Origin of the sequence: Microbacterium sp. CGR1, assembly GCF_001266755.1 — a bacterium.
Classification (GTDB): Bacteria; Actinomycetota; Actinomycetes; order Actinomycetales; family Microbacteriaceae; genus Microbacterium.
The window spans coordinates 905,257-961,996 of the sequence record NZ_CP012299.1 but is presented as its reverse complement, the minus strand read 5'-3'; the positions used below and the strand labels follow the sequence as shown (position 1 = coordinate 961,996).

General features: G+C 67.8%; 50 protein-coding genes (2 of these 50 running past the window's edge). 28 read left to right on the top strand and 22 right to left on the bottom strand.

Annotated features, from left to right (window positions below; translation table 11 throughout):
• Both AKG07_RS04510 and AKG07_RS04505 read left to right on the top strand, forming a co-directional pair.
• Nucleotides 1–2,955, top strand: the 3' portion of a protein-coding gene (locus tag AKG07_RS04510) for a bifunctional [glutamine synthetase] adenylyltransferase/[glutamine synthetase]-adenylyl-L-tyrosine phosphorylase (protein ID WP_053096288.1). Its footprint begins 21 nt before the window's first position; the window shows 2,955 of its 2,976 coding nt (coding positions 22–2,976); the start codon falls outside the window, past its left edge; its stop codon occupies nt 2,953–2,955.
• Between the two features lie 9 nt (nt 2,956–2,964).
• Nucleotides 2,965–3,894 carry a diacylglycerol/lipid kinase family protein gene (locus AKG07_RS04505; RefSeq protein WP_053096286.1) on the top strand — a complete coding sequence of 310 codons (930 nt, stop codon included), beginning with the start codon at nt 2,965–2,967 and terminating at the stop codon, nt 3,892–3,894.
• Here AKG07_RS04505 and AKG07_RS04500 read toward each other — a convergent pair.
• On the bottom strand, nt 3,881–5,035 hold the full coding sequence (locus AKG07_RS04500) for an AI-2E family transporter (RefSeq protein ID WP_082297821.1): 1,155 nt from the start codon (nt 5,033–5,035) through the stop codon (nt 3,881–3,883). The genes AKG07_RS04505 and AKG07_RS04500 overlap by 14 nt on opposite strands.
• 141 nt (nt 5,036–5,176) lie before the next feature.
• On the opposite strand from AKG07_RS04500, the gene AKG07_RS04495 reads away from it, so the two are divergent.
• The gene (locus tag AKG07_RS04495) at nt 5,177–5,365 is read left to right on the top strand and encodes a hypothetical protein (RefSeq protein ID WP_053096284.1); all 189 of its coding nucleotides are present in this window, start codon (nt 5,177–5,179) and stop codon (nt 5,363–5,365) included.
• A gap of 49 nt (nt 5,366–5,414) precedes the next feature.
• Entirely contained in the window at nt 5,415–5,654 is a 240-nt protein-coding gene (locus AKG07_RS04490) for a hypothetical protein (RefSeq protein ID WP_053096281.1), read from the top strand.
• A 243-nt stretch (nt 5,655–5,897) separates the two neighbouring features.
• Here AKG07_RS04490 and glnA read toward each other — a convergent pair whose 3' ends face one another.
• On the bottom strand, nt 5,898–7,322 hold the full coding sequence (glnA, locus tag AKG07_RS04485; RefSeq protein WP_053096279.1) for a type I glutamate--ammonia ligase: 1,425 nt from the start codon (nt 7,320–7,322) through the stop codon (nt 5,898–5,900).
• Nucleotides 7,323–7,482: 160 nt separating this feature from the next.
• Here glnA and AKG07_RS04480 point away from each other — a divergent pair, with 160 nt between their 5' ends.
• On the top strand, nt 7,483–7,869 hold the full coding sequence (locus AKG07_RS04480) for an RDD family protein (RefSeq protein WP_150115179.1): 387 nt from the start codon (nt 7,483–7,485) through the stop codon (nt 7,867–7,869).
• 6 nt (nt 7,870–7,875) lie between these two features.
• Here AKG07_RS04480 and AKG07_RS04475 read toward each other — a convergent pair whose 3' ends face one another.
• Nucleotides 7,876–8,355: an ATP-dependent zinc protease family protein gene (locus tag AKG07_RS04475; protein WP_053096276.1), complete on the bottom strand. Its 480-nt coding sequence runs from the start codon at nt 8,353–8,355 to the stop codon at nt 7,876–7,878.
• Nucleotides 8,356–8,381: 26 nt separating this feature from the next.
• Between AKG07_RS04475 and AKG07_RS04470 the strand changes: the two genes are divergently transcribed.
• Nucleotides 8,382–9,569: a RimK family alpha-L-glutamate ligase gene (locus tag AKG07_RS04470; RefSeq protein ID WP_053096274.1), complete on the top strand. Its 1,188-nt coding sequence runs from the start codon at nt 8,382–8,384 to the stop codon at nt 9,567–9,569.
• Nucleotides 9,570–9,633: 64 nt separating this feature from the next.
• On the opposite strand, the gene AKG07_RS04465 is transcribed toward AKG07_RS04470, so the two are convergent.
• A complete protein-coding gene (locus AKG07_RS04465) occupies nt 9,634–10,344 on the bottom strand; it encodes a DUF4191 family protein (RefSeq protein ID WP_053099128.1) in 711 nt (236 codons plus the stop codon).
• A gap of 161 nt (nt 10,345–10,505) precedes the next feature.
• Between AKG07_RS04465 and AKG07_RS18015 the strand changes: the two genes are divergently transcribed.
• Complete coding sequence (locus tag AKG07_RS18015) at nt 10,506–12,008, top strand: hypothetical protein (RefSeq protein WP_053096272.1); 1,503 nt, start codon at nt 10,506–10,508, stop codon at nt 12,006–12,008.
• 8 nt (nt 12,009–12,016) lie between these two features.
• Here AKG07_RS18015 and sucB read toward each other — a convergent pair whose 3' ends face one another.
• The 3 genes from sucB to AKG07_RS04445 form a co-directional block, all read right to left on the bottom strand.
• Nucleotides 12,017–13,825, bottom strand: a complete 1,809-nt coding sequence (gene sucB / locus AKG07_RS04455) for a 2-oxoglutarate dehydrogenase, E2 component, dihydrolipoamide succinyltransferase (RefSeq protein WP_053096270.1) — start codon at nt 13,823–13,825, stop codon at nt 12,017–12,019.
• A gap of 67 nt (nt 13,826–13,892) precedes the next feature.
• A complete protein-coding gene (gene lpdA, locus AKG07_RS04450; RefSeq protein WP_053096268.1) occupies nt 13,893–15,266 on the bottom strand; it encodes a dihydrolipoyl dehydrogenase in 1,374 nt (457 codons plus the stop codon).
• Nucleotides 15,267–15,268: 2 nt separating this feature from the next.
• Nucleotides 15,269–16,744 (bottom strand): leucyl aminopeptidase, encoded by a 1,476-nt coding sequence (locus tag AKG07_RS04445; RefSeq protein WP_053096266.1) that lies wholly within the window; start codon nt 16,742–16,744, stop codon nt 15,269–15,271.
• A 103-nt stretch (nt 16,745–16,847) separates the two neighbouring features.
• Between AKG07_RS04445 and AKG07_RS04440 the strand changes: the two genes are divergently transcribed.
• From AKG07_RS04440 to AKG07_RS04430, 3 genes are all read left to right on the top strand, one after another.
• Entirely contained in the window at nt 16,848–17,789 is a 942-nt protein-coding gene (locus AKG07_RS04440; RefSeq protein WP_053096264.1) for a proteasome assembly chaperone family protein, read from the top strand.
• Nucleotides 17,790–17,956: 167 nt separating this feature from the next.
• Nucleotides 17,957–19,189 (top strand): RNA polymerase sigma factor, encoded by a 1,233-nt coding sequence (locus AKG07_RS04435; RefSeq protein ID WP_053096261.1) that lies wholly within the window; start codon nt 17,957–17,959, stop codon nt 19,187–19,189.
• Entirely contained in the window at nt 19,189–19,881 is a 693-nt protein-coding gene (locus AKG07_RS04430) for a coenzyme F420-0:L-glutamate ligase (protein ID WP_053096259.1), read from the top strand. Before AKG07_RS04435 ends, AKG07_RS04430 begins: the two co-directional genes overlap by 1 nt.
• 75 nt (nt 19,882–19,956) lie before the next feature.
• Here the strand turns inward: AKG07_RS04430 and AKG07_RS04425 are convergent, their stop codons facing one another.
• A complete protein-coding gene (locus AKG07_RS04425) occupies nt 19,957–20,973 on the bottom strand; it encodes a sugar-transfer associated ATP-grasp domain-containing protein (RefSeq protein ID WP_053096256.1) in 1,017 nt (338 codons plus the stop codon).
• 79 nt (nt 20,974–21,052) lie between these two features.
• On the opposite strand from AKG07_RS04425, the gene AKG07_RS04420 reads away from it, so the two are divergent.
• Nucleotides 21,053–21,760, top strand: coding sequence for an alanine racemase C-terminal domain-containing protein (locus AKG07_RS04420; protein ID WP_233277323.1), 708 nt, complete (start codon nt 21,053–21,055; stop codon nt 21,758–21,760).
• Nucleotides 21,757–22,797, top strand: coding sequence for an alanine racemase (locus AKG07_RS04415; protein ID WP_053099127.1), 1,041 nt, complete (start codon nt 21,757–21,759; stop codon nt 22,795–22,797). The genes AKG07_RS04420 and AKG07_RS04415 overlap by 4 nt, the downstream gene beginning before the upstream one ends.
• Before the next feature lie 54 nt (nt 22,798–22,851).
• Here the strand turns inward: AKG07_RS04415 and AKG07_RS04410 are convergent, their stop codons facing one another.
• Entirely contained in the window at nt 22,852–23,064 is a 213-nt protein-coding gene (locus AKG07_RS04410) for a DUF7455 domain-containing protein (protein ID WP_042540282.1), read from the bottom strand.
• 182 nt (nt 23,065–23,246) lie between these two features.
• Here AKG07_RS04410 and AKG07_RS04405 point away from each other — a divergent pair, with 182 nt between their 5' ends.
• On the top strand, nt 23,247–25,349 hold the full coding sequence (locus AKG07_RS04405) for a DNA gyrase/topoisomerase IV subunit B (RefSeq protein WP_082297819.1): 2,103 nt from the start codon (nt 23,247–23,249) through the stop codon (nt 25,347–25,349).
• Between the two features lie 87 nt (nt 25,350–25,436).
• On the opposite strand, the gene AKG07_RS04400 is transcribed toward AKG07_RS04405, so the two are convergent.
• The gene (locus AKG07_RS04400) at nt 25,437–27,878 is read right to left on the bottom strand and encodes a DNA gyrase/topoisomerase IV subunit A (RefSeq protein WP_082297818.1); all 2,442 of its coding nucleotides are present in this window, start codon (nt 27,876–27,878) and stop codon (nt 25,437–25,439) included.
• Nucleotides 27,879–27,937: 59 nt separating this feature from the next.
• Here AKG07_RS04400 and AKG07_RS04395 point away from each other — a divergent pair, with 59 nt between their 5' ends.
• The gene (locus AKG07_RS04395; protein ID WP_053096251.1) at nt 27,938–29,059 is read left to right on the top strand and encodes an alkaline phosphatase family protein; all 1,122 of its coding nucleotides are present in this window, start codon (nt 27,938–27,940) and stop codon (nt 29,057–29,059) included.
• 27 nt (nt 29,060–29,086) lie between these two features.
• Here AKG07_RS04395 and sepH read toward each other — a convergent pair whose 3' ends face one another.
• Complete coding sequence (sepH, locus tag AKG07_RS04390) at nt 29,087–30,121, bottom strand: septation protein SepH (RefSeq protein ID WP_053096248.1); 1,035 nt, start codon at nt 30,119–30,121, stop codon at nt 29,087–29,089.
• A gap of 196 nt (nt 30,122–30,317) precedes the next feature.
• On the opposite strand from sepH, the gene AKG07_RS04385 reads away from it, so the two are divergent.
• The gene (locus tag AKG07_RS04385) at nt 30,318–30,611 is read left to right on the top strand and encodes a DUF4193 domain-containing protein (RefSeq protein ID WP_042540214.1); all 294 of its coding nucleotides are present in this window, start codon (nt 30,318–30,320) and stop codon (nt 30,609–30,611) included.
• Nucleotides 30,612–30,726: 115 nt separating this feature from the next.
• Here the strand turns inward: AKG07_RS04385 and AKG07_RS04380 are convergent, their stop codons facing one another.
• Nucleotides 30,727–31,191 carry a DUF3093 domain-containing protein gene (locus AKG07_RS04380; protein ID WP_053096246.1) on the bottom strand — a complete coding sequence of 155 codons (465 nt, stop codon included), beginning with the start codon at nt 31,189–31,191 and terminating at the stop codon, nt 30,727–30,729.
• 12 nt (nt 31,192–31,203) lie between these two features.
• Between AKG07_RS04380 and dut the strand changes: the two genes are divergently transcribed.
• The 5 genes from dut to dxs all read left to right on the top strand — a co-directional run bounded on the left by dut (nt 31,204) and on the right by dxs (nt 38,088).
• Nucleotides 31,204–31,677, top strand: coding sequence for a dUTP diphosphatase (dut, locus tag AKG07_RS04375; protein ID WP_053096244.1), 474 nt, complete (start codon nt 31,204–31,206; stop codon nt 31,675–31,677).
• On the top strand, nt 31,670–32,257 hold the full coding sequence (locus AKG07_RS04370) for a DUF3710 domain-containing protein (protein WP_053096242.1): 588 nt from the start codon (nt 31,670–31,672) through the stop codon (nt 32,255–32,257). The genes dut and AKG07_RS04370 overlap by 8 nt, the downstream gene beginning before the upstream one ends.
• Nucleotides 32,254–32,988 carry a DUF3159 domain-containing protein gene (locus AKG07_RS04365; RefSeq protein WP_053096240.1) on the top strand — a complete coding sequence of 245 codons (735 nt, stop codon included), beginning with the start codon at nt 32,254–32,256 and terminating at the stop codon, nt 32,986–32,988. Before AKG07_RS04370 ends, AKG07_RS04365 begins: the two co-directional genes overlap by 4 nt.
• Before the next feature lie 108 nt (nt 32,989–33,096).
• Nucleotides 33,097–35,979 carry an aconitate hydratase gene (locus AKG07_RS04360; protein ID WP_171821918.1) on the top strand — a complete coding sequence of 961 codons (2,883 nt, stop codon included), beginning with the start codon at nt 33,097–33,099 and terminating at the stop codon, nt 35,977–35,979.
• Nucleotides 35,980–36,147: 168 nt separating this feature from the next.
• Nucleotides 36,148–38,088 carry a 1-deoxy-D-xylulose-5-phosphate synthase gene (gene dxs, locus AKG07_RS04355; RefSeq protein ID WP_053096237.1) on the top strand — a complete coding sequence of 647 codons (1,941 nt, stop codon included), beginning with the start codon at nt 36,148–36,150 and terminating at the stop codon, nt 38,086–38,088.
• 57 nt (nt 38,089–38,145) lie between these two features.
• On the opposite strand, the gene AKG07_RS04350 is transcribed toward dxs, so the two are convergent.
• The 3 genes from AKG07_RS04350 to AKG07_RS04340 form a co-directional block, all read right to left on the bottom strand.
• Nucleotides 38,146–38,841 carry an SPFH domain-containing protein gene (locus tag AKG07_RS04350; RefSeq protein ID WP_053096235.1) on the bottom strand — a complete coding sequence of 232 codons (696 nt, stop codon included), beginning with the start codon at nt 38,839–38,841 and terminating at the stop codon, nt 38,146–38,148.
• 141 nt (nt 38,842–38,982) lie between these two features.
• On the bottom strand, nt 38,983–40,428 hold the full coding sequence (locus tag AKG07_RS04345) for a glycerol-3-phosphate dehydrogenase/oxidase (RefSeq protein ID WP_053096233.1): 1,446 nt from the start codon (nt 40,426–40,428) through the stop codon (nt 38,983–38,985).
• Entirely contained in the window at nt 40,425–41,033 is a 609-nt protein-coding gene (locus AKG07_RS04340) for a TetR/AcrR family transcriptional regulator (RefSeq protein ID WP_230101212.1), read from the bottom strand. The genes AKG07_RS04345 and AKG07_RS04340 overlap by 4 nt, the downstream gene beginning before the upstream one ends.
• A gap of 20 nt (nt 41,034–41,053) precedes the next feature.
• Here AKG07_RS04340 and AKG07_RS04335 point away from each other — a divergent pair, with 20 nt between their 5' ends.
• The 3 genes from AKG07_RS04335 to AKG07_RS04325 are packed head-to-tail and all read left to right on the top strand — an operon-like array spanning nt 41,054 to nt 45,238.
• Nucleotides 41,054–42,685, top strand: coding sequence for an FAD-binding oxidoreductase (locus AKG07_RS04335; protein WP_233277322.1), 1,632 nt, complete (start codon nt 41,054–41,056; stop codon nt 42,683–42,685).
• A complete protein-coding gene (locus AKG07_RS04330) occupies nt 42,678–43,589 on the top strand; it encodes a YegS/Rv2252/BmrU family lipid kinase (RefSeq protein ID WP_053096231.1) in 912 nt (303 codons plus the stop codon). Before AKG07_RS04335 ends, AKG07_RS04330 begins: the two co-directional genes overlap by 8 nt.
• Nucleotides 43,586–45,238 (top strand): GMC oxidoreductase, encoded by a 1,653-nt coding sequence (locus tag AKG07_RS04325; RefSeq protein WP_053096229.1) that lies wholly within the window; start codon nt 43,586–43,588, stop codon nt 45,236–45,238. Before AKG07_RS04330 ends, AKG07_RS04325 begins: the two co-directional genes overlap by 4 nt.
• 46 nt (nt 45,239–45,284) lie before the next feature.
• On the opposite strand, the gene AKG07_RS04320 is transcribed toward AKG07_RS04325, so the two are convergent.
• The 4 genes from AKG07_RS04320 to AKG07_RS04305 form a co-directional block, all read right to left on the bottom strand.
• Nucleotides 45,285–47,444 carry a 3-hydroxyacyl-CoA dehydrogenase NAD-binding domain-containing protein gene (locus tag AKG07_RS04320; protein ID WP_053096227.1) on the bottom strand — a complete coding sequence of 720 codons (2,160 nt, stop codon included), beginning with the start codon at nt 47,442–47,444 and terminating at the stop codon, nt 45,285–45,287.
• A 5-nt stretch (nt 47,445–47,449) separates the two neighbouring features.
• A complete protein-coding gene (locus tag AKG07_RS04315) occupies nt 47,450–48,655 on the bottom strand; it encodes a thiolase family protein (RefSeq protein ID WP_053096225.1) in 1,206 nt (401 codons plus the stop codon).
• Between the two features lie 73 nt (nt 48,656–48,728).
• On the bottom strand, nt 48,729–49,922 hold the full coding sequence (locus AKG07_RS04310; RefSeq protein ID WP_053096223.1) for a ribonuclease D: 1,194 nt from the start codon (nt 49,920–49,922) through the stop codon (nt 48,729–48,731).
• A complete protein-coding gene (locus AKG07_RS04305) occupies nt 49,915–50,496 on the bottom strand; it encodes a DUF3000 domain-containing protein (RefSeq protein WP_053096221.1) in 582 nt (193 codons plus the stop codon). Before AKG07_RS04305 ends, AKG07_RS04310 begins: the two co-directional genes overlap by 8 nt.
• Nucleotides 50,497–50,521: 25 nt before the next feature.
• Between AKG07_RS04305 and AKG07_RS04300 the strand changes: the two genes are divergently transcribed.
• On the top strand, nt 50,522–51,676 hold the full coding sequence (locus tag AKG07_RS04300) for an alpha/beta hydrolase family protein (protein WP_053096219.1): 1,155 nt from the start codon (nt 50,522–50,524) through the stop codon (nt 51,674–51,676).
• Here AKG07_RS04300 and AKG07_RS04295 read toward each other — a convergent pair.
• Together AKG07_RS04295 and AKG07_RS04290 are read right to left on the bottom strand one after the other, a co-directional pair.
• The gene (locus tag AKG07_RS04295; RefSeq protein ID WP_053096218.1) at nt 51,660–52,091 is read right to left on the bottom strand and encodes a SufE family protein; all 432 of its coding nucleotides are present in this window, start codon (nt 52,089–52,091) and stop codon (nt 51,660–51,662) included. The two genes, AKG07_RS04300 and AKG07_RS04295, sit on opposite strands and share 17 nt — an antisense overlap.
• A 19-nt stretch (nt 52,092–52,110) precedes the next feature.
• Nucleotides 52,111–53,004 carry a sulfurtransferase gene (locus tag AKG07_RS04290; protein ID WP_053096216.1) on the bottom strand — a complete coding sequence of 298 codons (894 nt, stop codon included), beginning with the start codon at nt 53,002–53,004 and terminating at the stop codon, nt 52,111–52,113.
• 146 nt (nt 53,005–53,150) lie between these two features.
• Here AKG07_RS04290 and zapE point away from each other — a divergent pair, with 146 nt between their 5' ends.
• The 4 genes from zapE to AKG07_RS04270 all read left to right on the top strand — a co-directional run bounded on the left by zapE (nt 53,151) and on the right by AKG07_RS04270 (nt 56,631).
• A complete protein-coding gene (zapE, locus tag AKG07_RS04285; protein WP_053096214.1) occupies nt 53,151–54,200 on the top strand; it encodes a cell division protein ZapE in 1,050 nt (349 codons plus the stop codon).
• Nucleotides 54,201–54,315: 115 nt separating this feature from the next.
• The gene (locus tag AKG07_RS04280; RefSeq protein ID WP_053096211.1) at nt 54,316–55,554 is read left to right on the top strand and encodes an ammonium transporter; all 1,239 of its coding nucleotides are present in this window, start codon (nt 54,316–54,318) and stop codon (nt 55,552–55,554) included.
• Nucleotides 55,555–55,574: 20 nt separating this feature from the next.
• Nucleotides 55,575–56,153, top strand: coding sequence for a type II toxin-antitoxin system PemK/MazF family toxin (locus AKG07_RS04275; protein ID WP_082297816.1), 579 nt, complete (start codon nt 55,575–55,577; stop codon nt 56,151–56,153).
• 94 nt (nt 56,154–56,247) lie between these two features.
• Nucleotides 56,248–56,631: an SPW repeat domain-containing protein gene (locus AKG07_RS04270; RefSeq protein WP_053096209.1), complete on the top strand. Its 384-nt coding sequence runs from the start codon at nt 56,248–56,250 to the stop codon at nt 56,629–56,631.
• Nucleotides 56,632–56,682: 51 nt separating this feature from the next.
• On the opposite strand, the gene AKG07_RS04265 is transcribed toward AKG07_RS04270, so the two are convergent.
• Nucleotides 56,683–56,740, bottom strand: the end of a protein-coding gene (locus AKG07_RS04265) for a GIY-YIG nuclease family protein (protein WP_230101217.1). The gene runs 305 nt beyond the window's last position; 58 of the gene's 363 nt are visible here — the last part of the coding sequence; the start codon falls outside the window, past its right edge; its stop codon occupies nt 56,683–56,685.

Below are 56,740 nucleotides of genomic sequence, written 5' to 3'. Positions count from 1 at the left end.
GTCTCTCTCTCCGCGCTGGCCAGGCTGGGGTTCGCCGAGCTCAGTGAGGCGGCGGCGAACCTCACCGAGCTCGCGGCCCTGAGCGGAGTCGAGCGCTCACTTCTGCTCAGCGAGGCGGACGCGGCCGACCCCGATGCGGCGGTCGAGGGGATGCTGCGCGTGGCACGGCGCGATGCGGCACCCATCGCCGCCCTGTTCACCGACCACCGGGCGCGCCGACGTGCGTGGCGGGTGTTCGGGGCGTCGCAGGGCTTCGCCGACTTCTTCCTGCGGCATCCGACCGAGATCTCGGTGCTCGGCGACACGTCCACCGAACTGCCGTCTGCGCACGAGCTGCGCGATCGGATGCTCGAGGCCGTCGGAGCGCGCGACGGATTCGCCGAGTCGGGCGATGACAGCGCGGTGGTCACGCTGCGTGTGGCGTATCGCCGCAACCTCGCTCTGATCGCCGCGATCGACCTGACGGCGCACAATCCTGTGCGCATCGTCGCGGATGTCGCCGCCGCTCTGGCCGATATCGCGGGCGCGGCGCTGGAGGCGTCTCTGGCGATCGCGCGCCGGCGGCTGGTCGACACGATGAGTCGCGAGCAGGTCGCGGCCACGCAGCTGGCGATCATCGGCATGGGCAAGGCGGGTGCACGCGAGCTGAACTACGTCAGCGATGTCGATGTGATCTTTGTCGGCGGAACCGCAGACGAGGACGCCGTCCCGGAGTCGCGCGCGATCGACATCGCGACCCGTCTCGCGAGGGAGACGATGCGAGGACTGAGCGGCATCGAGGTCGAGCCCCCGCTGTGGGAGGTCGACGCCGCGCTCCGTCCCGAAGGCAAGCAGGGCGCGCTCGTCCGGTCGCTCGGCTCGCACCTGGCCTACTACGACCGCTGGGCGAAGAGCTGGGAGTTCCAGGCGCTACTGAAGGCGCGACCCCTCGCGGGCGATGCGGAGCTCGGCGCCGAGTACATCGCCGCCGTGCAGCCGAAGGTCTTCTCCAGTGCCGCGCGTGAGAACTTCGTCGACAGCGTGCAGCGCATGCGCGAGCGGGTCATGGAGCACATCGACCCCGAGGATGCCCCGTACCAGCTCAAACTCGGCTCGGGCGGCCTGCGGGACATCGAGTTCACCGTGCAGCTGCTGCAGCTCGTGCACGGCCTCACAGACCCCCGTCTGCGCACGCGGGGCACACTCGAGAGCCTCGACGCCCTGGTGGAGGGCGGCTACATCGGCCGGGCCGAGGCTGCGTCTTTCGCCGATGACTACTGCGTGCTGCGGTTGATGGAGCACAGGTTGCAGCTCCGCGAGCTCAGCCGCACCCACCTGATGCCCCGCACACCGGCGGGCCTCCGGGTGCTCGCGCGCAGCACCGGCCTGGGCGAGTCCGGTGAAGCGATCTGGGCGCGCTGGGAGAGCGTGCGGCGGGAGGTGCGCGACATCCACACCCGCCTGTTCTACCGGCCTCTCCTGAGCGCTGTGGCGGCGCTGCCGGAAGAGGAGCGCACGCTCTCCACGGCACAGGCGCACGACCGGCTCATGGCGATCGGCTTCCGCGATCCGGCCGGCGCCCTGCGCCACATCGGTGCACTCACCACCGGATTGAGCCGCAAGGCGACCATCCAGCGGCACCTCATGCCCGTGATGGTGCGCTGGTTCGCCGACGGCAGCGACCCCGACTATGCGTTGATCGCGTTCCGTCGCATCAGCGAACGCCTCGGCGACACTCCCTGGTTCCTCAGGATGCTGCGTGATTCCTCGGGCGCTGCCGAGAGCCTGACGCGCCTCCTCTCGTCGTCGCGCTACGTCGGCGAGCTCATGGAGTGGATACCCGAGTCCGTCGCCTGGCTCGACAGCAGCGAGCTGCTGCGGCCCCGCAGCGGGGCCGCTCTCGACGAGGAGGCCAGGGCCATCCAGACCCGGCACAGGAACGTCGGCGACGCGCTGCAGGCGGTGCGAGCGCTGCGGCGGCGCGAGCTGCTGCGAACGGCGATGGGCGGCGTCCTCGACGTGCTCTCGATCGAGCAGATCGCGACGTCCCTGACCGAGATCACCGACGCGACGATCCAGGCGGCGCTGCGCGCGGTCCGCCGCGAGATTGTCCCGCTCGACGATGAGGCGCTCGACTTCGCGGTGATCGGCATGGGGCGGTTCGGGGGAGCGGAGCTGGGCTTCGGCTCCGATGCCGACATCCTCTACGTGTACGACGCGAACGGCGTCGATCCGCAACGCGCGCAGACGCTCGCCACGCGCATCGTCGCCGGCCTCCGAGAGCACCTCACTGACCACCGTGTGCCGTTGGACCTCGATGCCGATCTCCGTCCGGAGGGACGCAACGGACCCGTCGTCCGATCGATCGACGCGTATGCGGAGTACTACCGGCGCTGGTCGCTCTCCTGGGAGGCTCAGGCACTCCTGCGGGCGAGAGGCGTGGCGGGCAGCGCGACTCTCATCGAGAAGTTCACCGCCCTCGCCGACAGCATCCGCTACCCCGCCGAGATCGACCTGCAGGGAACCCGCGAGATCAAGCGCATCAAGGCTCGAGTCGAGGGGGAGCGGCTGCCTCAGGGAGTCGATCCTCGTCGACACCTGAAGCTCGGTCCGGGCACGCTGAGCGACGTCGAGTGGCTGGTGCAGCTGCTCCAGCTGCAGCACGCCCATGACGTACCGGCCCTGCGCACCACGTCGACGCTCACGGCGCTCCAGGCGGCCGTCGACGCAGGCTACGTTCCCGCCGAATCCGCCGATCTCCTCCGGGCCGCGTGGCTGCTGTCGAGCCGTCTGCGATCTGCGATCACCCTCTACACGGGCAAGACGAGCGACGTGCTCCCGACGGATCCGCGCGACCTCGACGCCATCGGTCGGCTGCTCGGGTACCCCGACCGTTCGGCGAGCATTCTCGACGACGACTACCTCGGCGTGACCCGGCGTGCGCGCCGGGCATTCGAGCAGCTCTTCTACGGCTAGCCTGGCTCCATGACGATCTCCAAGCTCGGTGTGATCTGGAACCCCTCGAAGGTCGATGGGGACTCGCTGCGCGCAGCCGTCGCCGAGACCTTCGTCTCCGACGGTGTCGGCACTCCTGTCGAGTGGTGGGAGACCAGCATCGAGGACCCGGGGCGGGGAATGGCCGCCGAGGCTGTGGCCGCAGGCTGCGACGTGGTGATCGCCGTCGGCGGCGACGGCACCGTCCGGGCGGTCGCTGAATCGTTGGCGGGCACGGACGCCGCGCTGGGCATCGTGCCGCAGGGCACGGGCAACCTGCTCGCGCGGAACCTCGAGATCCCCCTGAACGACATCCCCGCCGCGTTGGTTCGGGTGCGCGACGGCGAGCCGCAGCGGATCGACATGGGCTGGGTCGACCACGACGGCACCGAGCACGCGTTCGTGGTGATGGTCGGTTTCGGCATCGACGCGCAGATGCTGGTCGAGACCGACGAGGACCTGAAGAACCGAGCCGGATGGATCGCCTACGTCGAGGCGATGGGACGTGCTCTCGCCGGCACCGAGATGACCGACATCACCCTGACGCTCGACGATCAGGAGCCGCAGGGGCTTCGCGGTCACACCATGCTGATCGGCAACTGCGGCATGCTGCAGGGCGGCATCCGTCTCCTGCCGGATGCAGTGCTCGACGACGGGTTGCTCGACATGCTGCTCGTGAGCGCCGAAGGGCCCCTCCAGTGGCTCGACACCGTCCGTGCCTTCGTGTGGGAGAACGGCATCCGTCGCATGATGGGCAATGTCGACACCGCTGTGAGCACCGACTCGACGACGCACATCTCCGCGGAGCGGGTGCGCGTGCAGCTCGCGTCACCGCAGATGTTCGAGATCGATGGCGAAGAGGTCGGACACATCTCCGACTTCACCGTGCGGGTCCAGCCCGCCGCCCTCACCGTTCGCTGAGGGTTCCCGGTGGGACGACCTTGCTGTCCTGCGTCGGGAAGACGACCTTCTGCACGATGATGATGATGCTCGCGGCGACGGGGATGGCGACGAGTGCGCCGAGGATCCCGCCGAGTGCGCCACCGGCGACGGCCGCGATCACCACGAGCGCTCCGGGAACGGCGACCGCCTTGTTCATGATTCGCGGTGACAGGACGTATGCCTCGATCTGCATGTAGACGAGGTAGTAGCCGAACGCGATGAGAGCGGTCACCGGGCTCACGATGAGGCAGATCAGCGCATTGATGATCGAGGCGCTCAGCGTTCCGACGAGCGGGATCATCGAGCCGATGAAGGCGATCAGCGCGAGAAGCGCCGGCACGGGGGCTCCGATGATGCTCAGCACGATCAGGCTCAGGATGCCGTTGATGAGCGCCAGGCTGGCCTGCCCCATCACGTAACGCCCGACGGCGCCGGAGACGTCTTCAAGGAGCCCTCCGAAGGTGTCGCGGTGGTAGGACGGGACGAAGCGCACCGCGACGCGCTTCATGCTTCGAAGCGAGGCCATGAAGTACAGGGTCAGGATGAGCACGATGGTGACGCCGGTGAAGCCGCCGGCGATGCCGGCGCCGACCGCGAAGACTCCGCCGCTGATGTTGAGTATGTTGCCCGGATCCTGGACGAAGCTCAGCACGCCCTGCGCCGCGTCGTCGAAGGAGGAGCCGAACTGCTCGCTCACGTCCTTGAACCAGGCGCTGGCCATGAAGTCCTCGACCATCTTCGGGCCGTCCTGGATCAGGTTGGTCACCTGCTCGATGAGAAGAGGCACGATGGCCAGGATGATGCCGGCGAAGACCAGGATCACGACGGACACGACGATGGCGACGGCGGCCGGGCGAGGGAGCTTGCGTTCGATGAACGAGACGATCGGGTCGAGCCCGAGTGCGAGGAAGATCGCCACCCCGATGTAGACCAGCACCGTGGCGAGCTGGTTGACGATTCCGCCGAGCATCAGCGCGACGAGCACACCCAGAGCACCGAGGAGGCCGAACATGAACGGGTTGATCCGGGCGATCGCCGCGGCCGCTGTCTTCGGCTGCGCGGGAGGAGTCTCGGTGGTGTGGACCCTCTTCGGCTGCAGCCTGTCGTACTTGCGGCGCATGATGGCCCCCTACTTGTGTTCATTCGGACCCCTCAGTTGACCAGTAGGGGCGGGTGAAAGCAAGCGCGACACGGTCGTGCGGGCGGCGGATCCCCCATGCGGGGGATGCGGTGACCGCCAGGCGTTCGTACGGTGGATGACATGACGGATGCAGAGAAGGATTCGCAGAAGAAGCCGCAGAACGGTCTTGCAGTCGGCCTCGGCCTGGGCATCGCCGTCGGTGCGGGGCTCGGACTCACCGTGTTCGACAACCTCGCACTCGGAATGGGCCTCGGCCTCTCGATCGGCGTCGCGATCGGCGTCGCTGTGGATTCGCGCGCCGGCGAGTGAGAACTTCCGCGACCGGGGGGATGCCGCGGGCTCGCGTAGTCTTCAGAACATGGCGAAGCGGGGTGGACGGGGTGCACGGTGGCGGTACCGCCGCGAGTGGCTGCTGACTGCGGTGTCGGCGCTGCTCTTCGCCTACATGGTCGGGCTCGTGCTGGTCACGCTGACCTGGAGCGTCGCATATTCCCTCCCGCAGTGGATCCTCATCGGAGTCATGGTGACCGGGTCGGCCGTGCTGCTCGCATGGCAGGTGCGCAAGGTCCGCGGGCTTCGACGCAGCCGCGACCGGTGAGCTCGGCGCCGCCGTCCGTCGTCCAGCGCTACACCGTAGCGGGCGCGTAGGCCCATCCCGGCCCGGCTCGAACGGGCAGCCTCCCTCTCCGAAAGACTGGACGCGGAGCCGGGGTGAGCTGACGCGCCTAGGGCGGGAGCGAGAAAGACTCTACGCGAGACGCGCAGAGAGCCCGCCAGGCATGGCCTGACGGGCTCTCTGTGCGATTCGGCGGACCTACCCCCGGAATCCCGCGGGATCTGGTTACACCCCGAAGTACAGCTCGTACTCGAACGGGTGCGGGCGCTGAGCCATCGGCAGGATCTCGTTCTCGTACTTGTACGAGATCCAGGTCTCGATGAGCTCCTCGGTGAAGACGCCACCCTCGAGGAGGAACTGGTGGTCCTCTTTCAGTGCGTCGAGCGAGTCGAGCAGCGAGTTCGGGACCTGCGGGATGTTCTTCGCCTCCTCGGGGGGAAGCTCGTAGAGGTCCTTGTCGACGGGCTCGTGCGGCTCGATGCGGTTCTTGATGCCGTCGAGGCCGGCCATGAGCTGCGCGGCGAAGGCGAGGTACGGGTTGCCCGATGCGTCAGGCGCGCGGAACTCGATGCGCTTGGCCTTCGGATTGGAGCCCGTGATCGGGATGCGGATGGCAGCCGAGCGGTTTCCGGCCGAGTAGACCAGGTTGACCGGAGCCTCGAAGCCCTTGACCAGACGGTGGTAGCTGTTCAGGGTCGGGTTCGTGAAGGCGAGCAGCGCCGGAGCGTGCGCCAGGATGCCGCCGATGTACCAGCGAGCGATGTCGCTGAGCTGACCGTAGCCGGCCTCGTCGTAGAAGAGCGGCTTGCCGTCGTTCCACAGCGACTGGTGCGTGTGCATTCCCGAGCCGTTGTCGCCGTACAGCGGCTTCGGCATGAAGGTGGCGACCTTGCCCCACTCTTCGGCGGTGTTCTTGACGATGTACTTGAACTTCAGGATGTCGTCCGCCGAGTGCACCATGGTGTCGAAGCGGTAGTTGATCTCCTGCTGGCCGGCGGTGCCGACCTCGTGGTGCGAGCGCTCGAGGATGAACCCGGCGTCGATCAGCTTCAGGGTGATGTCGTCGCGCAGGTCAGCGGTCTTGTCGACCGGGCTGACGGGGAAGTAGCCACCCTTGTACGGAGTCTTGTTGGCGAGGTTTCCGCCCTCTTCCTCACGACCGGTGTTCCACGCGGCCTCTTCGGAATCGACCTTGTAGAAGCTCTCGCCGGCGGTGACCGAGTAGCGCACGTCGTCGAAGATGTAGAACTCGGCCTCGGGGGCGAAGAACGCCGTGTCGGCGATGCCGGTGGAGGCGAGGTACTTCTCGGCCTTCTTCGCGACCTGGCGCGGGTCCTTCGAGTAGATCTCTCCCGTGCGCGGGTTGTAGATGTCGAAGATCATCACGAGGGTGCTCGCCTCGCGGAAGGGGTCCATGTATGCCGTCGTGACGTCAGGGATGAGCTGCATGTCGGACTCGTGGATGCTGGCGAAGCCACGGATCGAAGAGCCGTCGAACAGCTGTCCGTCCACGAAGAAGTCCTCGTCGACAGTGGCCGCAGGGATGTTGAAGTGCTGCTGAACACCAGGGAGATCAGTGAATCGGATGTCAAGGAACTTGACGTCGTTCTCCTTGATGTAGGTCAGCACCTCGGACGAATCTTTGAACATGTACGACTCCTGGATTGCGGATCGATGGCTTCACGGCCATTGTGCACAGTACGTGCGGGGCGTTACCCCACGGTATCCGCTTTGTTTCGAGCATGTTACGCGCCGGTAGGCTGGATACGTGACGGACGCTGTGAACACGTACCCCGGAGAACGACTCGGAATGCCGCAGACGGGGACGGGCAGCATCGCCCGCCCTGGACGGCGAATCGGGGCCCTTCTCATCGACTATGTGGCTGCGACGATCATCGCCACCGGGTTCCTCGGCTACGACCAGTTCGCACTGCCCGCCGAGGCCGGCCTCACCATGTTCGCGCCGATGGCGGTCTTCGCCCTGCTGCAGATCCTCTTCATCCCGACGGCCGGCGGAAGCCCCGGGCACCGTATCCTCGGCATGCGCGTGGTACGTCTGGGCGGCGGCTGGGTGGGGATCTGGCGTCCGATCGTCCGCACGCTGCTGATCATCATCGTGATCCCGGCGGTCATCTGGGACGCCGATCAGCGAGGAATCCACGACAAGGTGACGGGACTCGTGCTCATCCGCGCCTGATCGGGCTCACTCCTTGCCGCGATTGCGGCGTCTGGCCTCGCGCGGAGCGCGACCGCCGAGGAACGAACGGGCAGGGTCGACGATATAACCCTGTCGCAGCGCTTCGCGACCGATGAGCATGCGGAAACCCATCTCGTCCCGGTTGCTCAGCGTGACCTCCGCGAGCACCTCCCGGTCATGCAGACGGATCAGCATCTCGACGACGAGTCGCTCCTGGGCATGGCCCGATGAGCTGCGCACGGCGCGGCGATCATGCACAGGGGACTCGACGATGACGGCATCCTCCTGGCTGTCCTGCCAGGGCTTCACACGGAACCGAACCCACGACACGCCGTCGCGCTCGAACTCCTGGATCTGGAATGCGTGCAGCGAAGAGGTGCGCGCGCCCGTGTCGATCTTGGCTTTGAGCCAGTCGACTCCGAGATCAGGCAGGCTCACCCATTCTCGCCACCCGATAAGGGTGTTTGAATGGGATGACTTACTCACCCGACCATCCTGGCAGGAAATCCCCCGTGAAGATCGCAGTGCTCTCCCGCGCGCCGCAGGCGTACTCCACCCAAAGGCTGCGCGCCGCTGCGCTCCAGCGAGGTCACAACGTCAAGGTGCTCAACACGCTGCGATTCGCGATCGACCTCACCGCAGACGAGCCGGACCTGCACTACCGGGGCCGTCAGCTCAGCGACTACGACGCGATCCTGCCTCGCATCGGCAACTCGATCACCTACTTCGGCACCGCCGTCGTGCGCCAGTTCGAGCAGATGGACGTCTACACGCCGAACACGGCGAACGGGATCTCGAGCGCGCGGGACAAGCTGCGCGCGAATCAGATCCTCTCGCGCCACAACATCGCCATGCCTCCCACGGCCTTCGTCCGCAACCGTGCGGACGTCCGTCCGGCGATCGAACGCGTCGGGGGTGCTCCTGTCGTCATCAAGCTCCTCGAGGGCACGCAGGGGATCGGTGTGATCCTCGCGCCGCAGGTGAAGGTGGCCGAGGCCATCATCGAGACGCTGCACTCGACCAAGCAGAACGTGCTGATCCAGAAGTTCATCTCTGAGAGCCGCGGGCGCGACATCCGCGCTCTCGTCGTGGGCGACCGCGTGGTCGCCGCGATGCGGCGATCGGCGGCGGGTGACGAGTTCCGCTCGAACGTCCACCGTGGAGGCTCGGTGGAAGCCGTCGAGCTCGATCCGATCTACGAGCGCGCAGCCGTGCGCTCAGCCCAGATCATGGGACTCCGCGTCGCCGGAGTCGATATGCTCGAAGGCGACGACGGCCCGCTCGTCATGGAGGTCAACTCGTCGCCTGGCCTGCAGGGCATCGAGACGGCCACGAAGCTCGACGTCGCGGGCGCCATCATCGACTACATCGCCGGCCAGGTCGCATTCCCTGAGATCGATGTGCGTCAGCGCCTGACTGTCTCCACGGGATACGGGGTCGCCGAGCTGATGGTGCACGGAGCTGTCGACCTCGTCGGCAAGACACTCGGCGAGGCTGGACTGTGGGAGCGCGACATCACCGTGCTCACGCTGCACCGCGGCGTCTCCGTCATCCCGAACCCGCGCAAGCACGTCGTCCTCGAGGCCGAGGATCGGCTCTTCTGCTTCGGCAAGCTCGACGAGATGCGGTCGATGGTTCCGGAACGTCGCCGTCGCCGCGCGAAGGTCCGTCGCCTTCCGCGTCAGCCGCTGTCGGAGTGAACGACGAAGCGCGGCCGCCCTCGCGATGAGGTGCGGCCGCGCTTCTGCGTGTGCGGGGGTCAGCTCAACGCGGACGCTGCGCCCTGACCTTGGTGGGGTCGATGCCCTTCGGGATAGGGAGCGACGAGATCGACTGCGACACGGACTCGATGCGTCGGATGACGGCACCCATGGTGGCCTTGTCGATGACCTTCGGAAGCTTCTTGATGGTCTTTGCGAGGTCGGCGATCGCGACGTCGTCGTCGCCGTGGCCGACGTAGAGCACCGTGACCGGCACGCCGTGGGCCACACGGGCGGCCTTGCTGCGCTCATCGTTGACCAGTCGGGTCAGACGGCCGCGGGAGCCCTCTCCGACGACCACGACCCCGCCGCGACCCACGGTGCGGTAGACGGCATCCTGCGTCTTCGGGTTGATGCCGACCGGCGTCTCGGATCCCTGCCAGTTGCGGCCGAGGCTCGTGCTCAGTACGTGGCCCGTGGCGCCGGGCATACCGTCGATCTTCTGGTACATCGCAGAAGTCGACAGGCGCGTCATCAGGAACATCGCGCCGAGCAGGCCGAGCATCAGACCGGAGATGCCCCAGAGGATGAGGGTCCACACCTGGAAGGGCGGGATCAGGTAGCCGACGATGAGGCCGATGAGGACACCGATGACCAGCAGCGCGATCTGGGCCCAGGGCAGCCAGGGGTAGATCTCCCTCGTGAACTTGAAGAGGGACTTGATCTGGGAGAAGAATCCCGGACGCTTCTCGGGCGCGGACGTGCGGTTTGCCATGTGCATAAGAATACCGACTCCGGGGTGCGCTGATGGCGTCGTTCGCGTCGGGCGGATTCGGGCGCCTCGTCTTCTCCTGCACACGCGGCCGATTCGTGCGCATGCGTGCACATCATGCGATGTCTGCGTGGGAGCGCCGTGCGATGCGATGACATGGGGGAATGGCGGAGACGGAAACGAAGGCGAGCGGTGCGGCACTGGTGCCCGGTGCGCATCGGACGATCAGGAGGATCGACGCGGACGAGGGGCCGTACGCGGGAACGCTGGTCACCCGAGGCGCGGCGATGGCCGTTCTGGTGGACTCCGCCTCGATCAGCGGGTGGGCTGGGTGGGACCACGCCGGTGACGAGCACGTCGCGGGGCCGCTCGACATCGTGCGGCGCGCCGACGGGCACGACGCGCTGCTTCCATGGTGCACCGAGAGGGTCGCGACGTTCGTCGGTCGTCGCGCGGCAGCCGACGTCGCGCTCGGCTCCGGGGAGATGACGACCCTGGTCGCCAGCATCCTGCGAGGTCTCGGTGAGCTCGGACGCACCGACGAGCACGAACACACGGGTGGCTGGTGGCTCACGGATGACGGGCGACCGACTTTCGTGATCGGCGCAGGCGAGACGGCACGGACGGCAGCGGCGGGTCTCGTCGCGCGGATTCGCGAGGACTGCGTCGACCGCGCACTCGGTCGCCTGCTCGTCACGATCGAGGAAGGGCTGAGCGCTGCCACAGGACGGCCGGGGATGCCGATGCGACAGCTCGAGGGGTGGGAGGCAGAGCTGTTCGACACCGCGGCGCCGAAACCGCTGAGACGCGATGTGCATGCGCCTGAGCTGGCGAGAAGTGCGGACGCAGCGATCCGCGCAGCGGTCGTGCGACCCGACGAGCGAAGTCGGATGAGAACCCGTGCCACTCGACCTATGGCGGATAGCCGCGTGCGCGCTGTGACGTCTCGCGTCGTCGCGCCCTTGCTGCGTCGCCTCGACCTCTGGCGGGGTGCGATGCTCCTCGTGGTCGCGCGCCGGCATCGGAGAGACGCGGATCGAGCACGCGCCGCTCGCGTCGACAGGAGGATGGAGGCCCCCACAGGGGGCGTCCGAACCCCCGTGCGACGTGGGCGGAGGGCGATCGTCGCTGCGGCTGCGGCCGTAGCGGTGCTCGCCGGCGGACTTCTCTGGCCTGGGGGAGCGACAGGGGAACCGGGCGACGGGGGTACCACGGCGGTGCCGACGAGCGGTCGGGACGCTGAACAGATCGACTCTGCGTCTGCCGATCCGTCACCGGCGGCGACGCCGACGGCACCCGAACCGAAGCCGGACGAGTCCCCGAAGGGATCACCGCCCGAGCGAGCCGATCCGGAGGATCCGGTCGAGGCGGCGCACCACCTCATCGACGCGATCAGGACCTGCGCGGCGAACGACGACGCGGTCTGTGCCGAAGCGGTCGCTCAGGGGTCCATCGGGGTCGCGGACGCATTGGCGGAAGGTGAGGAAGCATTACAGCTCGAACCCGTGGACGAGTACGGGGATGTCGCCGTGATCCGAGCTTCTGCGTCGGGAGGGGAAGAGGACGGGGCGGAGTCCGCCGCTGGGGAGCGGATGGTCGTACTCGTCCGGGTGGCAGAGAAATGGCTGGTCCGCGACGTGTACGACGTCGCGGACCAGCCAGGATGATGCGGTGGTCAGGCTCCGAGCTGAGCGGCGAACTGCGCCGACTCGAGGCGGGCCTTCACAGCACCGAGGAAGCGAGCGGCGTCTGCTCCGTCGATGATGCGGTGGTCGTACGAGAGAGCGAGGTACACGTACGAGCGGACGGCGATCGCGTCTGCGCCGCCGACCTTGACGAGACCGGGGCGCTTGACGACCGTTCCGGTGCCGAGAATCGCCGACTGCGGCAGGAAGACGACCGGAGTGTCGAACAGCGCGCCACGCGAACCCGTGTTGGTCAGCGTGAACGTGCCGCCGGCGAGCTCGTCGGGCTTCAGCTTGTTGTCGCGCGTGCGTGCCGCGAGGTCGGCGATCTCATGCGCGATCTCGGCGATGTTCTTCGACGCGGCGTCGCGCAGCACCGGCGTGAGCAGACCGCGCTCGGTGTCCACGGCGATCGAGACGTTCTCGGACTCGGGGTAGACGATCTGCTCGCCGTCGACCGTGGCGTTCACGATCGGGAAGGCACGCAGAGCCTCTGCGGCAGCGAGGGCGAAGAACGGCAGGAACGACAGCTTGTCGCCCGTCTTCTCGAGGAAAGACGCCTTGACGCTGTCGCGGTACTCCGCCAGAGCGGTCACATCGACCTCGACGACCGTCGTGAGCTGTGCGGTCTGCTGCATCGACTCGACGGCGCGCTTGGCCAGAACCTTGCGCAGGCGCGACATCGGCTGCGTGGTGCCACGCAACGGCGAGACCTCGAGCGGAGCGGGCGCAGCAGGGGCGGCCGCAGCGGCGGGTGCCGCCGACGCGCTCTCTGCTGCCTTGAGCACATCTTCCTTACGGATGCGTCCGCCGACGCCGGTACCGGTGACACTGGCCAGGTCGACGCCCTGCTGCGAAGCCAGACGGCGCACGAGCGGGGTCACGTACAGGTTGTCGTTCTCGGTCGGGAGGGACAGCTTCTGCTCGGCCGGAGCCGGAGCCGGAGCCGGAGCCGATGCCGCCGCGGGCGCGGGCTCGGACGGCGCGGCCGCCGGGGCGGGGGCGACAGGTGCGGACGCACCCTCGCTTGCCGGAGCCTGCTGCACGGGGGCTTCTGCCGCGGGAGCAGCAGGTGCCTCTGCCGCAGATGCGGGAGTCTCGGTGGGAGCGGCAGGAGCCTCGGCGGCCGGAGCCTCCGCAGCCGGTGCGGCGGCGGGAGCTGCTCCAGAACCGACACGAGCAAGCACAGCGCCGACCTCGACGGTCTCGTCTTCGGCGGCGACGATCTCCTGCAGCACGCCGGCGACGGGCGAGGGGATCTCGGTGTCGACCTTGTCGGTCGAGATCTCCAGCAGGGCCTCGTCGACCTCGACGGTGTCGCCGATCTGCTTGAGCCAGCGGGTGACGGTGCCTTCGGTCACACTCTCGCCGAGTTCGGGGAGGACGATGTCCGTGGCGTCGCCTGCAGGGGCAGCGGCCGGAGCAGCCGCGGCAGCGGGCGCAGCTTCGGCAGCAGGAGCGGGCTCCGAGGGGGCCTCGGCCTGCGGTGCGGCAGCCTGAGGCGCCTCCTCCGCGGCCGGCGCTGCGGCTGCAGGAGCATCCTCGGCAGGAGCAGCGGCGCTGCCGTCGCCGATACGCGCGAGCAGCGCGCCCACCTCGACGGTCTCGTCCTCGGCGACGAGGATCTCCTCGATCACACCGGTGACGGGCGAGGGGATCTCGGTGTCGACCTTGTCGGTCGAGATCTCGAGCAGGCCCTCATCCGCCTGAACGGTGTCTCCCACCTGCTTGAGCCAGCGGGTGACGGTACCCTCTGTGACGCTCTCGCCGAGAGGGGGGAGGACGACGGATGTGCTCATGACTGAGTCTCCTTCAGGAAGTTAAATGACGCGTGTCTAGCTTAGTGAACTGTTCACCGGTTGGTGTTCAGAGGGCGTGCAGCGGCTTTCCGGCGAGGGCGAGGAAGGCTTCACCGAGCGCCTCGCTCTGTGTGGGATGCGCATGGATCAGGGGGGCGATGTCCTCGGGGTGGGCCTCCCACGCGACGGCCAGCTGGCCCTCGGTGATGAGCTCGCCCACTCGGTCGCCGAGCAGATGGACACCGATGACCGGCCCGTCCTTGAGTCGGACCACCTTCACGAGGCCGGCTGTGCCGATGATCTCGCTCTTGCCGTTGCCGGCGAGGTTGTACTCGTACGCCACGACAGCATCGGCGCCGTGCTCGGCGACGGCAGCCTCCTCCGTGACGCCGACCGAGGCGACCTCGGGGCTCGAGTACGTGACCTTCGGGATCTGGATGTCGGGGACGTGCGCGGGGGAGAGGCCGGCGATGCGTTCCGCGACGGCGATGCCCTGCTGGAAACCGCGGTGAGCGAGCTGCAGACCGGGCGTGATGTCTCCGACGGCCCAGAGCCCGGGCACACCGGTGCGCAGGTCCTGATCGACCGTGACGAAACCACGATCGAGAGTCACGCCGGCCTCTTCGAAGCCGAGGTCGGCCGTGACCGGACCTCGTCCGACCGCCACGAGAAGGTAGTCGGCGGTGAACTCCTTGCCGTCCTCCAGCGTGACGGTCACCGAGCTGTCGTCCTGCGTGTCGCTCTGGTAGCGGATTCCGAGGGAGTACTGGATGCCGCGGCGGCGGAACGCCCGTTCGAGGCCCTTGCTCATCGCGATGTCCTCGTTGGGCACCAGGTGCGGCAGCGCTTCGATGATGGTGACCTCGGTGCCGAACGAACGCCAGACGCTGGCGAACTCCACGCCGATCACGCCGCCGCCGAGCACGAGCACGCGCTCGGGGATCACGTCGAGCGACAGCGCCTGTTCGCTGGTGAGGATCCGCCCGCCGATCTCGAGTCCCGGGAGGGTCCGGCTGTACGAGCCGGTGGCGAGGATGACATCGGCGCCGACGTAGACGTCGTCGCCCACGCTCACCGACCGGTCGGCGTTCAGGCGACCGAAGCCGGCGACGGTCGTGATGCCGCGGGCCTTCACCAGGCCCTCGAGGCCCTTGTACTTCTTCGCGACGATCCCCTCGCGGTATGCGCGCACCCCGGCGGGGTCGATTCCGTCGAGGGTCGCGGAGATGCCGACGTGGGCGGCGTCTCGCACATGCTCGGCGACCTCGGCCGCGTGCAGCAGCGCCTTCGTCGGGATGCAGCCGCGGTGCAGGCAGGTGCCGCCGACCTTGTCCTTCTCGATGAGCGCGACGGACTTGCCGAGCTCGCTCGCACGCAGAGCAGCGGCGTACCCGCCGCTGCCTCCGCCCAGGACGACGATGTCGAAGGTGTGCGTGGTCATGGTCATGCCTCCTTGTGGGATGCTTCGGCGAACGCGATGATCGACCGGACCATCGCTCCGGTGGGGCCCTTGTCGGTGAAGCCGTACGGTGCGCCGTTGTGCTCGCCGGAGCCGGCGATGTCGAGGTGCACCCACGGGATGCGCGGGGCGTCCTTCTCGTCGGAGACCCGGCCGACGAAGCGGCGCAGGAAGAGGCCGGCATACGACGCCCCACCCATCCGATCGCTCATGTTGGCGTTCTGCATGTCGGCGATGGGGGAGTCCAGCGAGTCCTCCATGTAGGCCGGGAGCGGCATGTGCCACGCGAGCTCATCGGCGGCGTCGGCGGCGGCGAGGAACTCCGCGACCGCGTCGTCGTCACCGAACACGCCGGTGTGGCGGTGCCCGAGAGCCATCACGATCGCTCCGGTGAGAGTCGCGACGTCGATGATGACGTCGGGGTTCTCGCGGCTGGCCGCGACGAGGCCGTCGGCCATGACCAGGCGCCCCTCTGCATCCGTGTTCGGAACCTCGACGGTCGTGCCGTCGAGGATGCGGATGACGTCTCCCGGACGCAATGCACGACCTGACGGCATGTTGTCGGTGATGCAGAGCCAAGCGGTGACGTGCACGGGCAGGGCGAGAGCGGCGATCGCCCGCAGTGCTGCGACGCTCGTCGCGGCACCGGCCATGTCGAACTTCATGCCGACCATCGAGGCCGCCGGCTTGAGCGACAGCCCACCGGTGTCGAACGTGATCCCTTTGCCGACGAGTGCGATGTGACGTGTGGCGTTCGCGGGTGCGTAGTCGAGACGGACGAGGCGCGGCGGCCTGTCGGAGCCCTGCGCGACGCCGAGGATACCGCCGAAGCCCTGTTCGGCGAGCGACTTCTCGTCGAGGATCTCCACCGAGACATCCGCCAGCCCGTCGACGCTGTCGGCTGCGCTCTGTGCGAGCTGGGCCGGGCTCTGCCACTCGGCCGGGACGAACACGAGATCCTTGATGAGGGCCATCGCCTCGCCGACGGCGATGGACCTGGAGAGTGCGGACTCGTCGAGGTCGGCATGCAGCAGGACGGAAGACGCGCGGGTCTTGCCCGACTCCTTGCGGTAGCCGTCGAACCGGTAGCCGCCGAGCACGGCGCCCTCTGCGGCGGCGGCCGCGAACTGCTCGAGACCGGGAGCCAGGGCCACCGAGACCGTCTCGAAGCCGGTCAGAGACCGGAGGGCTGTGCCTACGGCGTTGCGCACGGCGGAGGCATCGGGCTCACGGCCCACGCCGACGACGGCGAACGGCAGGGTCGTGACCTCGGGGGCGTAGGCCCGCGTGAACGACGAGGCCGAGCCGGTGTGGCCGACGGCCTGCAGGGAATCGGCGAGTCCGGGGTAGCCGGTCAGCGACTCTGCGGAGTCCGAGATCTCGGGGATGACGAGCACTGCGGCGTCTGCAGCGCTTCCTGGGAACTGATCTGAGGTGCGCGAGAGCGCGGGAAGCGTCATACCTCCATCCTAGGAGGGTCGCGCGCCCGGGCGCCGAGCGGGTGTTCGCTCTCAGCTTGAAGGTCACCGCCCGGCCGTCCGAAGCTGCTCGTAGCATTGACTCATGCCCTTCTCCGGAGAGATCCATGAACGTGTAGCGAACGCACCGGTCGTGCCGCGCGGACTGCCCCTTGTCCTGCTCCTGACGGGTTTCACCGACGCAGGCAGCGCCGTCTCCGGGCTCATCGAGCACCTTCGCGAGACGACGTCGCCCGAGCCGATCGCCGTCTTCGACAACGACGTGCTGCTGGACTACCGCGCCCGCCGCCCGGTGATCTCCTTCGACCAGGATCACCTGACCGAGTTCCGTCCTGCCCGGCTGGAGCTCTCGCTGGCGACCGACGCCCTCGGCCAGAAGTTCCTCCTCCTCGCCGGTTACGAGCCGGACTTCGCCTGGAACGAGTTCGCGCGCACCGTGCTCGAGCTCGCCGACGAATTCGAGGTCTCCGGACTCAACTGGGTGCACTCGATCGCGATGCCGGTCCCGCACACCCGCCCCATCGGCACGACGGTGAGCGGCAACCGCCGTGAGCTCACCGTGGCTCACTCGGTATGGCGCCCGCGCACCCAGGTGCCGGCCACTGCGGGGCATCTCCTCGAATTCCGCTTCGCGGAGCACGGTGAGCGCGTCGTCGGGTTCGTGCTGCTCGTGCCGCACTACCTCGCCGAGACCGAGAACCCCGACGCCGTGATCGCGGCAGCCGAAAAGCTGATGGCCGCCACGGGCCTGGTCATCCTGCTCGACGAGGTGCAGGAGCGCCGCCAGGACTACCTCACGCGCGTCGACGACCAGGTGCTGGGCAACGATGAGCTGCAGCAGATGGTGCAGGGGCTCGAGCGCCGCTACGACGCGTATATGGCCGGTCGTGATCCTGAGGACGGGTCGTACGACGAGGGCGGATTCAACGAGCGCGACCTGCCGAGCGCGGACGAGCTCGCCGCAGAACTCGAGCGCTACCTCGCCTCGCGCCCCAGCGGCGACGAGGACAAGCCGGGTCGCGGCTGACATCGAGCGAGCGAACTTGGGCGGATTGCACCTGCATGCCCACACGTGTGCGATACTAGGACTCTGACCCGTTGTCAATCGATCTTTCCGGAGATTGGACTTGACAAGGGTCTTACTAGTGTCCGAAATGCTCCGGGGCCTGCGAGCGGCCCCGTGAAAGGCGAAACGTGACTCCTGCCACGACGAAGAAGACCCGGACGAAGAAGACCGCCGACGCTCCCGAGGTCGATGCTCCGGTCGAGGAGGCCGCTGAGAAGCCGGCGCCCAAGACCGCCGCGCAGCGTGCCGCTGCCAAGCGCGCGCCCGCGAAGAAGAAGAAGGCCGATGACATCGTCGAAGACGACGAGACTCCTCCCGCCGCAGAGCCCGATGAGGACGATGAGGACTCCAAGCCGAAGTTCACCGAGCCTCTGCCCACGGGAGCGATCGTCATCTCGTCGAACGACGACGAAGACGTGCCCGTTTACTCCACGCAGATCACCGGTGCGACCGCCGACCCTGTCAAGGACTACCTGAAGCAGATCGGAAAGGTCGCCCTGCTGAACGCGGCCGAAGAGGTCGAGCTCGCGATGCGCATCGAGGCCGGCCTGTTCGCCGAGGAGAAGCTCTCCACGATGACGGCCGCCGAGAAGGCCAGCCAGCTCGGGCTCGACCTGCAGTGGGTCGCCCGCGACGGTCAGCGCGCGAAGAGCCACCTGCTCGGCGCGAACCTCCGTCTCGTCGTCTCGCTCGCCAAGCGCTACACCGGCCGCGGCATGCAGTTCCTGGACCTGATCCAGGAGGGCAACCTCGGTCTGATCCGCGCCGTCGAGAAATTCGACTACACCAAGGGCTTCAAGTTCTCGACGTACGCCACCTGGTGGATCCGTCAGGCGATCACCCGCGCGATGGCAGACCAGGCCCGCACCATCCGCATCCCCGTGCACATGGTCGAGGTCATCAACAAGCTCGCCCGAGTGCAGCGCCAGATGCTGCAGGACCTGGGCCGTGAGCCCACGCCCGAAGAGCTCAGCCGCGAGCTGGACATGACACCCGAGAAGGTCGTCGAGGTGCAGAAGTACGGCCGCGAGCCGATCTCCCTGCACACGCCTCTCGGTGAGGACGGCGACAGCGAGTTCGGTGACCTCATCGAGGACACCGAGGCAGTGGTCCCCGCGGATGCCGTGGGCTTCACGATGCTGCAGCGTCAGCTGGAGCAGCTGCTCGACTCGCTCTCCGAGCGTGAGGCCGGTGTCATCCGGATGCGCTTCGGACTCGGCGACGGACAGCCCAAGACCCTCGACCAGATCGGTGACACGTTCGGCGTGACGCGTGAGCGCATCCGTCAGATCGAGTCGAAGACGATGGCGAAGCTCCGCCACCCGAGCCGCTCGCAGTCGCTGCGGGACTACCTCGAGTGATGCAGGCGAACGAAGGCAAGGCGCTCGAGGCGAGCGTCGACGGCAAGAACTACGCGCGCATCCCGCTGCGGACGCGCGTCGTCATGCCGAACGACGACCTCGACTCCGTCGTCCTGGAGTACGCGAAGGAAGCTGTTCAGCCCGGTGACCTGCTGTTCGTGACCGAGAAGATCGTGGCGATCACGCAGGGCCGGTCGTACCGGCTCGACGAGATCACGCCCCGTCCGCTTGCGCGCTTCCTGTCGCGATACGTCGTCCGCACCTCCTACGGCATCGGTCTCGGCATGCCCGAGACGATGGAGATGGCCTTGCGCGAATGCGGCACCCTGCGGATCCTCTTCGCAGCCGGCGTCTCGGTGATCACCAAGGCCTTCGGGCGTCGCGGTGACTTCTACCGCATCGCAGGTGACAAGGCACGCGCCATCGACGGCCCGACGAAGAACACGATCCCGCCGTACAACCAGGCGGTCGTCCTCGGACCGAAGAACCCGCGTGAGGTGGCCCTCCGTCTGAAGAAGATGCTCGGCGGCGACCTCGAGGTCGCCGTCGTCGACATCAACGACATCGGCGGCAACATCCTCGGCTCGACGCTCGACAAGGCGGGGGAGCGTCGGCTCGTCCAGATCCTGGGCGACAACCCTCTCGGCCAGGCGACGCAGTCGACCCCGATGGGGATCGTCCGCGAGGTCTGACCTCCGCGTGAGCGACGCCTCAGCAAGAAGGGCCCGGATGCTCAGCATCCGGGCCCTTCTTCATGCCTGCCGCGGTCAGAACCCGATCGCGGCCTGGTAGCGCGGCTTGTGCCCTGTGCGGATCCCGGTGACGCTCGGCTTGTTCTCGTACACGCCGGCGCCCCAGTTGCCCTCGACGAGCACCGGACCGTCAGGCGTGACCACGACATCCCAGCCGACGTACTGGATCTGCGGTACGACGCGCGCGACCTGGTCGACGAACTCGCGGACCTCGTCCATCATCGGCAGCTGGAAGTCGGCGATCGGGAAGCCGGAGTCCGGGTGCGTGACGTGCACGTGGCCGTGAGAGTCGTATCCGGATCCCACAGAGTGACCGTTCTCGTCGAGCATCGTGTAGAAGCCGCCGAAGCTCATCTGGTCGCTCACCGCTCCGCGTCCGAACTTCTGGGCCATCGCGAGGATGTGCGTCTTCTCGCCATCGAAGAATGCGGTGATGCGGGTGGTGTTCACGGTGCCGGGGCACACGGCCGCGAGGTCGGCGTGCTGGCGGATGACCTCTTCGACGAGGACCTGCTTCTTCGAGAGCAGCTCGGCGTGGAACGCATCCCAGTCGGTCACGTCGGCGGCGTGGTAGCGGTGGACACCCGTGCCCGCCTGGCCGTGCGTCTCCTTCACGACGATCGTGCCCTGGCGCTCGGTGAACGAACGCAGCTCGTCTGCGTTGCCCTGCGTGATGAGCATCCACTCCCTCTTGAGGAAGGCATCGAAGACGGCGTTGAACTCTGCCTTGTCATGGAACAGGTGCCGATAGTCGGGGTGGTCGTACTTCTGCGAGATCTCGTTCGACACGGGGTGGGTCATGAACGTGTCGCGCTCCGCCTTGGTGAGGATCGCGAAGTCGTAGTCGATGTAGTCCTGGAACCCGACGTTGTGGCGGCCCGCTGACCACAGCATGTCGACGACCACGAGGGGAACGGCCTTGCCGTGCTGAGAAGACGCCTCTTTGGCCCTCTCGATGACCGAGGCGACGTCGATGCGGCGAGCACGCGCCAGCAGATAGCGGACGCGGGGCGCGAGGGAAAAGCGTGACATGGATCTCCAAGTTCGGGGTCCCCTCCAGTCTACGGTGGGTGCGTGGGGCATCCTGAGAAGGCGGAGCTAGGCTGGAAACGTGTGTGAGAAGACATCCAGCTCCCGCCCGCGCGCGATGATCTCGCGGTCGGCGCTCGCGGTCGCATCCGCTGCCGCCGTCGATGCAGGGGGACGCGTCGCCGACCTCCGCCGCGATGCCTGGGGGCATGGGGTGCTCTCCGTCGCACACGCGGTGGTCGCCGCCGGTGCGGAGGCCGTGCTGGTCGACCATGCCGAGGAGGTCGAGGCCCTGGCTCTCGAAGGCATCGACGCCGTGACGACCGGCGCACCGGATATCGACCCCTTCCTGCTCTACGGGCTCCCCGATGCGGAGGGAGCACTGAGCGCGAGGCCGGTCATGCGGCTCGTCGGCAGAGTGCTTTCCACGAAGCCGCTCAGGGCCGGAGACGCGGTCTCCTACGGCTACACTCATCGAGTGGCCCATGACACGACGGCCGCACTCATCACCGGCGGCTACGCCCAGGGGATCGTGCGCGCGCTGGGCAATGCCGCCCACGTGGAGATCGACGGTGTGCAGCGCCCGATCATCGGGCGTGTCGCGATGGATGTGTGCGTGATAGATCTGCAGGGATCCGCCGCCGTCACCGTGGGCGCCGAGGCCACCTACTTCGGAGGTCGCGGGTCGGCCGCTCCCGGGCTCGCCCGATGGAGCGCCGTCACCGGACTCACGATCGCCGAGCTCGTCACCGTCGCGGGTGCACACGCGGAGCGGGGGTGGGAGGCATGAGTCGGCCGGAGCTGCGGATCGACACCGACCTGTTCCGAGCGAACATCCGCGCGGTCCGCGATCGCATCGCCCCGTCGGAGCTCATGGTCGTCCTCAAGGACGACGCGTACGGTCACGGACTCCGGTGGGCCGTCGAGGCGGCGAAGGACACGGGCGTCGAGTGGTACGGGTCATACGACGTCCGAAGTGGGGTCGAAGCACGACGCGTGCTCGGCGACACCGGTCGGATCTTCGCGTGGGTCACCTCGACGGACGAGGAGATCGACGACGCGCTGCGCGCCGACATCGACCTCGGCGTCGGATCGGCGGAGTACCTGGCGCGCATCACCGCCAGGGCTGCGCATGCCGGCGCGCGGGCACGTATCCACCTCAAGATCGACACGGGGCTGCATCGCAACGGTCTGCTCCCGGCCGAGTGGGAGCGCACCGTCGCCGATGTGCGCGCGGGTGAAGCGGCGGGACACCTCGAGCTCGCCGGGATCTGGAGCCATCTCGCCGAGGCGAGCGACGACGAGGACGACGATGCTCAGGCCCTGTTCCTCGATGCCGTCCGTGTCGTGGAGCAGTCCGGACCGACGCCCGAGGCGCTGCACCTGACGGCATCCGCTGCGTCCTGGTGGCGGCCGGAGCTCCGCGGCTCGCTGTCTCGGATCGGGGCGTTCTGCTACGGCGTCCGCTCGGCGGAGGGACCCGACCTGCCGGGTGTCACGCCGGTGGCCGAGCTCACGGCGACGGTCCGGAAGATCTCGGACGGGAACGCTCAGGTCGGCGTCGGGTCGTTCGACGGCATCCCGTCCACTCTCGCAGGAGCAGACGTAGGCACCCCGGGCGGATCTCGCGAGCTGCTGCGGATCGACGAGACGACGTTGCTGGTCCAGGGGTGGCCGGGGATGCAGATCGGCGACTCGGTCTGGCTGTTCGGCGCGGGCGAGCACGGAGAAGCGAGTGCGACGACCCTCGCCGAGCGCGTCGACACCGTCGGCGAGGAGATCCTCACCCGGCTCACGAGCCGCGTGCGCCGGGTCACCACCCCTTAACGAAGGCGGAGCCCGTCTGATGACGGGCTCCGAGGCGGATCGAACCGCGATCGATCAGTCGATCAGTCGTGCGGTCTCGTCGTGCCAGCTCGTTGCGATGCTGCGGAGCTTCTCTTCGTACTTGCGACCGTGGTGGGCGCAGAACAGGAGCTCGGATCCGTTGACCTCGGCGGCGATGTAGGCCTGAGCGCCACATGAATCACAGCGATCCATGGCGGTCAGGCGGAACTCGACGGCGGAGGTCTCACGTTCGGTCGTTGCGTTCATCTCGGGGCCTCCTTGAGTGTCGGGTTCGCTGGCTGGGCGTGTTCAATACAACCACGCTGGGGCTGTGTGCATGCCCGGTTTGCGGCGTGTTTCGCTCAGCGCGTACGCGCGGGTGCCGTACTGAGGGCTCCCGGGGAGTGTCTGCGGCTGGTGGAGAGGCATCGCGAATAGACTCGGAGATTGTGACCGCCGAGTATTCCGCCCATCATCTCCAGGTGCTCGAAGGGCTCGAGGCCGTCCGCAAGCGCCCAGGTATGTACATCGGCTCGAACGGATCCCCGGGCCTGATGCACTGCCTCTGGGAGATCATCGACAACGCCGTCGACGAGGCCGTCGCGGGCAACGGCTCGAAGATCGACATCATCCTGCATGAGGACGGCAGTGTCGAGGTCCACGACCGCGGTCGCGGCATCCCCGTCGACGTCGAACCGCGCACCGGTCTCACCGGCGTCGAGGTCGTCTTCACGAAGCTGCATGCCGGCGGCAAGTTCGGTGGAGGCTCTTACGCGGCATCCGGTGGACTGCACGGTGTGGGCGCCTCTGTGGTGAACGCCCTCTCGGAGCGGCTCGACGTCGAGGTAGACCGAGGTGGCAAGACCTATGCCATGTCGTTCCATCGCGGCGAGCCCGGACTCTTCGCCGACAAGGGTGAGAAGCGGCCGGACGCTCCGTTCACCCCGTTCCAGGACAAGAGCGAGCTGCGGGTCGTCGGCAAGGCGCCGCGCGGCACGAGCGGAACACGTATCCGCTATTGGGCGGATCACCAGATCTTCACGAAGGATGCCGCGTTCCAGCTCAACGACCTGGTGACTCGCGCACGTCAGACGGCGTTCCTCGTCCCAGGGCTGGAACTCGTGATCCGCGACGAGCGCGCGGCCAACGGCGCCGAGGTCGAGGGCCAGCCGATCGAGACGTCCTACCGGTACGACGGCGGCATCTCGGAGTTCGTCGAGTACCTCGCGAACGACGCTCCCGTCACCGACACCTGGCGCATCCAGGGCGAAGGCACGTTCAAAGAGACAGTGCCGGTGCTGCAGGCCGACGGCCACATGATCGCCACAGAGGTGGAGCGCGTCTGCGCCGTCGACATCGCGATGCGGTGGGGCACCGGCTACGACACGACCACGCGGTCGTTCGTCAACATCATCGCGACCCCCAAGGGCGGCACGCACCAGCAGGGCTTCGAGCAGGAGCTGCTCAAGGTGCTGCGCTCGCAGGTCGAGCAGAACGCACGTCGATTGAAGGTCGGCAGCAACGACAAGCTCGAGAAGGACGACGTCCTGGCCGGGCTCACCGCGGTGCTCACGGTGAACGTCCCCGAGCCGCAGTTCGAGGGCCAGACGAAGGAGATCCTCGGCACCCCGGCCGTGCGTCAGATCGTGGCCCAGGTGCTCCGGAAGGATCTCGGCGCCCGATTCAGCTCGACGAAGCGCGACGACAAGAGCCAGTCGACGCAGCTGCTCGACAAGGTGGTCGCGGAGATGAAGGCACGAGTCTCCGCTCGTGCCCACAAGGAGACCCAGCGCCGAAAGAACGCGCTCGAGTCCTCGACCCTTCCGACCAAGCTGGTCGACTGCCGCACGAACGAGGTGGAGCGCAGCGAGCTGTTCATCGTCGAGGGAGACTCCGCGCTCGGCACAGCGAAGAACGCACGGAACAGCGAGTTCCAGGCGCTGCTGCCCATTCGCGGAAAGATCCTCAACGTCCAGAAGGCGTCGGTCGGCGACATGCTGTCGAACGCCGAGTGCGCATCGATCATCCAGGTGATCGGTGCGGGCTCCGGCCGCAGCTTCGACATCGACGCCGCGCGGTACGGCAAGGTCATCCTGATGAGCGACGCCGATGTCGACGGCGCGCACATCCGCACGCTCCTGCTCACGCTGTTCTATCGCTACATGCGGCCGCTCATCGAGCATGGCCGCGTGTTCGCCGCGGTGCCGCCGCTGCACCGCGTGATCGTGATGAATCCGGGCTCCAAGCCCAACGAGACCATCTACACCTACAGCGAGCAGGAGATGCACGCCCTTCTCGCCAAGCTCCGCAAGTCGGGCAAGCGGTGGCACGAGCCGATTCAGCGATACAAGGGACTCGGCGAGATGGACGCGGAGCAGCTCGCCACGACCACCATGGAACGCGGCGGCCGCCTGCTGCGCCGGGTGCGCATGGAGGATGCCGAGGCTGCGGGTCGCGTGTTCGAGCTGCTGATGGGCAACGAGGTCGCGCCTCGACGTGAGTTCATCATCGATTCGTCCGATCGCCTGTCCCGGGAATCGATCGACGCCTGATCTTTCAGCGGCTCAGCGCCAGAGCCGCGCGGTAGACATCGAGCAGCGCGTCGCGGTGGGCGCTCGGCAAGCGGCGTGGAACAGCGCTCAGACCAGAGTGCGGCCGATGCTCCCGATCACGCCGTCCACCGGCTGACCCGATGCGTCGCGTCGTGCGCCGGGTTCGGGGAGCTTGCGCACCGCACCCGTCGGATCGACGGCCTGCGCCGGGCTCGGCCCGACCCAGGCGACCATGAGGCGGTCCTCGCCCTTCAGGAAGGCGTGGGCACGGACTCCGCCGGTCGCTCGTCCCTTCGAGGGATACTCCGCGAACGAGGTCACCTTGGCACGTCCCGGTTCGGTACCGGGCAGGCTGCTGTCGGAACCGGAGACCGTGGCGACGACGGCATCGGCATCCGGAGTGACAGCGCCGAAGAACAGCACGGACGCGCCGGCCCCCAGCTTCATGCCCGCCATACCGCCGGCCGGTGCTCCCTGCGGGCGCACGGCTGAGGCCGAGAAGCGCAGCAGCTGGGCATCCGTGGTCACGAACACGAGGTCTGCGTCATCCTGAGCCTCGACAGCACCCACGACCGTGTCGCCGGGCTTCATGCCGATGACCTCGAGGTCGGGACGCACGGGGAGCGTGGAGGGAACGATCCGCTTGACTGTGCCCTGGGCCGTGCCCAGGGCAATCGGGACGTCGCTGTCGAAGCGGACGAACGCGAGGATCCGCTCTCCGCGGGTGGTGATCCCGAGGTAGTCGCGCAGCGGCGCGCCTGCCGCGAGCTGCACGGAAGACGACGGTACCGACGGCAGATCGACGGGGGAGAAGCGCAGCACGCGCCCTTCCGTCGTCAGTGCACCGATCTCCGCGCGCACCGTCGTGTCGACGGTGGTCAGGATCGCGTCGTGCTTGCTCCGTCGGGCCGGCAGCGTGAGCTCCTGCCCCTCGGCGAGGTCCACGCGCACGGCGCGTCCGGTCGTCGACAGCACGAGCACGGTGGGAGCATCGGCGATCTGCAGGTCGACGGCCCCCTTCGTCGCGCGCGGCTTCGGGGGCGCGGCGTTCATCAGGAGCGTACGGCGAGGAGTGCCGTAGGCCTCGGCTGCGGCATCCAACTCCTGTGCGACCACTGCGCGCAGCAGGGCCTCACTCGACAGGAGATCGCGGAGTCTGGCGATCTCGGCGAGCAGCGCGTCGCGCTCGGTCTCGAGCTCGATGCGCGAGAACTTCGTCAGACGCCGCAGGCGCAGCTCGAGGATGTACTCCGCCTGCAGTTCGCTGAGGTCGAAGACGGACCGCAGTCGTGCGCGCGCCTGCTCGGAGTCGTCGGAGGAGCGGATGACCTGGATGACCTCGTCGATGTCGAGGATCGCGATGAGGAGCCCCTCGACGAGGTGCAGACGCTCTTCGCGGCGAGCGAGGCGATAGCGGCTGCGGCGCGTGATGACCTCGAGCCGGTGCGCGACATAGACGCGCAGCATCTCCTTGAGCCCGAGGGTGCGCGGCTGGCCGTCGACCAGAGCCACATTGTTGATGCTGAAGGAATCCTCGAGAGGCGTGAGCCGGTAGAGCTGCTCGAGGACGGCGTTGGGGTCGAACCCGGTCTTGATGCCGATCGCGACGCGCAGGCCGTGGTTGCGGTCGGTGAGGTCGGTCACGTCGCTGATGCCCTGCAGCTTCTTCGACTGGACGGCATCACGGATCTTCTCGATCAGTCGCTCCGGCCCGACCATGTACGGCAGCTCGGATACGACGATGCCGGTGCGCCGCGGGCCGAGTGGCTCGACCGACACCTTGCCGCGCACCTTCAATGCGCCGCGTCCGGTCGCGTATGCGTCCTTGACTCCGTCGAGACCCATCAGGATGCCGCCCGAGGGGAAGTCCGGTCCGGGGACGAACTCCATGAGCTCTTCGGTCGTCGCGTCGGGATTCTCGAGCAGGTGGGTGGCGGCGGCGACGACCTCGATCAGGTTGTGCGGTGCCATGTTGGTCGCCATGCCGACGGCGATACCGCTCGCTCCGTTGACGAGCAGGTTCGGGAAAGCTGCGGGCAGCACGGACGGCTGCTGGAACTGGCCGTCGTAGTTCGGGATGAAATCGACGACGTCCTCGTCGAGGTTCTCGGTGAGCGCCATCGCGGGGGAGGCGAGACGCGCCTCGGTGTAGCGCGCAGCCGCGGGACCGTCGTCGAGCGAGCCGAAGTTGCCGTGTCCGTCGACCAGCGGCACGCGCAGCGCCCACTCCTGGGCGAGGCGCACGAGGGCGTCGTAGATCGCCGAGTCGCCGTGCGGGTGCAGCTTTCCCATGACCTCGCCCACGACGCGGGCGCTCTTGACGTGACCGCGGTCGGGACGGAGGCCCATCTCGGCCATCTGATACAGGATTCGTCGCTGCACGGGCTTCAGGCCGTCGCGAGCGTCGGGCAGAGCCCGCGAGTAGATCACCGAGTAGGCGTACTCGAGGAAGGAACCCTGCATCTCTGTCTCGAGATCGATGTCCTGGATACGCTCAGGGGCGAGCTCGGCAGGCGGGGTCTTCGGCATGGGCATCCTGAATGGTGCGAGGCTGAGGGCGTACGGGAGCCTGTGTCAGACTGGCTCGGATGTCCCTCATTCTACCGTCCGAGTCGCCGGCAGCCCGGAGCGTCGTCGGGGTGGCGGACGACGTGTTCGCCGCTCTGCGCGGTGAGTCCGCGACCCTGCCGCGGGCCGAGTCCGTCGTCCTCGTGCTCATCGACGGCCTCGGCGCCATCAGTCTGCGCGCCCATGCCGGCCACGCCAGAGCGCTCACCGCCGGTATGGCGAAGAAGGATGTCGCCCATTCGGTCTTCCCGTCGACCACCGCGGCGGCTCTCACCAGCATCCTCACGGGCACATGGCCCGGCCAGCATGGACTGGTCGGCTACCGGGTCCTCGATCCCGACAGGGACGTGCTGGTCAACCAGCTCACGGGCTGGGAGTCGGATGGTCTCGATCCGGCGACGTGGCAGGCGGCTCCGACGGTCTTCGAGCGCGCCAGGTCAGAGGGTCGTCCGACCTTCGCCGTCGGCGTCGCGGCGTACGCGGGGAGCGGGTTCACCCGTGCGACGCTGCGCGGTGCCGACTTCGTCGCCGCCCAGACACCCGCCGAGCGAGTGGAGGCCGCATACGACCTCGCGGAACGCCACCCGGGCTCGCTCGTCTACTGCTACCTGCCCGAGGCCGATAAGGCGGGGCACAGATACGGCCTCGACTCCGTGCACTGGATCGCCGCGCTCGAGGAGATCGACGCCGCGCTCTCACGACGTGTGCCGCCGGGTGTCGGTGTGCTCGTGACGTCGGACCACGGCATGCTCGACGTGCCGGCGCACCGGCAGATCGTTCTCGAGGCAGAGCACCTCGAGGGAGTTCGCCATCTCGGTGGGGAACCGCGGATGCTGCACGTCTATGTCGAACCGGATGCCGACGCATCTGCGGTCGCCGAGCGGTGGGTTCGTGACCTCGACGGCGTCGCTGATGTCGGAACCCGGGATCAGGCGATCGCGGCGGGGTTGTTCGGCCCGGAGGTGACCGAGGCGGCCTCGTCGCGGATCGGCGATGTCCTCGTCGTGGCCCGGGGCAACGGTGCCGTCTACGACGGCACGGCTGCAGACCAGCGCGGCCGTGGAATGATCGGGCAGCACGGGGGACTGACTCCGGAAGAGCGTCAGGTTCCGCTGCTCAGGTTCGGAGCCTTCGCGCGCTGAGTCCTCGCACTCGTGCCGGGTGCCGGTCTACTCGTCGGTGCGGGCCCCGAAGACGATCTCGTCCCACGACGGCATCGCGTTGCGGCGTCGACGGCGACCGTTGCCCTCGTTCGCGGGCTCCGGTGCGGGCTCCGGCTCGTCACTCTCCGCAGGAACGCTCTCGAAGGCGTCGAACAGCGCGATCGGACTCTGGTCCGTGTTCTCGTCGTCCGGCTCGTCGAGGATCGGTGCGGTCTCGCGCTGACCCCGCCGGCGTCGCAACGCCTCGAGCAGGTCGGCGGTCTCGGGGCTCGTCGTCGCGGACTCCGGCGCGCGCTTGATCGCGGCGTCCTGCGCCGCTGCCATCGAGCGCTCTGGGGCGATGCTGTCGTCGACCTCGGCTTCGGGCGCCGGGAGCAGACGTGGCCCGAATGCGCCGGAGTCGAAACGGCTGTCGTCCTTGTAGGGCGATGCCTGCCGTTCGGCCTCGACGGCGCGCAGTCGCGGGATGAGTCCGTCCGGCAGCGAGCCCTGGCGAGACAGCTGGGTCGCGTCGGCGTTGAGCGGTGCGAGGGCGCTGCGGCGGGGGTCGAAGCTCCAGCGAGCGTCGTGCTCGACCTCGTTGGCGGTGAACTCGAGCTTGATGATCCAGCCGCTCTCGTCCTTCCAGCTCGCCCAGCGCTCGGCAGAGGCCTCGACCTCTGACAGCTTGGCTCGGATCGCGGTGCCGAAAGTCGGCTGAGCGTCGGGCTCGACATCGCTGCCGATCAGGACGGGTACGGCGAGCGCCTGGCCGATGACGTGCTCGCGCTCGGCGAGAACGGGTCCTTCGAAGCGGATGACGTCGTCGACGCCGATGCCGAGGAGGGCCGCGACCTCGGGCGCCGTGAGACCGGCGCGGATCTGAGCCTGGATGTCGCGCGGGCTCGCCGCGAGACGCTGAGCAGCCGGCTCGCTCTGTCGCGTCGCCCGACGGATCTCTCGGTGCAGGACGTCGTCGATGGGCAGCGCGAACCGCTCGCCCGACTCGGTCGCGAGTACGAGCAGTCCTGCTTCTGTGCCGACGATGGTGACGTTTTCCATGCGAATGCCCCTCTGATGGGTGTGCGTTCATGGTGTCACGCGGGGCCGCTCAGAACCGGGAATAGTCTGGGCGTGCCGTGAGTTTGGTCTGTCGCAGCCGCGGGCATTTGCTTATTCCTCCGCGGTCATGCAAACTATGGCCGCCGATTACCCCGACGGCGCACCACCCACTCGCATGAAAGTGGAGATTTACCACATGGCAACCGACTACGACGCTCCCCGCAAGAGTGAAGACGACTCCGAGTCGATCGAAGCCCTCAAGGAGCGTGTGCCGGACAAGCTCTCCGGCTCATCGGGAGACGAAGACGCGGACAACCCGTCCAGCTTCGACCTCCCGGGAGCGGATCTCTCCGACCTCGAGCTCGATGTCGTCGTGCTGCCCGCGCAGCAGGACGAGTTCACCTGCATGAACTGCTTCCTCGTGAAGCACCGTTCTCAGCTCGACCACGAGGGCGCATCCGGCCCCATCTGCAAGGAGTGCGCCGCCTGAGCGCACCATAGAGCGAGATCTCACGCGCCCCCGACCTCTTGGTCAGGGGCGCGTCGTCTTTCCGGCCTTGAGCCGGCGTGATCGATCCCGCAGCGTGCTCCGGCGGGCGGCGTGGTCAGCGCTGGGCGGCGACGATCGCGGCGGCCAGCCGATCGGGCGTGCGCGACGAGATGGTCCAGGTGTCGACGGGATCGTCGGGGTCGATGTTCGGAACGACGACGATGCCGTCTACCCCGCCCCGGATCAGATGCCAGCCTCGCGCCGGAAGCCCCGGTCCTCGAGCCTGGCGCGCCTCTTCGCCGTTCAGCGCCTGTGGTGTGCCGAGGTGTCGGACGTCGATATGCGCTCGACCGGCCCGCAGCACATCGCCGTCGACCGAGACGGGCGGGGCGAGTGCGAGGAAGGCGATCACGAGGAGAGCCGAGACCGCTGCGCCGACGACCAGGGCGATGGTCGAGCCGACGGGCACGAAGATGAGCGCCACCATGGGGCCCGCCAGAGCGACCGTCACCAGCAGCCACAGGCTGGGGGACAGTCTCTCGCGGTAGTGGATCCGCGCGTCAGGAGCGATGTTCTGCATTAGCCTCGTGGGGTGACTGATTCCGTTGATGTCCCCATTATCACCTCTGTGGTGCCCGGCTATGCCCACCCCGGTGATGCGGGCGCCGATCTCGTCGCAGCCGAGGCCGTCCACCTGGCACCCGGCGAGCGGGCGCTCGTGGCCACTGGAGTGCGCATCGCGCTGCCCGAGGGATACGCCGCATTCGTGGTGCCGCGCAGCGGGCTCGCGGCCAAGCACGGGATCTCGATCGTCAATTCGCCCGGCACGGTGGATGCCGGCTATCGCGGTGAGATCAAGGTGAGCCTGATCAACACCGACATCCACAGCGCGTACGATGTCGCCGTCGGCGATCGCATCGCGCAACTGATCGTGATGCCCGTGACCCGAGCCGTGTTCATCCCGGTCGAGGAGCTGCCAGAGAGCGTCCGCGGCGAGGGTGGCTTCGGCTCGACGGGCTACCAGGCAGGATCCCATTCCCCTTCGGCAGGACAGACCAATGACTGACAACAACGCGACTCCTTCGAAGTCCGCACCGGACGACCGGGCGACACAGGGCCCGTTCGACGACTCCGAGGCGAACCCCGTCCGGCCCTACATCGATCTCGGCGGCATCAAGATCCTTCCGCGCGAGGGCCTCAACCTTCGGCTCGAGGTCGAAGAGCAGTCCAAGCGCATCGTGGCCGTCGGGCTCGACTACGCCGATTCGTCCCTGCAGGTGCAGCCTTTCGCGGCACCGCGCTCGGGCGGTCTCTGGGACGAGACTCGGGTGCAGCTGCGTGATCAGGTGCGCACCCAGGGCGGCCGGGTCGAGGAGCGCGACGGTCCCCTCGGCAAGGAGCTCCTCGCCGAGGTTCCCGCGGCGGCCAACGAGGGATCCGAGCTGCGCCTCGCGCGCTTCATCGGCATCGACGGGCCGCGCTGGTTCCTTCGTGGGGTCATCGGCGGAGCCGCGGCATCCGATCTCGAAGCGGCCGCCAAGGTCGAGGATCTCTTCCGGTCGATCGTCGTCGTGCGCGGTGGCGCTCCGATGCCGCCGCGCGACCTGATCCCGCTGAAGATGCCCGCGACTCCCGGCTCCACGTGACCACCCCGGCCCCGGAGCCCGAGCGCGAGCAGAGCGCGTCGGACATCGTCGGCGCGGCTCTCGGCGGCGCCGCTCGCCGAGCAGGCCTCGACCCGAACGAGAGCGGCGCGACGCACCGTGTGGTGTGGTCCGCGATCGGCGGATGGCGCGGCATCCTCGAATCCGTCCTTCCGAGCCTCGCGTTCGTCGTCCTCTTCACCATCCGGCCCGAGCCGCTGATCGTTCCTCTCGGTGTGTCGGTCGGGCTCGCCGCGGTGTTCACCGTCGTGCGGCTGATCCAGAAGTCACCCCCGTCTGCGGCCATCGGCGGTCTCGTGGCCGCCGCAGCCGCGGCTGCGCTCGCGCTGTGGACGGGCCGCGGCGAAGACAACTTCGTCCCCGGCCTCATCACCAACGCCGTCTATGGCACCGGCATGCTGGTGTCGGCGCTGATCGGCTGGTCGCTGATCGGTCTCGCGGTCGGTTTCCTGATGGGGGAGGGCACCGCATGGCGGCGCGACCGTCGCAAGCGTCGTGCCTTCCTGTGGCTCGGCGTGGCCTGGGCCGCTCTGTTCTTCGCACGTCTCGCAGTGCAGTTGCCGCTGTACCTCGCCGGAGACGTCACCGCGCTCGGCACGCTGAAGCTGATCATGGGCCTGCCGCTGTTCGCGCCGCTGATCGCCGTCACCTGGCTCGTCGTGCGCGCGCTGTATCCGCGCGGCGCCGATGCCGACAAGGCCGCTCAGCCGTGATAGATTTATCTTGACATCAAGATAAATTGCAGGCTTTCGCCTGAGGGCTGAGCGGAGCAGACTGGTTAGGTCTGCCTTGCTAGCCGCAGGGGCTCGCTGGCGAGCAAGATGGAGGCGCCTGTCGCTCCCATCCGAATAGAAGGAGACGGATTCGTGTCCACGGTGAACAGCTTCGGTGCCAAGAGCACCCTGACGGTCGGCAGCACCGACTACGAGATCTTCCGCATCGACACGGTGCCCGGTTTCGACAAGCTCCCTTTCAGTCTGAAGGTCCTCCTCGAGAACCTGCTTCGCACCGAGGACGGCGCGAATGTGACCAAGGCGCAGATCGAAGCACTGGGTTCGTGGGATGCCGCGGCTGAGCCGAGCACCGAGATCCAGTTCACGCCGGCCCGTGTGGTCATGCAGGACTTCACCGGCGTTCCCTGCATCGTCGACCTCGCCACCATGCGCGAGGCCGTCACGGCGCTGGGTGGCGACGCGAACAAGATCAACCCGCTCTCGCCCGCCGAGATGGTCATCGACCACTCGGTGATCGCCGACCTCTTCGGTTCCGAGAACGCCCTCGAGCGCAACGTCGAGATCGAGTACGAGCGCAACGGCGAGCGGTACCAGTTCCTTCGCTGGGGCCAGACGGCATTCAGCGACTTCAAGGTCGTTCCCCCCGGAACCGGCATCGTGCACCAGGTGAACATCGAGCACCTGGCCAAGGTCATCTACGACCGTGACGTCGACGGAGTGCTGCGCGCCTACCCCGACACCTGCGTCGGCACCGACTCGCACACCACGATGGTCAACGGCCTGGGTGTGCTCGGGTGGGGCGTCGGCGGCATCGAGGCCGAGGCCGCGATGCTCGGCCAGCCCGTGTCGATGCTCATCCCGCGCGTCGTCGGCTTCAAGCTCTCCGGCGAGATCCCGGCCGGCGTCACGGCCACGGACGTCGTGCTGACGATCACCGACCTGCTGCGCAAGCACGGAGTCGTCGGCAAGTTCGTCGAGTTCTACGGTGAGGGCGTGGCATCCGTGCCGCTGGCCAACCGCGCGACGATCGGCAACATGTCGCCCGAGTTCGGTTCGACGGCGGCGATCTTCCCGATCGACGACGTGACCCTCGACTACCTGCGTCTGACCGGCCGCAGCGACGAGGCCGTCGCGCTGGTCGAGGCGTACGCGAAGACCCAGAAGCTCTGGCACGACGCATCGCAGGAGCCCGTCTTCAGCGAGTACCTCGAGCTCGACCTCGGCACTGTGGTGCCGTCGATCGCCGGCCCGAAGCGCCCGCAGGACCGCATCCTCCTCTCCGAGGCGAAGTCGCAGTTCGAGCAGGACATCCTGGCCTACGCCGCACCGTCGACCTCGGACGACGTCGTCGACCTCGAGTCGAAGCACTCGTTCCCCGCCTCCGACCCGGGCAACGCGCCCGGTGAAGAGGAGCCGCGCACCACCCGGCCCGTGCACATCAACAGCGGCGCACCGGCGAACGCGTCGAAGCCCGTGCCGGTCACCACTCCGTCGGGTGAGAAGTACATCCTCGACAACGGTGCAGTGACCCTCGCGGCGATCACCTCGTGCACCAACACCTCGAACCCCTCGGTGATGATCGCCGCAGGTCTCGTCGCCCGCAAGGCGCTCGAGAAGGGCCTGAAGCAGAAGCCCTGGGTCAAGACCACCCTCGGCCCCGGCTCGAAGGTCGTCACCGACTACTACGAGAAGTCCGGACTCGACAAGGACCTCGAGGGCCTCGGCTTCTACACCGTCGGCTACGGCTGCACCATCTGCATCGGAAACTCGGGTCCGCTGATCGAAGAGGTCTCCGCGGCCATCAACGATCACGACCTCGCCGTGACCGCCGTGCTCTCGGGCAACCGCAACTTCGAGGGCCGCATCAGCCCCGACGTGAAGATGAACTACCTCGCGAGCCCGCCGCTCGTGATCGCCTACGCCCTCGCGGGGTCGATGCACTTCGACTTCGAGAACGATGCGCTCGGCAAGGGATCCGACGGCAACGACGTGTTCCTCAAGGACATCTGGCCGACACCCGACGAGGTGCAGGAGATCGTCGATTCCTCGATCTCGCGTGAGCAGTTCATCAAGCAGTACGCGACCGTCTTCGACGGTGACGAGCGCTGGCGCAGCCTGCCCACCCCGGACGACGACATCTTCCAGTGGGACGAGAACTCGACGTACGTGCGCAAGGCTCCGTACTTCGACGGCATGACGATGGAGCTCACCCCGGTGCGCGACATCGAGGGCGCCCGCGTCATGGCGACTCTGGGCGACTCGGTCACGACCGACCACATCTCGCCCGCCGGCAACATCAAGCCCGGCACCCCCGCGGCGCAGTACCTCATGGAGCACGGGGTCGACCGCAAGGACTTCAACTCCTTCGGATCGCGTCGCGGCAACCACGAGGTCATGATCCGCGGCACGTTCGCGAACATCCGCCTGAAGAACCTGATGGTCTCGGCTGTCAACGACGGCCAGGTCGTCGAGGGTGGCTACACCCGCGACTTCACCCAGCCCGGTGGACCGCAGTCGTACATCTACGACGCGAGCATGAACTACCAGGAGCAGGGCACGCCCCTCGTCATCTTCGGTGGCAAGGAGTACGGTTCGGGATCGTCGCGCGACTGGGCGGCGAAGGGCACGAGCCTCCTCGGCGTCAAGGCGGTCATCACCGAGAGCTTCGAGCGCATCCACCGCTCGAACCTGATCGGAATGGGCGTCGTCCCGCTGCAGTTCCCGGCCGGTGAGAGCTGGGAGTCCCTGGGTCTCGACGGCACCGAGATCGTCTCGATCTCCGGTCTCGAGGAGCTCAACAACGGCGTGACCCCGAAGACGGTTCGCGTCACGGCCACGCCGAGCGAGAACTCGCCCGAGGGCAAGCAGGTCGTCGAGTTCGACGCGGTCGTCCGCATCGACACCCCCGGTGAGGCGGATTACTACCGCAACGGCGGCATCCTGCAGTACGTGCTGCGTTCGCTGGTCTGATCGCACGATCGGAAAGGGCTCGGTTCTTCGGAACCGGGCCCTTTCCGCGTGCCGGGGGCGGTGTCAAGGGGGAGTCGCTCTCCGAGCTTTCCCGGGTGCCCGGGGTAGGATCGAGCAGGCGTCCGTACCGGAATCGGCGCCGCGAACGGTGCCTAAGAGGAGGTGCAGATGCCCATTCTTCCGAGCATCTCAGGACCCCGTGACCTCGACTCCCTGTCAGAGGATCAGCTGATCGAACTCGCCGGTGAGATCCGCGAGTTCCTCGTCGAGAACGTGTCGCGCACCGGCGGGCATCTCGGCCCCAACCTCGGTGTCGTCGAGCTCACGATCGCTCTGCACCGCGTCTTCTCGTCGCCCGACGACCCCTTCATCTTCGACACGGGGCACCAGTCCTACGTGCACAAGCTCCTCACCGGTCGCCAGGACTTCTCGTCTCTGCGAGTGCGCGGTGGACTCGCCGGGTATCCCCAGCGCGGCGAGAGCCCTCACGACGTGGTCGAGTCCTCGCACGCGTCGAGCTCGCTCAGCTGGGCCGACGGTGTGTCGCGCGCGCTGACCGCCACGGGGCGAGCCGACCGTCACGTCGTGGCCGTCGTCGGCGACGGAGCACTCACGGGCGGCATGACGTGGGAGGCGCTCAACAACATCTCCGACGACAACGATCGCAACCTCGTGATCGTCGTGAATGACAACGGTCGTTCCTACGCGCCGACCATCGGCGGCATGTCCCGGTTCCTCAACCGGGTGCGCACCGCGGCTGCGTACAAGGAGCTGCACCACAAGTCGGACCGACTCTTCCGTGCGTTCGGTCCGGTCGGCCGCGCGGTGTTCCGCGGGGTGCGCGGCGGCACCCACGGCTTCCTCTCGCGGTTCACGAACAACGAGGCGCTGTACTCGAACCTCGACATCAAGTACCTCGGCCCGGTCGACGGGCACGATCTCCCCGCCCTGCTCGAGACGCTCGAGCTGGCCAAATCGTACGGTGCGCCGGTGATCGTGCACACGATCACCGAGAAGGGTCGCGGCTACCAGCCTGCTCGCGACGATGAGGCCGACCAGTTCCATGCGGTCGGACGCATCGACCCCGCGACCGGCGAGACACTCTCTTCCAGCGGAACGGGCTGGTCCGACGTGTTCTCCGAGTCGCTCGTCGCCATCGGAGAGCGTCGAAGCGATGTCATCGCGATGACCGCAGCGATGCTGCGACCGACCGGTCTCGCGCCGTTCGCCGAGCGCTTCCCCGATCGCGTGTACGACGTGGGCATCGCCGAGCAGCACGCCGTCGCGTCGGCCGCAGGTCTCGCCTTCGGAGGTCTGCACCCCGTCGTCGCGGTCTACGCCACCTTCATGGGGCGCGCCTTCGACCAGGTGCTCATGGACGTCGCTCTGCATCGGGCGGGCGTGACCTTCGTGCTCGACCGCGCCGGCGTCACCGGCCCGGACGGTCCCAGCCACCACGGCATGTGGGATCTCGCGATGCTGCAGATCGTCCCGCACATCCGCATCGCCGCGCCGCGTGACGGATCCCGGTTGCAGGAGGCCCTCGATGAGGCGGTGCTCGTCGACGATGCGCCGACCGTCATCCGCTTCCCGAAGGGCGACGTCGCGGCGGATCTTCCGGCCATCGAGCGGCTGCACGACGGCGTCGATGTGCTCGCCCGCGGCGAGTCCGAGGATGTCCTGCTCATCGGCATCGGCCCGTTCGCCGCGCTCGCGATGGACGTCGCAGAGCGTCTGCGCGCTCAGGGCATCGGCGCCACGGTGATCGATCCGCGCTGGGCCATCCCGGTGCAGCCCTCGATCGTGAGCATGGCAGCTCGTCATCGTCTGGTCATCACCATCGAAGACGGCATCCGCGTCGGCGGCATCGGCACGCGTGTCCGGCAGGTGCTTCGCGAGGCGGGCATCGACACCGCCGTCGACGAGCTGGGGCTTCCTGACGAGTTCATCGATCACGCGTCGAGGGACCAGATCCTCGCCGACGCCGGTCTCACCGCATCGAAGATCGCGCAGGACGTCGTGTCGCAGGTGCTCGGGACTCGGATCCCCGTCGCTCGGGATGCGGGCACGAGCGGGACGGTCGATCTGCCGCTGCACGAACGCCGCTGACCGGCGTCGCCACCGCGTGACGGCGGATGACGGTCACAGACCGTTCGACCGCTGCGATCAGTTGAGAGCGTGGAGTGCGGCGACCGCCTGCGCCCCGCGATCGGTGTCCCGGAGCGCGGCCGAGAGCAGATAGCCGTCGGTGAGCGCGTCACCGGTGACCATGACGCGTACCAGCTCGACGCCGCACGCCCGACGCACCTCGTCGGCGCTGGCCGCGATCACGCGGGTGTTGATCTCGTCGTTGTGGGGCAGCTCCGCGCCCTCGAGGCCGCGGATGACGTCGCGCAGTGCGGCGCCCACGATGTTCGAGGCCCGTTCTTTGACGTTCACGACGTCGAGTTCGAACACTCGGAGATCTCGTCCGGTCGGGATCGGTCGCCACTCGAACGACGCGTGCACCCGGTGCTGATGGCCGCTCGCCCCGGTCATCTCGCGCGCGGGCAGATCCGTCGCCCTGCAGCGCACATCGATCAGTCGATACCAGTAGAACAGGGGGAACGCGCCATGCGACCCCGGATCGAGGACCACGACTTCGCCGACCGCTCCGCCACGTGAGGTGGGGCGCCGTTGCGGGCGGTTCCGGATGATCGGCTTGCCGTTCCGGGTGCGGATCGCAGCCCACCCCTCATCGACCGTGACGATGAAGATCTTCAGCAGCGCCGGCACGACCAGCAGGATCGTGAGGATCGCCGTGCCGGTCTTGAAGAGCCCCGACATTCCCTTGCCGCCCAACATCGAGAGGAGCATGTCCATGCCACCACTGTGCCCCCTCGATCGCGTTCGGAGCGCTCTCTGAGCGGCGCTGGCGAAGGTGTTCATTCGCTGTTCCGTGCTCGTTACCCGGTGTGCCGTGACGCGGATACGGTTGGCGGCGGTCGCGCGGATGCGGCGTCGTCAGGAGAACGTGGCGAGGATCTCGGCGACCTCGGATTCGACGAACGCCCTCTGCCGCTCCCGGTCGTCGTCGACGAGGCCGAGCCGGGTGCGGCGATCGAGGACGTCGTCGGCGGTCATCGCGCCCTCCGCGCGGACGGCGAAGTCGATGGTCGCTGGGGAGATGTGCCCCCGGCCCCCGCTGTCCTCGGCCCTCATCGCGGAGTCGGTGAGGCGGAGGGACACCGTGCGGCTCGCGCCGGCGTCGAGCCCCGCCGATGCCACGGCGAGGTCGACCGCATCCTCCGCCATCCGCCGGTAGGTGGTCAGCTTGCCTCCGAGGACGTTGACGAAGCCGCGCTCGGAGACGCGGACCAGGTGCCGACGGGAGATGTCCGCCGTCGACGCCGCACCGGTGTCGACGAGCGGCCGCAGGCCCGCGAACGATCCCCTGACCTGCGTGCGCGTGATCGGGACGGTCAGTACTCGGTTGAGGTTCGCGAGCAGGAACTCGATCTCGCCCTCGGTCGGCTCGGGGATCCGCGGCACAGGGCCCGGCGCATCTTCGTCCGTGAGCCCGACGATCACGCGGTCGTGCTGCTGCGGCAGCGCGAACACGAAGCGGCTGATCGACCCCTCATGCGGAATGGTCAGTGCCGCGGACGGGTCGCCGAGATCCGCGGCATCCAGCACGATGTGCGTTCCGCGGCTGGGCCGCACGGTGATCGACTCGTCGAGGCTTCCGGCCCAGACGCCGGTGGCATTGACGACGGATCGGGCGCGCATGTCCAGACGCTCGCCCGTCAGCACGTCTTCGGCGGTCGCGCCGTCGACGCGCAGCTCGAGCGCTCGGACGCGGGTGAGGACGCGGGCGCCCAGACTGGCGGCTGTCCTCGCGACGGTCACGACCAGGCGGGCGTCGTCGATCAGCTGCCCGTCGTAGGAGAGCATCCCTCCGCGCAGCCCAGCTCCGGCGAGCGACGGGAAGAGCCGCTGTGCCGTTCGCGCCGAGACGAGACGCGGTGGGGGGAGGAACCGGCGCGGCGTGCCCGCTCGCATCCGCAGCAGATCTCCCAGGGCCATCCCGACCGCGCCGGCTGCGCGCTGGCGGGCCGTCAGCCCTGGCGTGAAGGGCAGCAGCTGCGGTAGAGAGCGAATGAGGTGCGGCGCGATCCTGGTCATCAGCAGGTGACGCTCGAATGCGCTCTCCTTCGCCGTGGCCACATCGCCGGTGGCGAGATAACGGAGTCCACCGTGCACCAGTTTCGAGCTGAATCGGCTGGTGCCGAACGCGAGGTCCTCGCCTTCGAGAAGAGTGACGCTCAGACCCCGCGAGGCGGCGTCGAGCGCGACACCGACCCCCGTGATGCCTCCGCCGATCACCAGAACGTCGACGGTCTGCCCCGCGGCCAGGGAGAGCTCTGCGGCCCGACGCGCGACGTTGAGGTCGGGGGAGTGCGCGGTCATGGCCGCAGGAGCCCGTCGAGGGCTGCTCGCAGCTCGCGCTCCCAAGACTCCTCGGAGAGGAGCTCCGACACCGTTCCGTGCGAGAGCACGGCCGACTGCGCGATGAGCAGCAGCATGACGGCAATCTCGTCGGGATCGCCGTGCCTCACCGATCCTCCCTGCTGCGCCGCACCGATCGCCGTCGCCAGCCACCTCAGGATGAGTCTCTGGCTCGAACCCACACGCTGCAGCGTGTAGCGGGTGAACGCCTCCGGTTCATCGGCGAGAAGCCGTCCGTACACGTCGTCGGCGCGGAAGAGGGTGGAGAAGCGGAGAACATCGTCGACGAGTCCGTGTCGGCTGGTCGCGTGCGTGGGGAACTGCGCGAGGATCACCGCGACTCTGCGCAGGAGCGCTGAGCGGACGACATCGTCGGCGTCGTTCCAGCTGCGGTAGATCGTCGGCCGGCTGTGACCCGCGCGCCGAGCGAGCTCTGCGATCGTGACGCCATTCACGCCTCGTCGACCGATCAGCGCATCGGCGGCGTCGAGGATGCGCGACTGCGTGGCATCCCACTCCGGAGCGCGGTCGGACATCGCGTCGAGCACCAGTTGACGTTCTTCCATGATCTGTCACACTGTAACGCATGGGCTCAGAGAACGGCAGGGTTGCCGTGACGACGGAGATGCGATGGAACGGCTGGGGCGATCCCGCCAGGGCGTCGGATCTGCCGCGCGCCGTCCGGATGATGCTGCCGTTGCTGCTCGGTCGCGTGCACAGGCCCGCGACGCCCGTGGAACTCGCCGAGGTGGCGCTCGCGCCGTCGTCGCTCCAGGAGGACGATCTCGAGGGACTGGCCGCCGTCGTCGGCGCGGAGCACATCGACATCTCGAGCGAGACGCGCATCCGCCATGCCGGGGGACGTTCGACGCCGGACCTTCTCCGGCGCCGTAGACCTCAGCAGACTTCCCCTGACGCGGTGGTGCTGCCGGGAACCCACGATGAGGTCGCGGCGGTGCTCCGGGCGTGCGTCGACCGGAGGATAGCCGTGATCCCGTTCGGCGGTGGGACGAGCGTGGTGGGCGCTCTCGATCCCGAACGCGGCACGCACCGCGCTGTCGTCAGCCTGGATCTGCGCCGGCTCTCGGGCCTCATCCACTTCGACGAGGCGAGCGGCGAAGCGATTCTCGCCGCCGGAACGACGGGGCCGGATGCTGAGGCTCTGCTCGCGGCCAAGGGGTTCGAACTCGGTCACTACCCCCAGAGCTTCCGGTACGCCACGATCGGAGGGTTCGCCGCTGCACGCTCGTCAGGTCAGAACTCGGCAGGGCATGGGCGATTCGACTCCATGGTCACCGGGCTGAGAGTCGCGACGCCGACCGGCGACATCGAGCTCGGACGGTCGCCGGGATCTTCAGCCGGGCCCGATCTCGTCCGCGTCTTCCTGGGGTCGGAGGGCATCTTCGGCGTCATCACCGAAGTGAGAGTGCGCGTTCATCCGGTACCGCGTGACCGCCTCTTCGAAGCCTGGACCTTCGCGGACTTCACGCAGGGCGTCGATGGACTGCGCCGCGTGACGCAGCACGGTGGCGGCCCGACAGTGCTGCGTCTGTCGGATGAAGCCGAGACGGCGGTCAGCCTCGCCCAGGTCGGTCGGATCGGGCGGGCCCTCGCGAAGGGCGCGAGCCTCGTCACCGTCTATGAGGGAGACGACATCGCCGAGCGTCGGGGGCGCACATCGGCGATCCTGGCGGCGGCCGGTGGGATCTCGTCGGGTGAGGGCGCCGCAGAGGGGTGGCTCTCCGGGCGCTTCGACGGTCCGTATCTGCGCGACTCGCTGCTGGATGCAGGAGTGTTCTGCGAGACGCTCGAGACGGCGACCACCTGGTCGAACCTGCTGCACCTCAGAGCGGCGGTCACGTCGGCTCTTCGCGCAGGATTCGAGGATGCCGGCGCCCGGTCGTACGTGATGTGCCACGTCTCGCATGTCTATCCCACCGGAGCCTCGCTGTATTTCACGGTGATCGCGAACCTCCGATCCGAACCGCTCGACACCTGGACGCAGATCAAGCGACGCGTGAACGATGCGCTGCTCGCGGCGGGCGGTACCATCAGCCATCACCATGCGGTCGGTCGTGATCATGCCGCCTGGCTGGAGCAGGAGATCGGAGACACGGGGGTGCGAATCCTCGCGGCCATCAAGCGGGAGCTCGATCCGACGTGGATCCTCAACCCGGGAGCGGTCATCTCGTCGGATCGGTCGCGCGGACGTGGCTGAGCACATCGCGGTGCTGTCGAACCCGTTCGCAGGAAAAGGTCGTGGTGCCCGAGAGACCGAGGTCGCCGTGGCGCACCTGCGATCCCGAGGAGCGGACGTGCGGGCGTACACAGGCGAGTCGGCGGCATCGAGTCGGCTCCTGGCGACTCGGGCGCTCGACGCGCGCCCGGGGGTGCTCGTCGTGGTGGGCGGAGACGGCACGCTGTCCGGCATCCTCGACGTGGTCTGCGCTGCGGGGGTTCCGGTGGTCCTGGTGCCTGCGGGCACGGGCAACGACCTCGCTCGAGCCCTGGGCCTGCCGCGTCGCGACGCGGTCGCTGCGGCCGAGCTCGCTCTGACGGGTATCCCGCGCACGATCGATGTCGGCGAAGTCCGCGCCGCCGACCGCGTCGATCTGTTCCTGACGATCGCCGCCCTCGGGTTCGATGCGAAGGTGAGCGATCGGACCAATCGGCTGCGCTGGCCGCGCGGCGTGCTGCGCTACTACCTGGCGCTGGTCGTGGAGCTCGTGCGACTGCGGCCGATGGATTTCACCGTCTCCCTCGATGGCGCGGAGCCGGTTCACGTGCCGGGAACGCTCGTCGCCGTGGGCAATACGCCGAGCTACGGAGGTGGCATGCCTCTCTGCGTGGGCGCCGCCGCGGACGACGGGATGCTGGACATCGTGCACGTCGCGCCGCTGACCCGGCTCCGCCTGCTGCGGCTGTTCCCGCTCCTGCTGCGCGGAGTGCATCTCGCTCGACGGGAGGTGACGCGGCGCCAGGCTCGTACCGTGACAGTGAGCGCGCCGGGACTCGTCGTCTACGCCGACGGAGAGCGCATCGCCGAAGATGAGTGCATGATCGGAATCCGGCGCTCCGCGCTGGCTGTCCTCGTCCCCTCAGGTGCCGGAGGGACACCGTGAACCACAGGTCGGCTTCTCCGCACCACGCCCAGGACTTCGACGAGGACGTCGTCGTCATCGGCTCGGGGTTCGGCGGATCGGTCGCTGCGTTGCGGCTCGTGGAGAAGGGCTACCGTGTCCGCGTGTACGAGGCGGGCCGACGCTTCGAGGACGAGGACTTCGCGAAGACCAGCTGGGACGTGCGCCGCTATCTGTGGGCACCGAGGCTCGGCTGTTTCGGCATCCAGCGCATCCATCGCCTGCCGCACGTGATGATCCTCGCCGGGGCGGGCGTGGGCGGAGGGTCTCTGAACTATGCCAATACGCTGTACCAGCCCGGCGGAGCGTTCTTCGCGGATCCGCAGTGGGGCGCTCTCGCAGACTGGGAGGAGGAGCTGGCGCCGCACTATGCGACGGCGAAGCGGATGCTCGGGGTGGTCGAGCGCTACCCGCACTCCGGACCCGTCGAGCGCATCATGGCAGGAGCGGCCGAAGATCTCGGCGTAGGAAGCACATTCCGACACGCGCCGGTCGGGGTCTGGTTCGGCGCGCCGGGAGTTCGAACGCCCGATCCCTTCTTCGGTGGGGAGGGGCCGGACCGCACCGGATGCACTCTCTGCGGCAACTGCATGGTCGGATGCCGCGTCGGCGCGAAGAACACGCTCATGAAAAACTACCTGGCGCTGGCCGAGAGGAGAGGCGCCGTCATCGAAGCGCTGCGCACCGTCACCGAGGTGCGCGCCCTGGCAGACGGCGGCTTCGCCGTGACGACGGAGCGCAGCGGAGCGTGGTTCCGGCGCGACCGTCGCACCGTGAGCGCGCGTCAGGTGGTGCTCGCCGCGGGAACCTGGGGCACGCAACAGCTGCTGCATCGGATGAAGCTGTCCGGGGCCCTTCCACGGGTCTCCGATGCGGTGGGTCGCCTGACGCGGACCAACTCCGAGGCTCTCGACGGTGCCGTCGCCGTCGCCGTTCCGGCGTCCCTCGAACTCGCGCACGGTGTCGCGATCACGACCTCGTTCCACATCGACGAGAGCACTCACGTCGAGAATGTGCGGTACGGGCCGGGATCGAACCTGATGGGGGCCCTCGCATCGCTGATGGTGCCGGGCGACCGAGGTCTCGGAGGCCGTCTCGTGAGTGTGCTGGGCCAGGTCGTCCGCGCACCGATCCGTCAGTTTCGCCTGGGCTCGCTCCGACGTTGGAGCGAACGGGGCATCATCGCACTCGTGATGCAGACCCTGGACAATTCGCTCACTCTGTCGTTCAGGCGCAGATTCGGGCGGATGGTCATGACGAGCGCGCAGGGGCACGGCGCACCGAACCCCAGTCATCTTCCGCAGGCTCATCGCGCGGCTTCGGCGATCGCCGCGCGTGTCGAGAAGGACGGCGGGGTCGGGGCCGAGCCTCGCGGATCCTGGCCCGAGATCTTCGGGATTCCGCTCACCGCCCACTTCCTCGGCGGAGCGGTGATCTCTGGGGCGCCCGAGACCGGTGTCGTCGACCCCTTCCACCGGGTGTGGGGTCACCCGGGGCTGCACGTCATGGACGGCGCAGCGGTTCCCGCGAATCCCGGGGTGAATCCGTCGCTCACGATCACCGCGCTCGCTGAGAGAGCGATGTCGTTCTGGCCGCGTTCCGGTGAGCTCGACGAGCGTCCTGCACCGTAGACACGGAAAAGGGGGCCGCCGGACGGCGGCCCCCCAGAGGTTCAGCTCAGCGGTGCTCGATGCCGCGGATCTGCGGAGTGTGGAACTCTCCGCCGAACGCGCGCTGCGAGGCGCCCTCGCGGTCGAGGTAGGGCGAAGCCCCACCATCGATGAAGGGCCAGCCCGCGCCGAGGATCAGGCACAGGTCGATGTCCTCGACCTCGGGTACGACGCCCTCGTCGAGCATCATCTTGATCTCGCTCGCAAGGCCGTCCTGCACCCGTTGCAGGATCGTCTCGGCCGACGCGGGCGTCTTGCCCACAGCGGGCTTCAGCAGCTTCTCGGCCTGCTTCGTCCAGCCGGTCACACGACCGCCCTTGTCCTTCTCGATGACCCCGTCGAGCTCCGCGAGAACGTGGAAGTTCTCGTTCGCGTAGAAGCGATCGGGGAACGCGTGCGCCATCGTGTCCTGCACGTGGGCGGCGACCTTCCATCCGACGAGATCGATCAGCTGGAAGGGACCCATCGGGAGTCCGAGGGGCGCGAAGGCCTTCTCGACATCCGTGATCGGGGTGCCCTCGTACACCGCGCGAGCCGCTTCGCCCATGACCTTGGCCAGCAGACGGTTCACGACGAAGCCCGGCGCGTCGGCGGTGAGGACCGCGTTCTTCCCGAGATTCTTCGCGACGACGAACGCGGTCGAGAGCGCCGCCTCCGAGGTCGTCGGTGTCTTGACGATCTCGATCAGCGGCATCACTGCCACCGGGTTGAAGAAGTGGAAGCCGACGAGGCGCTCGGGGTGAGCGAGCTTCGCGCCGATCTCCTCGACCGAGAGCGAGGAGGTGTTGGTCGCCAGGATCGCGTCCTCGCCGATGATCTTCTCGATCTCGCCGAACACCTGCTGCTTGACGCCGACCTCCTCGAACACGGCCTCGATGACGAAGTCGCAGTCCGCATAAAGGTTCTTGTCGGTCGTCCCTGTCACGAGCGCGCGCAGCTTGTTCGCGGAGTCCGCATCCAGGCGGCCCTTGGTCTCGAGCTTGCCGATCTCCTCGTGGATGTAGGCCACGCCCTTGTCGACGCGCGCCTGATCGAGGTCGGTGATGAGTACCGGCACCTGCAGCTTGCGCACGAAGAGCAGGGCGAACTGGCTCGCCATGAGACCAGCGCCGATGATGCCGACCTTCGTGACCTTCTTCGCAAGTGCCTTGTCGGGGGCTCCCACCGGACGCTTCGCACGCTTCTGCACGAGGTCGAAGGCGTACATTGATGCTGCGAACTGGTCGCCCGTGACGAGTTCGGCGAGCGCCTCATCCTCACGGGCGAAGCCCTCCGCCTTGGTGCCGCTCTTGGCCTTGTCGAGCAGGTCGAGTGCGGAGTAGGGCGACTTCGGGACGGTGCCGATCTTCGATTCCAGCATGCCGCGTGCCATCTTGATGGCGATCGGCCACTTCGTGAGTCGCTCGATCTTGCCCGGCTCGTTCCTGCGCTCGACCTTCTTGCCGCCGAGCACGGCGTCCGCCCACGCGAGCGAGTTCTCGAGATAGTTCGCGGCGGGGAAGATCGCGTCGACGATGCCGAGGTCGAACGCCTGCTGCGGCTTCAGCATCCGGTTCTGCTTGAGCGGGTTCGAGATGACCACCTCGAGGGCGTTCTCGATCCCGATCAGGTTGGGCAGCAGGTAGGCGCCGCCCCAGCCGGGGATGATGCCGAGGAAGACCTCGGGGAGTGCGATCGCCGCGGCGGAGGCGTCGACCGTGCGGTAGGTCGAGTTGAGTGCGATCTCGAGTCCGCCTCCGAGTGCGAGTCCGTTCACGAAGGCGAACGACGGAACGCCGAGCTCCCCGAACTTTCCGAGCACCTTGTGGCCGAGCTGCGCGATCAGGCGAGCGTTGTCCCGCGACCCGACCTTGCTGATGTCGGAGAGATCGGCGCCGGCGGCCAGGATGTACTGCTTGCCGGTGATGCCGACCGCCTGGATCTCGCCGGCTGACGCACGAGCGGCCAGGCCGTCCAGCGTCTCACCGAGGGCGGTGAGCGTCGCCGGCCCCAGAGTGTTCGGACGCGTGTGGTCGCGTCCGTTGTCGAGGGTGATCAGTGCGAGCACCTTGCCCGACGCGAGACGGATGTCACGCACGGGGGAGTGCGTGATCACCTCGCCGTCGGTGAGCGCCTGGATGGGGGAGAAGTCAACGTTCGCGTACTGCTCGGAAATCGAGTGGGCCATCAGGCTTACTTCCTCTTCTTGCCGTCGAAGTGCGGGTTCTCCCAGATGACCGAGCCGCCCTGTCCGAGACCGACGCACATGGCCGTCAGGCCGTAGCGCACATCGGGTCGCTCGGCGAACTGCGCCGCGAGCTGGATCATCAGACGCACGCCGGATGCCGCGAGCGGGTGGCCCAGCGCGATCGCGCCGCCCCACTGGTTGACGCGGGGGTCGTCGTCGGCGATGCCGAAGTGGTCGAGCAGCGAGATCACCTGGATGGCGAAGGCTTCGTTGAGCTCGAACAGGCCGATGTCGGCGATCGTGAGTCCGGCCTTCTTCAGGGCCTTCTCGGTCGAGGGAATCGGGCCGATTCCCATGATCTCCGGCTGCACGCCTGCGAAGGCGAACGAGACCATGCGCATCTTCGGCGCGAGACCGAACTCCTTGACCGCGCCGCCTCCGGCGAGCAGTGACATCGTGGCGCCGTCTGTGAGGGGCGACGAGGTTCCGGCGGTCACACGGCCGTGCGGGCGGAAAGGAGTCTTGAGGGCCGCGAGGTCCTCCATGGTGGTCTGCGGACGACGACCTTCGTCCTCCGTCGCCAGGCCCCATGCGCCGTCGGCGGTCTTGGTCGCGACGGGCACGAGATCCGGCTGGATCTTGCCCGCGTCGTAGGCCGCCTGCACCTTGTGCTGGCTGAGCATGCCGAATCGATCGGAGCGCTCCTTGGTGAGGTGCGGGAAGCGATCGAAGATGCGCTCGGCCGTGACACCCATGTTCAGAGCGCCGGGGTCGACCATGCGCTCCGCGACGAATCGCGGGTTGGGGTCGGCGTTGCCGCCGATCGGGTGGTGACCCATGTGCTCGACCCCGCCGGCGAGCGCGAAGTCGTACATGCCGACCCCGATCGATGCTCCCATCGTGGTGACGCTCGTCATCGCTCCCGCGCACATGCGCTCGACGGCGAGTCCGGGCACCGTCTGCGGGAGTCCCGCGAGGATCGCCACGGAGCGCCCGAGGGTCAGGCCCTGGTCTCCGGTCTGGCTGGTCGCGGCGATGGCGACGTCGTCGATGCGGTCGGCCGGAACGGCTGCGTTCCGCTCCATCAGGCCGATGGTCGCCTTGACGGCGAGGTCATCAGCGCGGGTGTTCCAGTACATGCCTTTTTCGCCGGCGCGCCCGAAGGGGGTGCGCACTCCATCGACGAAGAAGACGTCCGAGATCTCGGCCACTCTGCCTCCAAGTTTGTGCGGTGGCCTCAGTCTATGGAGGGCCGGAAACGGGGAGGAATCGGTTGGATCGAACCTACGAAGCCGGTGCGGACGCCTCGTCGGGGGTTTGCGCCGCCTCTACAAAGGCGTCCGCGATCTTCTGTGCAGTCTGTGCAATCTGCCACGGGCGGGCACCCAGTGCGGCGAGTGCCTCGCCGATGGCCTCGGGCGTCGTTCCCGGTACATCCCACGCCACACGGCGCAGGTGATCGGGGGTGAGCAGGTTCTCGGTCGGCATCCCGAGTTCCTCGGCCGTGGCCTCGACGACCGGGCGGGCGGCTTTGAGTCGCGCGTCGGCCTCCGGATTGCGATCGGACCAGGCTCGCGGCGGCGGCAGCGTATCGCTGGGAACCCGCTCCCGGGGAAGCTCCTCCGTGGCACGTCCGTCGACCATCGCCTGCCACCAGCGGTCGAGCTGGGTGCGGCTCGCTCGGCCCTGGAACTCCTTGATCCCTGCGAGCGCCTGCTTGCTCTGCGGGTTCGCCAGCACGGCCGCGATGAGCGATCGGTCCGGCACCAGACGGCCGGGAGAGACGTCCTGATCCTGGGCGAAGCTCTCGCGAGCCTGCCACAGCGAGCGAGCGACCGCGAGGTTCCGCGCGCCGCGCACCTGGTGCAGTCCGCTGAGTCGTCGCCAGGGGTCTTCGCGAGGAGGCTTCGGCAGTCGGGCGAGCGTGGCGGCGAACTCCTCGGCCGCGTACTCGGTCTTCCCCTGCTCCTCGAGCTCCGCCTCCAGAGCCTCGTAGACGTCGATGAGGTGCAGCACATCGAGTGCCGCGTACTCGAGCCATGCAGCGGGAAGGGGTCTGGTCGACCAGTCCGCCGCGGAGTGCTCCTTCTTGAGCGTGATCCCGAGCGTGTTCTCGACGACCGCGGCGAGTCCGACTCGGTCATGACCCAGCAGTCGCGATGCGAGCTCCGTGTCGAAGATCGTGTGGGGGAGTAGATCGAGTTCGCGCAGAGACGGAAGATCCTGGCTGGCGGCGTGGAACACCCACAGGGCGTCGCCGATGGCCTGCTGCAGAGGGCTGAAGTCGCCGAGAGCGGGAGGGTCGAACAGGAAGACCCCCGCGTCGCGGCGGAACACCTGCACGAGATAGGCGCGCTGGGAGTAGCGGAATCCGGATGCCCTCTCGACGTCCACGGCGACAGGCCCGGTTCCTGCGGCCAGTGCGGCGCATGCCGCGTGGAACTCCGAGACGTCGGAGATCACGGAGTATTCAGTCACGTGCTGCCTTTCGCGCGCCGATAACGGCGATGCCCTCGGAACCGGGCGGAAGACCCGCCAGCATCCCGACCAGTTCGACCCAGGCCTCGACATGGGGTGTGAAGGGGCCCTCGGGTGTCCAGGACGCCCTCAACTCTATCTGTGCGCCGTCTCCTTCGTCGGCGAGTCCGCCGAACCCCTTCGACAGGGTCTTGGTCGACGTGCCCGACGCGGAGTGGTAGCCGGCGCCTCTCGAGTCGAGTGCATCGACGAGCCAGGACCACGTGACGTCGGCGAGCAGGGGGTCGGTGCCGATCTCGGTCTCGAGCGGCGCCTGGGCGAAGATCACGATCCGCCAGTCGCCGTCCCATGCGGCCGGGTTGTCGGGATCATGCAGCAGAACGAAACGTCCCGTCCCGTATGCCGACTCTCCGCCGTCGTCCGGGCGGACGTCGGCGGAGAGGGCGAGGGCGTGCGGAGCGAGGCCCTGCGGCGTCGCTATCTCGCGGATGGTGATGTCTGAGCGGAAGGCGATGTCGCGCAGTTCAGCCACGGCGGCGTCGAAGATCGTCCCGGCATCGGGGTGTGCGGTCACGGCAACAGGCTAGAGTCAGGAAGCGATGAAGAGTCTCAGGCACGCCGTTGCACTCCTTGTCCCTGCTCTGCTCGCTCTGGGGACGGCGCTGGCTCTGCTCGTCTTCAGCGTCGCCCGTCGGGTCGTCATGCCGGCGAAGCGACCGGCGAACGTCGAGATCCTCGCCGTCGACACCGGGGCGCAGACGATCGAGCTCACCCGGACGCGGGACACCGAGCTCCCGGGTCGATACGGACTCTTCACCTCGGGAACGTATGGCTACGTCAAGCTCGGCGCGGTGCTGAGCGCTGATGCCACCACCGTGAGGCGCAAGCTGCTGACGCAGATCGAACCGGGCGCCCGCGTCGACAGGAGCGCGGCGTTCAGCGGTTGGTACTACTCCACTCCCGGCGAGCTCCACCTGCCCTCGCAGAACGTGCTCATCGGTTCCCCGGCCGGGCCATGCCCCGCCTGGCTGTTCCCGGCCGACTCCTCGACGTGGGTGATCCAGGTCCACGGACGAGGGGTCACCCGAGCCGAGTGCCTTCGTGCCGTCCCCGTGCTGCATGCCGCGGGCTTCCCGAACCTCGTCGTCTCGTACCGCAACGACGGTGAGGCGCCGCGCAGCCGAAGCGGTGCGTACGCTCTGGGGGCTTCGGAGTGGCGCGACGTCGATGCGGCGGTGTCGTATGCGCTCCGACACGGCGCCGATCGAGTGATCCTGATGGGATGGTCGATGGGCGGAGCGGTCGCGATGCAGACCGCCCTGAACTCGGGCAACCGCGACCGCATCGTCGGTCTCATCCTCGAGTCGCCGGTGATCGACTGGCGCAGCGTGCTGCGATTCCAAGCGCGCGAGTCCGGCATGCACGCACCGCTGCCGGACCTCGCGATGGGCGCGCTTTCCGTCCCGTTCACCGCGCGGCTCAGCGGCGCGGAGAACGCGATCCCGTTCGACAGCCTGGACATGGTGTCGCGCGCCGACGAGCTGTCGGTGCCCATCCTCATCCTGCACAGCGACGACGACGGATTCGTGCCCGCCGATGCATCGCACGCACTCGAGCAGGCCAGACCCGACCTGGTCACGATGCCCCGCTTCACGGTCGCCCGGCACACCAAGATCTGGAACTACGACCAGGCAGGGTGGAGCGATGCCATCACCGGATGGCTCGCAACGCAGGGGTTCAGCGCTTCTGCATGACCTGCTTCTTGGCGCGCATCAGCATGCCGGTCATGCCGCCGATGCGCAGCGGCGACACCGCGCGGGTGAGACCGATCGACTGCGGATAGTCATCGGGGATCGCGAGAACCTCGTCAGGGGTGAGGCCGGAGATGCCCTGCACGAGGATGCTCGCGAATCCGCGCGTGGTCGGCGCCTCGGGCGGGGCGGTGGCGTGCATGGTCACGATCCCGTCGGCGACTTCGACGTAGATGTACACCGGTGACTGGCATTCCGCGACGCGTTCGCACATCTCGGGGTGATTCGCGACCTCTTCGGAGACCTCCGGCAGCTCGTCCGAGTACTCCAGCAGGAGCAGCAGTCGATCCGCCTCGGGGGTCTCGAGGAATCCGTCGCGGATCTCGGCGAGGGTCTCAGGAACGTGCGTGGTGCTCATCCCTGTCATTCTCCCACGATCAGAGGGATCCGGGCTCCGCGCCGGTCACGATCGGGACCCGCACCGCGCTGCCCCACTCGGTCCACGAGCCGTCGTAGTTGCGGACGTTCTCGAATCCGAGCAGGTGCTTGAGGACGAACCACGTGTGGCTCGAGCGCTCTCCGATGCGGCAGTACGCGACGACCTCGTCGCCATCGGCGAGTCCGGCCCCGTCACGATAGATCGCGTCGAGTTCGGCCCGCGACCGGAAGCCGCCGTCCTCGGCCACGGCCTTCGCCCACGGCACGCTCTGGGCGGTGGGGATGTGCCCCGCGCGCAGGGCTCCCTCTTCGGGGTAGGCCGGTGCGGTGGTGCGCTCACCGCTGTACTCCTCGGGAGAGCGCACATCGATCAGCGGGCTGCCGATGTGAGCGAGGACATCCTCCTTGTATGCGCGGATCTCCGAATCGTCGCGTTCGACCACGGGATACTCCGTCGGCGTGATCTGCGGGGCGTCACGGGTGATCTCGCGGCCCTCGGAGATCCAGCGATCGCGACCGCCGTCGAGCAGCCGAACGTCCTCGTGGCCGAACAGCGAGAAGACCCAGAGCGCGTAGGCGGCCCACCAGTTGTTCTTGTCGCCGTAGATCACGACGGTGTCGTCGCGGGAGATGCCCTTGGTGCTGAGCAGCTTCGCGAAGCCCTCGCCGTCGACATAGTCGCGCACGACAGGATCATTGAGCTCGGTGTGCCAGTCGACCTTCACGGCGCCGGGGATGTGGCCCGTCTCGTACAGCAGCACGTCCTCATCGGATTCGACGACGACCAGGCCCGGTGTGCCGAGGCGCTCGGCCAGCCACTCGGTGCTCACGAGACGGCCGGGCTCGGCGTACTCGGCGAACTTTGACGAAGTGGTGTCGAACTCGATGGCCACAGGGATCTCCTCAGACGGTGAGCGGCGATGATGCAGGGGACGACGGCGTAATGTGGAGCCGATACTTCGACGATAGATCCACGCCGTGCGCCCTGCACCCGATTCGTAAGACTTCGACACAGGTGCGCCCCCGACACAGGACCGTGATGACCGACACGCCCAGCCGCACGGGCATCGTGCACCTGACAGATCGACAGCCGACCGTCACCGGTCCCGAGATGCTGGCCAGCCTCGTGCCGCCGCCGCAGTTCGACGGTGCGACGTTCGAGAGCTATCGTGCCGATGCCGCCTACCCCTCGCAGGAGGACGCCAAGGAGACGCTCATCCGGTTCGCCGGACGCGGTGCTCCGCTCAAGCGGGGCGGATTCTTCAGCCGAGCCAAGAAGGAGCCGGAGACGAAGCCGGGCGTCTATCTCGACGGCGGATTCGGCGTCGGCAAGACCCACCTGCTGGCGTCGATCTATCACGCGATGCCCGCGCGCAGGAAGTACTTCGGCTCGTTCATCGAGTACACGGCTCTGGTCGGCGCGCTCGGTTACAAGAACACCGTCGACCTGCTCAAGGGTGCAGACCTGCTGTGCATCGACGAGTTCGAACTCGATGACCCGGGCGACACCATGGTCATGACTCGGCTCATCGGCGAGCTGGTTCCCACCGGCACCAAGCTCGCGGCGACCTCGAACACTCCGCCGAACGCATTGGGTGAGGGCCGCTTCGCCGCACAGGACTTCCTCCGAGAGATCCACGCGATGTCCGACAGCTTCCAGACGATCCGCATCGACGGCGTCGACTTCCGCCAGCGGGCGCTCGACGGGCACGCCGTCGTGAGCGACGACGATTCCTATGCCCGCGCGATCGACGAGGGGGCGGGGCACGGAAACGCATCCGACGATTCCTTCGCCGACGTCATCCGTCACCTGGCCCGAGTGCACCCCTCGCGGTACCTGCGGATCATCGCCGAGCTGGATCTCGTGGGCCTGCGGGATGTGCAGATCCTGACCGATCAGTCCGAGGCTCTGCGCTTCGTCGCGTTCGTCGACCGCGTGTACGACGCGCAGATCCCGATCGTCGCCACCGGTGTGAGCCTCGACCAGGTCTTCGCAGAAGAGATGCTGAACGGGGGATACCGCAAGAAATACCTGCGCGCTGTCTCCAGACTCAATGCACTTACACACGCGGATCGCAGTGTCGCGTAACGCAGTGTTCACACACGCGGCGTCTCTGTAACGCCACCGCAACAAACCTCACGCATTCCGGAAATCGGGCCTCGTCACACTGAAGCTCTCAGTTTCCCGAATGTGAGGTTTGACTATGGATGCTCCAGGCAACATCTCCTGGGCGATCACCGCGACCGCCCTCGTACTGCTCATGACGCCCGGCGTCGCCTTCTTCTACGGCGGTCTCGTCAAGGCCAAGAGCGTCGTCAGCATGATGATGATGAGCTTCGGCTCGATCGGTCTCGTCGCCGTCCTCTGGATCCTCTTCGGATTCTCGATGAGCGCGGTCGACAGCCCGACGGCATTCGCCGGCAACCCCTTCGCCGACTTCGGTCTCTCGAGCCTCGCGGCCGGTGAGGGCTCGAACGTCGCACTTCTCGGAGTCGCCTACGGCGCGACCTTCGCGATCATCACCGTCGCGCTCATCTCGGGCGCCATCGCCGACCGCGCGAAGTTCGGCAGCTGGCTCATCTTCGCCGGTGTCTTCGCCACCGTCGGATACTTCCCCGTAGCCGCATGGGTCTGGGGCGGCGGCTGGATCATGAACCTCGGCACCACGCTGTTCGGTGAGGACAGCGGCATCGGCGTCATCGACTACGCCGGTGGTACAGCGGTGCACATCAACGCCGGCGCCGCGGCTCTCGCCCTCGCGATCGTCCTCGGCAAGCGCATCGGCTTCCAGAAGGGCATCCTCAAGCCGCACAACGTGCCGCTGACGCTCCTCGGCGCAGCGCTGCTGTGGTTCGGCTGGTTCGGCTTCAACGCCGGCGCGGAGTGGCTCGCAGAGGACATGGGCGGCGTCGGACTCATCGGCCTGAACACCCTCGGCGCCACGGCGGCGGCGATCCTCGGCTGGATCCTCATCGAGCGCATCAAGGACGGCAAGGCAACCTCGGTCGGTGCAGCGTCCGGCGCGGTCGCCGGTCTCGTCGCCATCACCCCGGCCTGCGCGAACCTGACGCCCGGATGGTCGCTGCTGCTCGGTGCCGTCGCCGGTATCGTCTGCGCGCTGGCGGTCGAGATGAAGTTCCGTCTCGGCTTCGACGACTCGCTCGACGTGGTCGGCATCCACCTGGTGGGTGGCCTCATCGGAACGCTGTACCTCGGCTTCTTCGCCACCGAGACCGGTCTGTTCGTCGGAGGCGACGCACGTCAGCTCGCCGTCCAGGCGATCGCAGCGCTCGGTGTGCTGATCTACTCCTTCGTCGTCGCCTTCATCATCGGCTTCGCGATCGAGAAGACGATCGGCTTCCGCATCACGAGCGAAGACGAGATCGCCGGTGTCGACCAGGTCGTCCACGGCGAGGAGGGCTACGCGCTGGCCGACGCCTGAACTGCCGTTAGGGTGACCGTGTGAGCAACACCAACGGCATCCTGGCACGACTCGCGGAGATCCTCTTCACAGCACTGGGATCTGACCGGGCGTCTCGGACGAAAACTCGTCGGAGACGCCCGGTCTCGCGTCTGCGCACCTCCGAGGAGGTCCGCTCCGCCTCAGGGGCGTCGAGAGCGGCGTCGCGCGGCACCGAGACACGGCGGGTCGACCCCGACCGGATCGATGACCTCCGCATCGGCTACGCGCCCGACCGGGACGGCGCCCCTGACGCGGGTGAGATCATCTGGACCTGGGTGCCCTACGAGGAGAACGACGGTCGAGGCAAGGATCGGCCGGTGCTCGTGATCGGGCGCGAATCCGCAGAACGTGTCTATGCGGTGCGGATGACGAGCAAGCCGCACGACGGCGACCGCGACTATCTGTCGATCGGCTCCGGCGGCTGGGACGCGCAGGGACGGGAGTCCTGGGTCGACATCGAGCTGCTGTACAGCGTGCACGAGAGCGGACTGCGCCGTGAGGCCGCGGTGCTCGACCGGTCGCGCTACGGGGAGGTCGCTTCGGCTCTGGCTCGACGATACGGCTGGGCGACCGCCTGAAGCCCCGATCCGTGTGACCCGGTCGCAATCCGTTCGACGAACGGCTGCGAACAGTCTGTGAGTCGCAGGATGCGACGACACCACAGGAGGAATCATGCGTTTCATCCCCACCAAGGTCCATGGAATTCTCGACTACATCGTCGGAGTGGCGCTGATCGCCGCTCCGTGGCTCTTCGGCTTCGCGAGCATGGGCGGCCCCGCCGTGATCATCCCGATCGTGCTCGGAATCGGGCTCATCGTCTACAGCCTCTTCACGAAGTACGAATGGGGGCCGTTCGGCGTCATCCCGATGCCCGTCCACCTCGTGTTCGACATCGTCGCGAGCCTGTTCCTGGCGCTGTCGCCGTGGATCTTCGGCTTCTCGACGGAGGCGCCGAACGTCTGGGTGCCGCACGTGGTCGTCGGCGTCGCCGTGATCGTGGTCGTGCTGTTCTCGCAGCCGCAGCCCGCGAAGGTCAAGGCCACCGCTCGCGTCTGATGGCGTACGAACTCTGAAGCCCCGCACGGAACGTCGGCCCTGTGCGGGGCTTCAGTTCTGCAATGCCGCCGCCACCCAGCGCGCGTAGAGCTGCCAGGGGTCGTCCAGC

What these genes read in the sequence shown, in the direction of transcription:
- AKG07_RS04505 (WP_053096286.1), top strand. Translation starts at nt 2,965, where the DNA reads ATGACGATCTCCAAGCTCGGTGTGATCTGGAACCCCTCGAAGGTCGAT.
- AKG07_RS04500 (WP_082297821.1), bottom strand. Translation starts at nt 5,035, where the DNA reads ATGCGCCGCAAGTACGACAGGCTGCAGCCGAAGAGGGTCCACACCACC.
- AKG07_RS04495 (WP_053096284.1), top strand. Translation starts at nt 5,177, where the DNA reads ATGACGGATGCAGAGAAGGATTCGCAGAAGAAGCCGCAGAACGGTCTT.
- AKG07_RS04490 (WP_053096281.1), top strand. Translation starts at nt 5,415, where the DNA reads ATGGCGAAGCGGGGTGGACGGGGTGCACGGTGGCGGTACCGCCGCGAG.
- glnA (WP_053096279.1), bottom strand. Translation starts at nt 7,322, where the DNA reads ATGTTCAAAGATTCGTCCGAGGTGCTGACCTACATCAAGGAGAACGAC.
- AKG07_RS04480 (WP_150115179.1), top strand. Translation starts at nt 7,483, where the DNA reads ATGCCGCAGACGGGGACGGGCAGCATCGCCCGCCCTGGACGGCGAATC.
- AKG07_RS04465 (WP_053099128.1), bottom strand. Translation starts at nt 10,344, where the DNA reads ATGGCAAACCGCACGTCCGCGCCCGAGAAGCGTCCGGGATTCTTCTCC.
- AKG07_RS18015 (WP_053096272.1), top strand. Translation starts at nt 10,506, where the DNA reads ATGGCGGAGACGGAAACGAAGGCGAGCGGTGCGGCACTGGTGCCCGGT.
- sucB (WP_053096270.1), bottom strand. Translation starts at nt 13,825, where the DNA reads ATGAGCACATCCGTCGTCCTCCCCCCTCTCGGCGAGAGCGTCACAGAG.
- lpdA (WP_053096268.1), bottom strand. Translation starts at nt 15,266, where the DNA reads ATGACCACGCACACCTTCGACATCGTCGTCCTGGGCGGAGGCAGCGGC.
- AKG07_RS04445 (WP_053096266.1), bottom strand. Translation starts at nt 16,744, where the DNA reads ATGACGCTTCCCGCGCTCTCGCGCACCTCAGATCAGTTCCCAGGAAGC.
- AKG07_RS04440 (WP_053096264.1), top strand. Translation starts at nt 16,848, where the DNA reads ATGCCCTTCTCCGGAGAGATCCATGAACGTGTAGCGAACGCACCGGTC.
- AKG07_RS04430 (WP_053096259.1), top strand. Translation starts at nt 19,189, where the DNA reads ATGCAGGCGAACGAAGGCAAGGCGCTCGAGGCGAGCGTCGACGGCAAG.
- AKG07_RS04425 (WP_053096256.1), bottom strand. Translation starts at nt 20,973, where the DNA reads ATGTCACGCTTTTCCCTCGCGCCCCGCGTCCGCTATCTGCTGGCGCGT.
- AKG07_RS04415 (WP_053099127.1), top strand. Translation starts at nt 21,757, where the DNA reads ATGAGTCGGCCGGAGCTGCGGATCGACACCGACCTGTTCCGAGCGAAC.
- AKG07_RS04410 (WP_042540282.1), bottom strand. Translation starts at nt 23,064, where the DNA reads ATGAACGCAACGACCGAACGTGAGACCTCCGCCGTCGAGTTCCGCCTG.
- AKG07_RS04400 (WP_082297818.1), bottom strand. Translation starts at nt 27,878, where the DNA reads ATGCCGAAGACCCCGCCTGCCGAGCTCGCCCCTGAGCGTATCCAGGAC.
- AKG07_RS04395 (WP_053096251.1), top strand. Translation starts at nt 27,938, where the DNA reads ATGTCCCTCATTCTACCGTCCGAGTCGCCGGCAGCCCGGAGCGTCGTC.
- sepH (WP_053096248.1), bottom strand. Translation starts at nt 30,121, where the DNA reads ATGGAAAACGTCACCATCGTCGGCACAGAAGCAGGACTGCTCGTACTC.
- AKG07_RS04385 (WP_042540214.1), top strand. Translation starts at nt 30,318, where the DNA reads ATGGCAACCGACTACGACGCTCCCCGCAAGAGTGAAGACGACTCCGAG.
- AKG07_RS04380 (WP_053096246.1), bottom strand. Translation starts at nt 31,191, where the DNA reads ATGCAGAACATCGCTCCTGACGCGCGGATCCACTACCGCGAGAGACTG.
- AKG07_RS04370 (WP_053096242.1), top strand. Translation starts at nt 31,670, where the DNA reads ATGACTGACAACAACGCGACTCCTTCGAAGTCCGCACCGGACGACCGG.
- AKG07_RS04360 (WP_171821918.1), top strand. Translation starts at nt 33,097, where the DNA reads ATGGAGGCGCCTGTCGCTCCCATCCGAATAGAAGGAGACGGATTCGTG.
- dxs (WP_053096237.1), top strand. Translation starts at nt 36,148, where the DNA reads ATGCCCATTCTTCCGAGCATCTCAGGACCCCGTGACCTCGACTCCCTG.
- AKG07_RS04350 (WP_053096235.1), bottom strand. Translation starts at nt 38,841, where the DNA reads ATGGACATGCTCCTCTCGATGTTGGGCGGCAAGGGAATGTCGGGGCTC.
- AKG07_RS04345 (WP_053096233.1), bottom strand. Translation starts at nt 40,428, where the DNA reads ATGACCGCGCACTCCCCCGACCTCAACGTCGCGCGTCGGGCCGCAGAG.
- AKG07_RS04340 (WP_230101212.1), bottom strand. Translation starts at nt 41,033, where the DNA reads ATGGAAGAACGTCAACTGGTGCTCGACGCGATGTCCGACCGCGCTCCG.
- AKG07_RS04335 (WP_233277322.1), top strand. Translation starts at nt 41,054, where the DNA reads ATGGGCTCAGAGAACGGCAGGGTTGCCGTGACGACGGAGATGCGATGG.
- AKG07_RS04320 (WP_053096227.1), bottom strand. Translation starts at nt 47,444, where the DNA reads ATGGCCCACTCGATTTCCGAGCAGTACGCGAACGTTGACTTCTCCCCC.
- AKG07_RS04300 (WP_053096219.1), top strand. Translation starts at nt 50,522, where the DNA reads ATGAAGAGTCTCAGGCACGCCGTTGCACTCCTTGTCCCTGCTCTGCTC.
- AKG07_RS04295 (WP_053096218.1), bottom strand. Translation starts at nt 52,091, where the DNA reads ATGAGCACCACGCACGTTCCTGAGACCCTCGCCGAGATCCGCGACGGA.
- zapE (WP_053096214.1), top strand. Translation starts at nt 53,151, where the DNA reads ATGACCGACACGCCCAGCCGCACGGGCATCGTGCACCTGACAGATCGA.
- AKG07_RS04280 (WP_053096211.1), top strand. Translation starts at nt 54,316, where the DNA reads ATGGATGCTCCAGGCAACATCTCCTGGGCGATCACCGCGACCGCCCTC.
- AKG07_RS04270 (WP_053096209.1), top strand. Translation starts at nt 56,248, where the DNA reads ATGCGTTTCATCCCCACCAAGGTCCATGGAATTCTCGACTACATCGTC.